Below are 55,670 nucleotides of genomic sequence, written 5' to 3' on the forward strand. Positions count from 1 at the left end.
CGCGCGCGCTGGTCATCGACTTCTGCCGGCAATACCCGATTGCCGCGCAGTTGGCCTACTACATTCGCGAAACCGTAGAGGAACTGTACGGCGAGCGAGCGCAAGGCATGGATGGCATGCGAGGCGGGTACATCACCGGCCCCGGCATCCATCCCGGCCGCTGCGACATACCCAGCGGTAAGGCCGAGGACGCCGACGATTTCACTGCCACGCTGCGGCATGAAGTCATCGGCCATTTCGGCCTCAACACGTTCACCAGCGAGGACAAGAGCGCGCTGCTGAACGGCATCAGCGCCGCGCGCGAAGAACCCACCATGCGCGGCTTGTGGGCGCTGATTGACACGTACTACGCCGGCCAATCCGAGAGCATCAAGGCCGAGGAAGTCTTTGCCTTGTATTGCGAGGGCATCGAGCCGGCGCAACACGTCAACCGCGAGGGTATTCACGAGCGCGGCGAGCGTGCCTTTCGCGAAACCTGCCTCGACCGCACGCGGCCGATGCGACTGGACGACCTGGACAGCATCACGCTCATGGTCGCCCACGGCCTGCACGACCGCACGCGAACGCAGCGCAACTTTCCCGATAAGAACCAACAGTTCCAACAGGAGCGACCTATGGAACCGAAGAAGCCATTCCATGAAGTCGTTGCCGAACGGCTAATCGAGCAGCTTAAGGCCGGCACGGCACCGTGGCAAAGACCGTGGGAGCCGGGCCAGCCCGGCGCGTTCATTCCAATGAATCCGACCACCGGCAAGCGATACAAGGGCATCAATGCGATCCACCTGATGGGTCAGGGACGCACCGATTCCCGCTGGCTCACCTACAAACAGGCGGCCGCTGTTGACGCACAAGTGCGACGCGGCGAAAAAGGCACGCCGATCCAGTATTGGAAGTTCACCGAGGAACAGGCGAAGACCGACGACCAAGGCCGCCCTGTTCTCGACGCGAAGGGGCAGCCAGTCATGGAGGAAGTGAGGCTTGAGCGGCCGCGCGTGTTCTTCGCGACCGTATTCAATGCCGAGCAGATTGACGGCCTGCCGCCGCTGCAACGCAAAGAGCAGACATGGGATGCCGTGGAGCGCGCCGAGCGCATCTTGCAGGCATCCGGGGCCGCGATCCATCACGGCGAGCATAGCCGCGCGTTCTATCGGCCCGCGACCGATAGCATCCACCTGCCCGACAAGGGCCAGTTTCCGAGTGCGGACAACTATTACGCGACGGCGCTGCACGAGCTGGGCCACTGGACGGGCCATCCGCAGCGCCTCGACCGCGACTTGTCGCATCCCTTCGGGAGCGAGGGTTACGCCAAGGAAGAATTGCGGGCCGAGATTGCGAGCATGATCCTAGGCGACGAACTCGGAATCGGCCACGATCCCGGCCAGCACGCGGCGTATGTTGGATCGTGGATCAAGGCCCTGCAGGATGATCCGCTCGAAATCTTCCGCGCGGCGGCCGAGGCCGAAAAGATTCAGGAATACGTGCTCGCGTTCGAGCAGCAACAGGTTCAGGAGCAAACGACGCAACAGGTTATTGGTGAGGCTCAGGAGGCAACGATGCAGCAGCAACCGGAGATACAGCGGCCGAGCATCGCACCCGCTGACGAAAAGCTCGCGGAGGCCTTGCGCCTTGTCCGAACCGCCGACAGCTTTCCATCGCGACGATTCCAAGAAGGCGTGCTGGACGCGACGACTGATGAGACGCTAGGTTTTCGCGTGCCGTGGGACTGGACCGGCATCGTGCAAACCAAAGGCGCAATCGAGCGCGACGGTCAGGTGCAGTGGGCCGAGGATGCCGGCGTGGAGCCGCAGTTTTTCGGCGTGTACGCGCGCAAGGCAGACAATACCTTTGAGTGGCTTGCGGACGTGCCGACCGAGCAGCAGGCCGTCGAGCTGGCTGACCGCCTGGCCGTGATCGACGCCTACGCCATCGAGAACGAGCACGACCAGGCCGCCGCGTTTGCGCGCATTCACGAAGAACGGGTTCGACGCGATCCGAACCGCACTGACGAGGACATTTCAGCCGCTAAAGAGGCGCGCAAAACGGCCGAGTACGCGGCCACCGTGAAGAACGATCCCGACTGGCAGCGCCGAGCCGAGCAATACGAGCGTGACCAAGCTGCGCAGGCACAGCAATCTGTGCCGGGCAACGTCGTGGCGGAAAAGGTATGGCTCGACTTACCGTACAAACAGAAGGAGGCCGCGAAACACGCCGCAGGCAATCTGGCCGATGGCAAGTGTGCGATTGATTGGGACAAGCAAGAGAAGCGTTGGTACGCACGGCCCGGCGCTGACCTCGACAAGATCAAGCAGTGGTTGCCCGGCCAGGAAGCCAAGGCGACGAACCTGGCGACGGAAAAGACTTGGCTTGCCGTCGCGTTCGAGCAGCGCGAGGCAGTCAAGGCCATTGCCGGCAAGCTCCCGAATGGCGATAAGGCCGTGGATTGGGACAAGGCCGCGAAATGCTGGTACGCAAATCCAGGTGCTGACCTCGACAAGTTAAAGCCGTGGATTGCTACGGAAGCCGCGAGCCGGCAACGTCCGGCCCTTTCCCCCGAGGAGGAATTTGCCGACACGCTACGCAGCATGGGATGCGTCGTGAGCGGCGATCATCCCGTCATGGATGGCAAGAAGCACCGGATCGAAGTCGAAGGCGACAAGAAGGGCGAAAAGGCCGGCTTCTATGTCGGCTGGCTCGACGGGCACCCGGCCGGCTACATCAAGAACAACCGCACCGGCATCGAATTGAAGTGGAAAAGCAAGGGCTACTCGCTCGATCCCGAGCAGAAGGCCTCCATGCAGGCCGAGGCGGCCGCGAAGCTGGTTGCACGCGCGGAACAGCAGCAGCGCGAGCAGGACCGTGCAGCGCAGCGTGTCGGCAAGCAGATGGCTGACCTCGTGCCAGTAGCCGCGCCGACGCCCTACCTTGAGGCCAAGGGCATCACGCCGCAAGCTGGCGTGTACACCGACCGCGACGGCCAGAAAACTTATATTCCGGCCATCGACGCGGACGGCAAGCAATGGACGATGCAATACATCCAAGAGGACGGCACTAAGCGGTTCGCGAAGGAGAGCCGGAAAGAGGGTTGCTTTCACCCGATCGGCGGCCTCGATGCGATCGCAGCCGCGCCCGCAATCGTCATTGGCGAGGGTTATGCCACCGCAGCGCAAGTGTCGCAGGCCTTGGGCTATGCCACCGTCGCCGCGTTCGACTCCGGCAACCTCGAAGCCGTTGCGAAGGCCTTGCACGAGAAATACCCGGACAAGCCCATCGTGATTGCCGGCGATGATGACCAGGCGGTGCAGAACAATCCCGGAAAGACCAAGGCCAAGGAAGCAGCGCGCGCCGTAGGCGGCACTGCGTTCTTCCCGATCTTCGCGCCCGGCGAGCAGGCCGCCAATCCGAAGGGCTTCACCGACTTCAACGACCTCGCCATGAAAAGCACGCTCGGCGTCGAAGCCGTCGAACGTCAGGTACAGGCGGCGGTCGGCAAGGCCATCGAGAAGCACCAGGTGCGCAGCCAGCAGCAGGCGCAGAAGCAAGAGCAACAACACGAACGTAAGCAGGAACGCCAACCGCGCGCCGTTCGCATCTGATAGGAGAGAAAACCATGCAGATCAAGAACCGAGCCAGCGCCGAAGGTGACACGAAGGTTTCCGTACATAACGGCAGCCGTCTTATCGACCGCCACACGCAAGGCCAGTGGCTCACCATGAAGGGGTCGTCTCAGAATTCGGAAAAAATCGTACGCTAGCAGTGTGGCCGGCGTTCATGTTCACTCGCCCCCTCGACGCGTTTTCGTTATCGTTCTAGCGCCCGATAAAGCGTGGCCCGATGGACACCAAGCAGGCGGGCAACCTCAGCTACAGGCTTCCCGTCTTGCTCGATAAGCAGGCGCGCGTGGGCTATACGTCCAGCATCAAGTGCTGGAGTTGGGCCAAAGCGCACGCCGCGCGCTTTAGCTGCAACCCGTCCGGCGGTAGTGCGTTCCACGATCAGGGAGCGCTCGAAATCCGCCATACCGGCGAACACGGTGAGGACCATGCGGCCAGCCGGAGTAGTAGTGTCGGCCCAGGGTTCAGCCAGCGATCGCAGACCGGCGCCGGCGTCCTTGATGCGCTCCGCGATGTCCAGCAGGTCGCGGGTGGACCGAGCCAACCGATCGAGGCGAGTGACAGTCACCACATCGCCGGCGCGGAGATGCTCAAGCAGACGGCCAAGCTCGGGCCTGTCGCGTTTCGCGCCACTGACCTTTTCTTCGAATATCCGGGTGCAGCCGGCCTCGCGCAGTGCGCCTCGCTGCTGAGCGAGATCCTGGCCTCGGGTGGATACCCGGGCGTAGCCGATCAGCGGTCCGATTTCGATTTTCTTGGCCACGCTGCACCTGTCGCAATATATGTCGCAGAAATTTTAACACTCACGACAATGATATGCGACACAACGAGCCTAGATAGGGCGGGGCTTTGCGCGATGGGGGCAGAGTGTCGCGCGTTTTACAATATATGCGACACGGCGCTGCGTGCCTGGCACGCAAGGCGTCCTGTAGACTTCACTAGCTCAAACTACCGCGCCGATGATGGACACTCAGCTACTGATAATTATTGCGCTTACGTTCGTGATCCATGTAATAGCAACGCTCGCCTATGCTGTACGCATTGCGGGCGTTCGCACAAGGCGCATTGCTGTGTCGTTTTCGTTGTTCGGAATCATCGCGCTTGTCTCACGCACGGCAAACTCGTTCCAGGGACCGTTTCTAGCCAAGCGCGTCGAGGAGGATCTTGCCCGCCACGTCGAGCAGGGTATGCTCGGCGACTTCCGCCTATTCTTGCTGGCTGCGACGATAGCTACAGTGGTTGGCGCGTTTCTTATCCCCACGTTCCAACGCTACTTCAGCCGCGCAGTCATTCACTTTCAAGCGAACCGCTCCCTTCCACGGCATGCGCTCCACGTTTTTAGTCGCGGAGGCATAGCCCAGCTTCGCGACGGTGCTCGCTTTCCATCACGGACCAACGTGACGCAATTGGCGCAAGCTTCAGGTGTTTCATGGAAGGTTATTATGTTGAATGTTTTTGCGATGGCATTGTGGACAGTCGGGGTGTTTGCTTCGCTGTACGCGGGCTTTCTGAAGCCGGAATTACGCGTAACCTGCGCGAACCTTTCGTCAGTCATCAACGGATTCGCCACGATTGTTCTCACCGTCATCATCGATCCTCAGATCTCGGTCATGACCGACGACGTTATCGAAGGTCGCGTGACGGAGAGCCGCTTTCGCAGAGCAATTACGACATTAATAGGGGCTCGTGTTGTCGGCACAATCCTCGCCCAAGCAATGCTTATCCCAGCGGCGTTGGTCATCGTTCGGGTAGCCGAGGCAATCTAGATGACGTGGGTACAAAATGTACGGTCGCCGAATTCAGTGATTATGCGACATCCAGGGCCTCGATGATTCGGTAATCCGCGACAAGTCCAGTTACAGGAATGGGACGCCCTGCGCGTAAAATAACGGGCGACACGCATGCCACCCGTTCGATCGTGGCTCACTATTTTTCTGGCGCCTTGCGGATGCGCATCCTGATCATAGAAGACCAAGAACACGCGGCCACCTATCTGCAAAAAGGCCTGCGCGAAAACGGTTTCCACGTGGACATCGCTTCAAACGGGGTAGACGGCCTTCACCTGGCATTGACGGAGCAATACGGCCTCATCGTGCTCGACATCATGCTGCCGGGCATCGACGGCTGGTCTGTCCTCGAATTGATTCGTAAGCAAAAGCCCACGCTTCCCGTGCTTTGCCTCACCGCGCGCGATGGTGTTGAGGACCGCGTGCGTGGTTTGGAACTGGGGGCAGACGATTATCTCGTCAAGCCGTTTGCGTTCTCGGAATTGCTGGCCCGGATTCGTGTCATTTTCAGGCGTATCCAGGGCGTGGTTGCCCAGCGCGAGACGCTGCTCACGATCGCGGATCTGGAGCTGGACCTACTGAGCCGGAAAGCCACCCGGCGCGGCCAGCGGATCGATCTGACGCCCAAGGAATTCGCCCTGATGGCGTTGCTGTTGCGCCGTCAGGGCGAAGCCCTGTCGCGCACGCAGATAGCCGAGCAGGTGTGGGACATGAATTTCGACAGCGATACCAATGTCATCGATGTCGCAGTGCGTCGTCTACGCGCGAAGGTGGATGCGGACTTCACGCCGAAACTCATTCACAACGTGCGGGGCGTCGGCTACATCCTGGAAGTGCGCGATGAATAGGACCCGATCGTGGTCTATTGCGACACGCCTGACGGTTGTTTTTGCGTTATCTGTTGCGGTCATTCAATTTGCTGCCAGCGGATTTCTCTACTGGTCATTGAAGCGCGACATTCTCGACCAGGATCAGGCCACATTGGCCGAGCATGTGCGCGAAGTCCGCTTGGTGATCGCGGGCGCCGATTCGGATCAAACGCGCGTTCCCCCTCCCTCCCGCTGGGAGTCGCACGTGCTTTCGCGCAAGGGCATCTACGTTCGGGTGGTCGATACGAACGGCCGTACGCTGAGCGAAACACCTGGCATGGCTCCTCCGTCGACCGCCTTTCCCCGACCATCCGCGCTCGATAGTCTGCCGACCACGTCGGTTCGATGGCATCAGCCGAACCGACACCAGGAATTGATGTTGATGGCGGCCCTCGCCCCGTCCGCCGACGCGAATCATCCGCGCGTCATTCAGGCTGCGATGGATCTGGCGTCTTCGGAGCGCGAATTCATCGCCTACCGGCATAAGCTGGGCGCCGTCTGGCTCGGCGTGGTATTCGCCGCAATCGGCATCGGCTATCTTGGGATTCGTCGTGAGCTGCACGAGGTGCGGCGCATTGCGCTGGCGGCAGGCCGCATCAATGCAAACCATTTTAGCGAGCGCCTGGGTGATAGCCCGATGCCCGCCGAAATGCTGGAATTGGCGCAGGCCTTCGATGCGATGGTACTGCGGTTGCGACACTCCTTCGAACAGCTGTCCCGCTTCTCATCGGATTTGGCGCATGAATTCAGAACACCGCTGAACAACCTCATGAGCGCGGCTAGCGTGACCCTCAGCCGGGCCAGGACGGTCGATGAATACAAGGAGCTGGTCGAGCGCAGCATGGAAGAGTACGACACGTTGAGCCGTATGATCGAAGCCATGCTGTTTCTGGCTCGGACCGAGAATCAGCAAACCGAAATGCGGCGCCAGCGTATCTCGGCAGCCGCAGAGTTCGAGAAGCTTACCGAATTTTTCGAAGCTCTCGCGGACGACCGAGGGGTAAAACTTGTGCGAGACGGCGACGCCATCCTGACCGTTGACCCCACGTTGCTCCGTCGGGCCTTGTCGAATCTCATCGCCAATGCGTTGCGCCACACCACGAGGGGTGAATCCATCACGCTGCAGGCGCAGCAGACGGCTGGCGACGGCGTCGTGTTGCGGGTGATCGACACCGGCGAAGGCATCGCCAGTCAGCACCTGCCCAATCTCTTCGATCGCTTTTATCAGGTCGACCCCGCCCGTTCAGAGGGCAGCGCTGGACTCGGCCTGGCTATCGTAAAAACAATCGTTACCTTGCACGGAGGGAACGTCGAGGTATCCAGCCGGCCCGGACTCGGGACCACCTTCACGATCCGGCTGCCAGGGGGCGTCTCACGCTGAGGACGGTGTTTGACGTGGCGCGAGCAGGCAGAGGACCAACGGCACGACGGCCAAGGCCGCGCCGGCCACGAAGGTGGTCGGCGAGCCGAAGCGATCCCAGAGCCAGCCGGCCAATGTGCTGCCGACTATCATGCACAGCCCGCAGGCAAGATTGAATACACCAAAGGCGGTGCCTCGCAGCGTCGGTGGTGCCGCCTCGGCGATCAGCGCGGTTACGACGCCCTGCGTGAAGCCCATATGTAGCCCCCACACAGCGACTCCAACGAACAGTAAAAGCATCGAATGCCCCAACCCCAACAGCAGGTCAGCGACGATCAGAAACGTCAGACCCATCCCGAGCAACACGCGATGATTCAGGCGATCGGACAATTTGCCAACCGGATACGCCGACACGGAATAAACCAGGCTCATGACCACCATCACGCCCGGAATCCAGGCAAGCTCCAGTCCGGCTTGCTGTGCGCGTAGGACGAGAAACGCCTCGCTAAAGCGTGCCAGCATGACGCTAGCCCCGATGCCGACGTACCACCAGTAGCGCGCCGAAAATTCACGCAGCGACCGCCAGTGCAGCGGCGACCGGAAGGTGCGCCGGGCGGGCGTATGGCCGGTTTCACCGAGACCAAACGCAATCAGCGCGATCGCGATGATTGCCGGGATGACCGAAAACCACAACACCGTCCGGATGTGGTCTGAAAAATGGAACATCAGCCCGATGGCCAGCAGCGGACCCAGAAACGCCCCAACGGTATCCATCGACTGGCGAAGGCCGAAGCACGCACCGCGAATGGCGGGCGGCGCCACATCTGCCACGAAGGCGTCCCGTGGCGCACCGCGAATGCCTTTGCCGAGTCGATCCAGCAGCCGCGCAGTAATGGCCACCGCGGGCACGGTCGCCAGCGGAAACAGGGGCTTGGTCAGGGCGGCCAGTCCGTATCCAAACAGGATCAGGCCCTTGCGCCGGCCGAGATAGTCGCTGATCGCACCGGAGAATATCTTGACGATCAACGCGGTCGCCTCGGCGACTCCTTCGATCATCCCCAGAGCGGTCGCGCTGAGACCCAGGGTACTCACGAGGAAGATGGGCAACAGCGCATGCACCAGCTCGGACGACATGTCCATGAACAGGCTCACGAAGCCCAGGGTCCAGATCGAACGCGGAATACTGATTTTCTCGGATGATGTGACGTTGACGGTCATGTGGGTCGAATGCCTTTGGCGCGGAGGACTTCCGACGATAGCAGAGTCACGTCAACGAAGTCGTGAGCGGGGATGGCCGATGAAGGCTGCACCGCCACTGAGCCCTTATCGGAACACTGAATCGTTGAGATTGGGCCTAGAAATTTAGGCCGAGCTTGAGTTTCACCATCGAAAACCGGTCCGTCGGATCGCCTACCTGTTGATGATAAAAGTAGGAGATGCCGGCAAAATATCGCTTGTTCGGGTAGTAGTTGACGCCCACCTCGAACTCGCGCTTGTGAGTCGGCGTGATGTCGGACTCCCCCAGGTTCTCGTAAATATGCGCGGCTGCGAAGGCGCCATACTTTCGCAGGAAGCGTCGTTCGAGGGTGGCCGAAAAATCGTAGAACACCCGCCCGCCCGCGTTACGTTTTTCAGCGAGCACGCCACTGGTCAGGTTGGTATCCGGCAGGATATCGCCGTTCCACACAAGCCCCGCGACGCCCCAGTAGTAGTTGTCAGTGAACGTGAAGTTGTTGTGGTGGAGAATACCTACCGTTGCGTAAATCTTTTCCGTGAGCGGGTAGTTGTAGTTGATCTGTTCCTCGAGCTTGCGTTCGCGGACCATCGCATTATCGACACCGTGATACGAATTCTCGGTGTATTGCTCGATGCGAAAATCGAAGTTGCCTTTCATCCAGCTCGGCGCATAGTTCGCGGTTACTCGATTATTTAACGATGGCTCGAGGCGGGTCTGGGTAGAGAGATTGGCCGTCGCTAAATACTGCCCCGTGAATTCGTCTGCATACGCCACCCCGTAGCCGCTCGCGAACAGCCCCAGCAACGTCGCCACGTTCGCCTTGTAAATTGCTTCGCGCATACCCTATCCCAGTTGTTGATAACGAACGCGGCGCCGCGCTCAGGCTTCGAGTTGGATCTCACTCGTCATCGAGCGCGCCTGGCAGGCGAGAATAAATTGTTCTCGCACATCGCGATCGGTCAACGAATCGTCGCGATGCATCTTGACCTGACCCGCAACCAGTTTCACCTTGCAGGTGCCGCAGGCGCCCGTCCGGCACGATGACTCGATCAGCGCCCCCGCTTCTTCGGCGGCATCCAGCAGTGTTTTACCGGCCGGCACAAAGCATGACTTGCCCGATTTCGTGAACACAACCGTTGCGTCGATCGCATGATCATCGCTGTCGACCTCTCCGCTGCTGCCGAAGAACTCCGTGTAGATTTGGGCATCGGGTACGCCAAGGCCACGCAGGATCGCTATGGTCGCGTCCATCATCGGTTCCGGGCCACACAGGTGGACGCGCCGATGGTTGATGTGCGGTACAAAGCCGGTGACATGCTTCGGGTCGATCAGCCCGTGTGGACCGGTCCACGCGAAACCGTCAATATCGGTAGGCAGAATCAGCAGCTTGAAATGGCGGTAGCGCTGTTCGACGCTTTTAAGCTCGTCGTAAAACAGGATGTCGGCCGGGGTGCGAACTGCATACAACAAATAGACGTCGTGCGGCCAGTTCCGCTCAGCCAGGTGCTTGAGTACGCTCAGCAATGGCGTGACGCCGATGCCGCCGGCGATCATCACCAGACTCGTCGCTTCGGAACCCGAAAACGTGAAGGTGCCACGCGGACCCACGCATTCGAGCCACTCGCCGGCGTTCACTTTGGTATGCAGATAGCTCGAACCGCGCCCATTGTTGAGCTTCTTGACCGTGATATCGCAAAAGTCCTTCTGATAGGGCGCTGACGAGATGCTGTAGTTACGGGTAATGATCTGCCCCCCGTCACTCATGCGCACACTCAGGTATTGGCCAGGCCGGAAGTCAAACGGCAGATTGGCACCGCCCGGATGGCTCAGGCGAAAGGTCTTCACATCCGCTGACACGTCGATAATTTTGGCGATGGTGAGCCCGCCGTGCCAAGTCGGCGCAATCCCGGCGCGCTGCACCTCCGCTTCTTGCGCAATGGCCTGTCGCACCTTTCGTCCGAGCGTGATGCGCCAGCCGATCAGGCCGGCACAGATCAGCGCGCACGCTTCGATAAAGAGTTTGCCGCCATCCAGAAAGTCAACGGGCGTACCGGGTTTAAGCGACGCGTCGGTGAACACACCGTGCACCAGAAACGACAGGATGACGACGTAGGACGCGTAGTGAAGCTTCTTCCAGAACGCATACTGGAATCGCTGTCGCAAATAAGCGGTGGCGACGACGAAGATCAGCGCGTACGCCGCCAGCGCGCCAAGACTGTTGATGATCGGTTGTTCCGGCCCAACGACCGGATAGAAGACGGCGAGCACGGTGAAGTTCGCGGCCTGAGCCAGGGGCAGCCAGACCGGATGCAACAGCGCAAGGAAAAGCGCGCCGTAACCCGACCATTTGTGGATGTTGAACAGCGGTATCCGGCGATACGGCCAGCGCGCAACGGGACTGTACTGCACCGAAAGCAGCAGTCCAACCACCAAGTTGAGCGTCATGACGCCGGCAGCGGTCAAACCGACGTACGAGCTGATGTCGATGAAGGACATCCCGAATTGCTGAATAAGCTGGGCTTCCATCCGATTCTTGACGCTCTTTGTTAGATGTGAGGCGAGGAGACGCGTTCGCCGGCGCGCTGGCGCAGCGACTCGATCGAATCGGATGGTACGGACGAAGCCCGTACAGAAGGCGAACGGGTTTATGACAATTCTGTCATTTTTGCAAACGTGCAAGGGCTTTGACGTAAGGTGAAGGAAGGAACACACGAGCGCCTTCAGGATGGTCCTGGGCTGGCGTGCTCCGCCTGGACCCTCGGCGTGATTTATGAGCTATACCAGTTCGACTGTTCGCGTGCTCGACGTGGCCGCTGTGCCGCGGCACATTGCCATCATCATGGACGGCAACGGGCGCTGGGCGACGCAGCGCAAGCTGCCGCGCGTGGCCGGGCATAGGAAAGGCGTCGAGGCGGTTCGCGCGGTCGTTAAGGCCTGCGCGCGACGCGGCGTTGAATACCTGACACTGTTCGCGTTCAGTTCGGAGAACTGGCGCCGCCCCAGCGACGAGGTGTCGTTCCTGATGCGTCTGTTCGTATCGGCGCTCGAACGCGAAACGGCGCGATTGCACAAGAATGACATCCGGTTGCGCGTCGTGGGTGACCTGTCGATGTTCGACGCGCGCATCCAGGAACTCGTCAAGCATGGCGAAGCCAAAACCGCCCACAATACCCGCATGACGCTGACGATTGCCGCGAACTATGGCGGTCGCTGGGACATCCTCCAGGCCGTACACCAGCTCCTCGCGCAGACGGCCGTAGACCGACATCCGGTACCGGTCGACGAAGCCAGCTTCACGCAACTTCTGGCGATGGCGTACGCGCCGGAACCCGATCTCTTCATCCGTACGGGCGGAGAACAGCGCGTCAGCAACTTCCTGCTATGGCAACTCGCGTATACCGAACTCTACTTCACCGACACATTCTGGCCGGACTTCGATGACGCAGCGCTTGATGCGGCGCTTGCCTCGTATCGGTCGCGCGAGCGTCGCTTTGGCCGCGCGACAGCATAGCTTCGAAAAAGTCCGTTTCCTTGGCCGCACCCCATTTACACCGCGCGATCATTTCGCTCAACGAGACGCCTTCATGCCACGCCGCTCCATTCTCTCGGTCACAGACCGTGAAAATTTATTAGCTGTGCCAGATACCGAGGATGACCTGATTCGTCACTACACCTTCAGCGAATCCGATCGGTCGTTGATCGGGCAGCGACGCGGTAATCCGAATCGCCTGGGTTTCGCCATCCAGCTCTGCTTGCTTCGCTACCCGGGACAAGGATTGGCGACCGATGCAGTCGTGCCGTCGCCGCTATTACAGTGGGTCGCTACGCAACTGCGCATCGACCCGGCATCCTGGCTGCAGTACGCCCAGCGAGAAGAAACCCGGCGCGAACATCTGCTCGAACTGCGTACTTACCTGGGCTTGATGCCGTTCGGCCTGGCCCAATTTCGGCGAACTGTGCATGCGCTGACTGAAATCGCCTTAAAGACCGACAAAGGTTTTGTGCTCGCGGGGCACGCGATGGATTTCCTGCGCGCGCAACACGTCATCGTCCCGGCATTGGATGTCGTTGAACGCGTGTGCGCTGAGGCCAGCACGCGCGCCAATCGGCGCATCTACGCGGTTTTAACCGATCCCTTGTCGGACGTTCACCGTCAGCGGTTGGCCGACTTGCTGAAACGCAAGGACGGTAGCAAAACGACATGGCTGGCCTGGCTGCGCCAGTCGCCCACCAAACCGAACTCGCGCCACATGCTCGAACACATTGAGCGTCTCAAGACCTTGCAAGCACTCGACCTACCTGCCGGCATTGACCGGCAGGTACACCAAAACCGCCTGCTCAAAATCGCCCGCGAGGGCGGACAGATGACACCCGCGGACTTGGCCAAGTTCGAGTCACAGCGGCGCTACGCCACGCTGGTGGCGCTGGCTATCGAAGGCATCGCCACTGTCACCGACGAAATCATTGACCTGCACGACCGGATCATCGGAAAGTTGTTCAATGCCGCTAAAAACAAGCATCAGCAGCAGTTCCAGTCCTCGGGCAAGGCGATCAATGACAAGGTGCGCCTGTACGGGCGGATTGGCCAAGCCTTGCTCGATGCCAAGCAGAGCGGTGGCGATCCTTTCGCGGCCATCGAGTCAGTGCTCCCCTGGGAGACGTTTGCCGCCAGCGTCAGCGAGGCGCAGAAGCTTGCACAGCCTGAGGGCTTCGATTTCCTGCACCGCATCGGCGAAAGCTACGCCACTTTGCGCCGTTATGCGCCGGAATTCCTGGCCGTGCTTACACTGCGCGCGGCACCTGCCGCCAAGAGCGTGCTCGATGCCATCGACCTGCTGCGCGGCATGAACACATACAATGCCCGGAAGGTGCCGGCCGACGCGCCGACCGAATTCGTCAAACCGCGCTGGGCAAAACTGGTTCTCACCAACGAAGGCATCGACCGGCGTTACTACGAGTTGTGCGCGCTGTCGGAGCTGAAGAATGCGCTGCGCTCGGGTGACATCTGGGTACAAGGCTCGCGCCAATTCAAGGATTTCGACGAATACCTCGTGCCCGCCGAAAAATTCGCCCACCTGAAACTGACCAGCGAATTGCCGCTGGCAGTGCCCACAGACTGCGACCAGTACCTTGGCGAGCGGCTGTCACTGCTGGAACAGCAGCTCGCAACAGCTAACCGTATGGCGGCGGCCAACGACCTGCCGGACGCGTTCATCACGGCGTCCGGACTCAAAATCACGCCGCTGGATGCGGCTGTGCCCGATGCCGCCCAGGCACTGATCGACCAATCGGCCGCGCTGTTGCCGCACGTGAAGATTACCGAGCTGTTGATGGAGGTTGATGAGTGGACGGGCTTCACAAGGCACTTCACACATCTCAAGACTAACGATACTGCGAAGGAGAAGACACTGCTCCTGACGACGATCCTTGCCGACGGAATCAACCTCGGTCTGACGAAGATGGCCGAGTCGTGCCCAGGCACGACCTACGCCAAGCTGTCGTGGCTGCAAGCCTGGCACATTCGCGACGAAACCTACTCAACGGCGCTCGCCGAGCTGGTCAACGCCCAATTCCGCCAACCCTTCGCTGGAAATTGGGGCGACGGCACCACGTCATCATCGGACGGCCAACGCTTCAAGGCAGGTGGCAAGGCCCAGAGTACCGGGCACATTAACCCGAAATACGGTGGCGACCCGGGGCGGATGTTCTACACGCACATCTCCGACCAGTACGCGCCATTCAGCGGCAAGGTGGTCAACGTCGGCATTCGGGATTCGACCTACGTGCTCGACGGCCTGCTGTATCACGAGTCAGATTTGCGGATCGAAGAGCACTACACGGACACGGCGGGCTTCACTGACCATGTTTTCGCCCTGATGCACCTGTTGGGCTTCCGCTTCGCGCCGCGTATCCGTGACCTTGGCGACACCAAGCTGTACCTGCCGAAGGGTGACGAAACCTACGACGCCCTAAAACCCATGATCGGCGGCACGCTGAACACCAAGCACATTCGCGCCCATTGGGAGGAGATCTTACGACTCGCCACCTCGATCAAGCAGGGTACGGTGACTGCCTCGCTGATGCTGCGCAAGCTCGGCAGCTATCCACGTCAAAACGGTCTGGCCGTCGCTCTGCGTGAGCTGGGCCGCATCGAGCGAACCTTGTTCATCCTGGACTGGCTGCAAAGCGTGGAACTGCGCCGCCGTGTTCACGCCGGCCTAAATAAAGGCGAGGCCCGCAACGCGCTAGCCAGGGCGGTGTTCTTCTACCGCTTGGGTGAAATCCGTGATCGCAGCTTTGAGCAGCAGCGCTACAGGGCCAGCGGCCTCAATCTGGTGACGGCAGCCATCGTGCTCTGGAATACGGTCTACCTGGAGCGCGCTACCGGCGCCTTGCGCGGCCAAGGACACTTGGTGGACGACACGCTACTGCAATACCTGTCGCCGCTGGGCTGGGAACACATCAACCTGACCGGCGATTATCTGTGGCGTAACAGCGCCAAGGTCGGCGCAGGCAAGTTCAGACCACTACGGCCCTTGGCCAACCCTTAGCGTACGATTTTTTCCGAATTCTGAGACGACCCCATGAAGACCCTGCCCGACGCAGGTTTGCCGAGTGGGGTCTACCATCTGGCCGACGCCGCCAAGGCCGCGAAGAACGTCCATCCGCAGACGTTCGGCGGTCAGGTCCTGCACGTCGATAAAGACAACGTTTACCAGCTTTCCGGCAAGGGCATCGTGCAACACGACCGGGGCCTGTTTGCTAAAGAGCCGGTTGTCGGCCAGTGCTACGAGGTTTCGTATCGGCGCGGTGTCGGCACCGTGAAGGGTGAAATCAGCCAGAGCGAGGGCGCGAAGCTCGAAAGCCGCCGTGCGCAGACCATGTGACACAAGACGTTGTGCCCGAGCAGCTGCTACCGGGCACCATATCTTGTGCATGGCGTGAAAAAGGCCGGGTTCGTCCCGGCCTTTTGTCGTCTACTCGTCCTCGATCAAAAACAGGCGTTTGTCCTTGCCGGCGATCCACGCTGGCTTATGCCCCCTGCCCGTCCACGTCGCCCCCGTGGCCGGATCGCGATAGCGCGGCCTCGTCGGCTGTACGGTGTATTTGATGTTGCGCGGCCGGCGCAGATCGTTCGGCCTAATGTCGAACTCGAACATTAGCGCGGAGATTTGCGCCATCGCTTCCTTGCGCGCACGCACGCGTGCCGCTGCGATTTGCCGGTCCAGCTCGGCCAGCTCGGCCACAAGCTCCGCGTAGCTCTTGCCGCTCATCGTGCGCTCCCCTTCGCCGCAATTAGAGCTTCCAGCCAGGCCAGCGAGTGCCCTGCATGGTTGAGTAGTTGAACCCCTTCGCTCATCCCTGCCCTTCGAAATTTAGCCGCTAAATTTTCGACGCGCGGCTCGTTCGCACGATTGCTTAGTAGCCCGCTTCTTTTTGGTGACGCACGGCCAAGATGGCCGCTGTTTCACCATCGAAGCGGTAGAGGGCAACATACCCGCTGTCCCCGAAGTCGATGAGCCATTCGCGGAACTCCGATTCCATGTCATCGACCGGGCGACCGACACGCGGCTGCTGCGCGAGCACTTTTACGCCGGCGCGAATCGCTTGCACCGCTCGGCGTGCAGCGTTCGCATCCTTCGGAGCGAGAAAGCGATACAGGCGCTGCACATCGTTCAGCGCGGGCGGCGTCCATATCACTCGTGGCACTTAGGCGGCTCCGCATCCTCGCCTGCTTCGAGCTGTGCCATCCAGGCGTCGGCTTCTTCGTGCGTCACATGCAGGCCGTTGGCTTGGTAGGCGTCCCACGCGCGCCGGGCGTCCTGCTTGAACGCCTCGCGCTTTTCTTCGCGATCCACGTACTGCGTGATTGCTTCGCGCATGATCCAGTGCGCCGAACGGTCCCGCTGACCGGCAAGGCGCTGTAGCCGGGTTCTCAGGTCGTCATCGAGCTTGATCGTCGTCGCCATAGTGGCACCTTTATTCGAAAGTAATACCTATGAATACTATAGCGCGCTTTAAGGCCGCCCGCCACGCCCCCCGGACAAGTAGGAGCGTGAATTTTGGCTAGGCCAAGTTAAGCCGCACTATCGCTTTTTTGGCCGGCCCTGCTACGATAGGCCAAATTGCCTATACCCAACTTGGCCGAGTTATGACTCAACCCGTCCGCGTCGCGCGCATTTATTTGCGCGTCAGCACCGACCAACAAGACATTGAACGCCAGGAAGAGATCGTCAAATCCGCGAAGGCGGCCGGCTACTACGTCGCCGGCGTCTACCGCGAGAAGGCATCCGGCGCGCGCGCGGATCGCCCCGAGCTGCTGCGCATGATCGCGGACCTGCAACCAGGCGAAGTCGTGATTGCCGAGAAGATCGACCGCATCAGCCGCTTGCCACTGGCCGAGGCCGAGCGCCTAGTTGCGTCGATCCGCGACAAGGGCGCACGCCTGGCCGTGCCCGGCGTGGTCGATCTTTCCGAGCTGGCCGGCGAGGCCAAGGGCGTCGCCAAGATCGTGCTCGAATCCGTGCAGGAGATGCTTTTGAAGCTCGCGTTGCAGATGGCGCGCGAGGATTACGAGGATCGCCGCGAACGCACGCGGCAAGGCATCGAGATTGCACGGCAAGCCGGCAAGTACAAAGGTCGTGCGCCTCGGACGGCGACCCACGCGCGGATCGTCGCCCTGCGCCGGGCCGGCCACAGCATTACAAAAACGGCCGAGCTGGCAGCGTGCAGCGTCAGCCAAGTCAAACGTGTGTGGGCGATGCGTGAGCGCGAATGATTAGGTCAAGGCTTGTCGTCCGTCATGATCGCGCCAAGGCCCGGATAGTAGATGTCGCAACGCTCCCACACCGCCGCGTTTTTCTTCGGGCAATCTGATATTCGCGAGCCTAGGTTAGTAAGAGGGAATTCCTCGCCTAGCGAATCGACCAGCTTCCGCAGGCTATATCGTCCGTGGCGCTCGCAACGCGAGCAGGCCACTTCAATGTGACCTGCGCGTGCCGACACTTCTCCGAGAGTAACGCTTCCATTTGCCATGCGATTCATTATGCGGAATCAATTCTCGTGGCGTTTCGACCGTGCGGCCATGCTAAAAAAGGTTCTTCGTGAATTTGCGGGGAAGGATTCTGCTCGACCCTGAGCGGCCGATCATTGGTGTGGACGCAACGGCCGTTTCCGCGTGCGTAGCGGTTGTCCATCAGCGCCTGAGCGGCATCGGTCAATGAATGTGGCGGTGGTGAATATCGGGGAAATGGGCATGCGTGTGGGTGATCCGCGCATGCTGATGCGGATGGGTATGCGGCTCCTGGCCGTCCCACTCGAATTCGTGCTCGTGCTGGTGATGCTCGTCGTGCCGATGGCGATGGTTGTGCGCGAGAGGCTCGTGCGTGTGCTCGTGTTCGTGCCGTTCGCGGATATGCAACCAGACCCCGAGCGCCATCAATGCAGCAGCGATCCAGAACAGCCGCGGCGGCAGTTCCGGCCAGATCAGCAGCGACAGCGCGACGCCGAATAACGGCGCGACCGAGAAGTACGCGCCGGTCCGCGCGGTGCCGAGATTGCGTAGCGCAATGACGAACAGCACCAGGCTCACGCCGTAGCCCGCGAACCCGGTCACCATCGAGGCAATGATTTTCAGCGCGCCCGGAAGGTGAGCGCCGGCCAGCAGCGCGATCAGCAGATTCAGCGAACCGGCGACCAGTCCTTTCAGGCACGCGATGACCATCGCATCGTTGGTCGAGACCTTGCGTGTCAGGTTGTTATCGATAGCCCAGCAGAAGCATGCAGCGGCCACGAGCAGCGCGCCCGGCGACACGCTGGTCGCGCCGGGTTGCCACGACAGCGCGACGCCACCAGCGACAATGGCCACCATGCCGAGGAAAATCTCGAAATCGACGTTTTCGCGGAACACAATCCACGCGATTACGGCGGTAAAGACGCCCTCCAGATTCAGCAGCAGCGATGCGGTTGCGGCGGGCGTCGTGTCCAGCCCCATCATCAGCAATGCGGGACCGGCCACCCCGCCGGCTACGATCGCACCGGCGAGCCACGGAACCTCACGCCGATGTATCCGGCTTTCGTTCTCGCGCTCGCGTTCGGTGCGCCGAAGTCGCTGCACGGCAATGCCGATCGCAAGCCCTACGCCGCTTCCCAGGTAAAAAAGACCAGCGACCATGAACGGCGACAGCGAACCGAGCAGGGTCTTGGCGAGCGGCGTGGTCGCGCCGAATAGCGCGGCGGCGAGCAGCGCGGTGAATGGGGTGTTGAAGCGGGAGGCCATGAAGTCAGGTAGTGCGTGTGGACGGTCCGATCCTACAGGTATCGGGTAATCGCCTTGAGTTCGCTAATCGCTTCGGCAGGCGTCTGCGCGCCATGTCCGACCGATTGTTCGAGGCAGTGGTCAATATGGTCGTGAACGAGTGTGTGCTTGGCGTTGGTGATCGCGCTTTCCACCGCCTGAAGCTGCTGCGCAATGTCAACGCACGCACGCCCTTCCTCGATCATTGCGATCACGCTTTTCAGATGGCCTTCCGCGCGCCGCAGCCGTTTGACGATGTCCGGATGTGTTGTGTGAGTACCCATGATTGCTTTCCTGAACCTGTCGCTTCGCAGCCGCGATGCGTATTGCCAGCCGGTTACCGGCCGGCCGTAGTCAATGGTGATGCCCGTCGGGCTCCTCCATTCTAAACGGCAGGTTTTCCTGCCGGCCAAAGCCGGACAGGCGCAGCACCGCGTCGAATTCGTGCGGTTCGGCCGGCGCGACGATGCTTTCGAAACAATCCGGCACGGTTTCTGACGGCAGCAGCGGCAATGTTTCGGTCTGTCCGCCGGAACGCGCGATCTCGACCACGGCGCTCAATTCGCCCGAATGCACATCAACCGTCAGACGCATCCGCTCGCCGTCGGGCGTATCCACGATCCGCAGCGTTCCCGAGGCCAGTTCCGACTGGAACTGCACGGGCTGCGGAGCATGGTGATGTCCGCCGGCGCCGGGCTGTACGCCAACAGGCTGCGCGCCGCTCGTATCGAACTGCACGGTCGCGGCTTCCAGCGGCGGCAGATGCGCGTGCAGTTCGGCCTGCACCGCGAGCGCAATACCGTTCGCCTGGCCGACGCTCAGGCTCCGGTCAATAGCAATGGTCAGCTCCGCCCGTAGCCGGTGGCCGAGCCAGCGTGCCTTGAGGTCAACCAACTGCTCGACGCCCGGCACATGCTCGATTGCATGCCGGATATCCGCGATGATGCCCGGATCAATGCCGTCGAGGCTACGCGTGATGACTGCGCGCGCCGACTGCCAGACGATCCCGAAGATCGCGATCGTGATGAGCAGGCCGATGATCGGGTCGGCCAGCGGGAAACCCGCCCATACACCAACCGCACCGAGCACCACCGCGAGGCTCGTCAAACCGTCTGTCCGGGCGTGGTAACCATCCGCGATCAGCGCAGCGCTGTTCATCGCACGCCCGACGCGAATCCGGAACACGGCCACCACTTCGTTGCCGATAAATCCGATGACGCCGGCCGCCGCGACCGCCACGAGTTGCGTGATGGGCTGCGGATGGATCAGGCGGTCGATGGCTTCATAGCCCGCCACCAGTGCGCTGATCAGGATGATGACGACGATCAATATTCCCGCGAGGTCTTCGACGCGTCCGAGGCCATAGTTGAAGGTCGCGCTCGGTTTGCGGCGGGCGAGAACGAACGCGACCCACAGCGGGATGGCCGTTGTCGCATCGCCGACGTTGTGGATCGTATCGGCCAGCAGCGCGACGCTGCCCGACGTGAAGACCACGACCAGTTGCAGGATGGCCGTGACGGCGAGGATCGCGAACGACCATTTGATTGCCCAGATGCCGCGTTCCGACGACGATAGGCTGGGATCAATGACGCCGTGCGTATGTCCGTGCGGTCCGTCTGCGTGTGCATGCCCATTGCCATGACCGCTGTCATGACCTCCCAACCCAAACCACTCCTTGATTGTCGACCACATGATCGCCCCCGTTGATCGTTGCCAGTGTGCGTAGGAGGCAGTTAGGTCCGCGCCGGACCATATCCTATCCCCCTGGATAGGATAATACACGAGGCAACAGCGTTCTTATCTACGCGGTGCAGCGATGGCATGGACGAACAACCGAAGATGGCCGGTTATAGCCTTAGCATCTGGTCTCCCCGGAAAGCTGCGAAGAATCAAAAAAAAGCCGGCGCGCATTGCTGCGGCCGGCTAAAGGCTCTGGCACTTTCCGAGGGACCAACATCACACGCGCCAGAGCTAGAGACTACGACCTCGACGTGGACCAGTGCGGCCGGATCGTGGCTCGATCTTGGGGGCGATGCTTCGTTCGCGCACTGGATCGGCCAGCGCTGTCTTTGGCGGCATCGCAGTTTGTCGGCGCGGCGCGGCCGCAAACAGTTTTTCGTAGCACACCGGGGCCGCGCCGAATCCGACCGCGCGGTGCAGCAGCTCGGCCGCCTGGCGGCCGCGTACTTCAACCGGAAACGCCGGCGCGCGGTTTGCGATCAACCAGAACGTGCGCGTGATCCCGTTGGTGAACCCAACGCGGACCTTGCTGCCGTCGCGCCACGCGTTAACTTCGGCCAGCGGCACCGGATTGTCTCGGCCCTGCGAGAAGCCGCTGACGGCGTGCGGATACTTGTAGTCGCCCGGCATTTCAGAGCGCAGCACGCAATCAGCCGAATCTCGCTTACCCCATGCAGATGTGCCGGCCAGCCACGTTCGATAGAACAATTCTGTGTCTACCTGGACGACGAATTTTTCGCGGTCGATACCACCGGACTTTGCCGACATGAAGCGGTCATCCTCGCCCGGCACCGGCACACGCCACACCGCCTTGTCGTCATCCAGCCTGACCAACTCGCAGCCTCTCGGCCGTGAGTTGCGCGCTTGGTCAAGCTGCCGCAGCTCGCGCGCACGACCGAACGCCGTTCGGAGCTGGGCAAGCACGCTCACTGACGCGCCCCTTGCCCGGCGAACGAGCCGACTGCCGGCAGCTCGCGCGCAACAACGCGCTCAGCCACCAGGCGCAGCAGGCGGCCGAGCGGCGCGTTCACAGCCGATCCACGAAAGCGAACGGCGGTCGGGTGATACTTCTTGTCGCCGGCCGTGATCGACAGCATGTATTGCCATTCATCGGGATCGTCGCCCGTACCGATAGCGACCTCGGGAATGACCTCGGTAATCGTGTCCAGCCGCACGTATCGCCATCCATTGTTCGGCCTGTCGGACGGCAACCGACCGTCCACAGCGGGCACCACGCGGAGCCACACCGGCGCGCTGCCGACCATGTGAAGCTCGATGCCGTCATCAGGTTTCAGCCGATGCAGCAACGTCGAAACGATCCCCTGCTGTTCATTGCGCGTGAGCTTGGCGAAGTCGTCGCCGGCATACGTCGCCAGGTGATCGACCGAGCTGCAAATCAGGCTTTCGTACACTGCGTCATCGCTGATCGGCTCACGGCCGAGAGCCTTAGACATATCGGCGGCAATCGCAGCTTTGAGTGCATCCGCCTTGGTGTTCCAAACGTCCGTCATGAATCAGATCCCCTATCAAGAAAAAAACAGGTAGCCCGCGTGACTCATAGGTATGCGAATGAGCCACAGAGCCGTTAAATGCACCGGGTAGTAGGCATAAAACGCCCACTTCCAGCGCGGACAGCGCACGTCGATGTGTGAGGCGGCCGCAATCGCCGGCAAAGCGGCGAGCGCCCAAAAGTTGAGATTGATGACGGCCAGCGCCGCGCAGGCCAGCACGACGACAACCAGTGCCGTCGCCGTGGGCCGCTTCGCGTAGAACCACACGGCAACACCCATGAGAATCGCCGGCCACCAAAATTCGACAGAGCTGCCGCCCAGCAGCGCGATAACACACGCGGCAAGGACGTTGGCCTTGCCGCCGCGCTCGAGGAAAAACAGCGTCGCCGTGAGTACCAGAAGCGTGAACAGAATGTTGAGCGGCCACCAGCCGGCAAGCAGCCCGCCCAAAGCTATGAATGCCGGCGTCGCAAGCGCGCCGAATATGGCGAGACGAAGCATGGTGCGCTGATAGACGCCGCGCGCGAGCGTGCCAGATCGGGCGAGGTTGAACGCCAGGACGAAAACGAAGATCGGCATTACGGCGCGGCCCGCATCGAACAGCAGCGGCACCGTATCGTTGAGCAGATACTTGTTGACGTGATCGCCCGTCATGAGGAGCAGCCCGAGCCACTTCAACGCTTCGAGCGTGCCGTCCGCGATGTGAAGTCGCGGCAGTGAAAGCCGGCTATCAGTCATTGCCGCGACGGCGGCCGTATTGTTCTTATCCATACGAATTTAGCCGCTAAAGTTAGGCATGCGGAAGATGACAGCCCTTGCGCGCCGTGATTTGCTCGTCCGTTGGCCGGCTGCTGGCATCGAACCGAAACGATCCATCCGACCACAGTTCCAACCAACCCCACTTGCACGTCATTTCGTCCTGCCCTGGCCGTGGCGGTGTCTCCCACCACGGTTCACGGCTCACGAGCGAGAGCTGTTCCATTGCTCACCCCCTGCTTGAGTGTTGCCGGCGCGAATACAGCGGCGAGCGCAGCGGCGGCCGCCGTGTTGTAGTGCCGAACCGGCATCGAGGTTTTGACCACGCGGACGGGCTGCGTAGCAGGCTCTACGGCGGGCGCTGCTATTGCCGTCGCCGTTGCACCTTGCCCTGCCCCTGGCGTCGCGTCTGCGGCCGCTACAGCGGCCACCGTGGGCTTGCTTCCGGGTTGCGTGGCATCGAACGTGGGGAATCGGGCGACGAGCCAGTTTTCCCACTTGCCGGCCCGCTTGATGAGGGAGGCGCGGTAGACAGCGTTGTACTGCGGCGTGCGCGAGTGGTAATTCGCGGCTCGCGTCCAAATGTCGCCCTGATCGTTGCGCAAGTGGCCGCGCAGACGCCATGCGGCCAGATCGTAGGAGTAGCACCCGCCTTGTGCTACGTCTTTAGCCGTGATGCCGTACTTGCGCAGCTCAGCCAAATAGGCCGTGTTGAACTGCATCGGCCCCACGTCCTGCGTGCCGTTCGTGTTCTCAACCCACTGGCCGGGCTTGCCGGCCTCTTGCTCGGCCACCGCAAGCACGATGTTCGCAGGAACCTCGTACTTGACGGCGGCCGTGATCGAGCAGACGACGCGCTCTTGCATTTGCGGCGGCAGATCGAGGAAAGGCATCGTTATTGCCCGCCCGCCGAATCATCGACCCAATGGCCGCCATCGGTCGGATCGCCCACGTATCGAACGCCAAGGAGGTAGGTGTACTGGCTGTTCGCGTAGGCCGAGCAGAGCGCAGGCTTGGCATTGCTGACGACTACAACGCTCTTGACGTAGCAGCCGCTACCGTCATCGAGCGGGGTCCACGAATCGTCGGGCAGCGTCCATCCGCTGTTGCGATTCCACCAGGCATTGCCCCCGGTTTGCCAGCCGTTTTGCGGGCAAATCTTCTTCTGCACGACAGTCCGGTTATTCGCGTTGAGATACGCAGCATCGCAACGACCAGCGCCGTTGGCGATGTTATCGACAATCTGCGGCATGTTGGCCGAGGACGTGTCCTGCGCGGTCGGGCACTGGTTCAGGAAGTTGCGCCGACCCTTGACGGTATCGCTCCAATACTTGTAGCTGATCCCGAAATACCGGCTCAGTGACGGGCCGCACTCGCCGGGCCGCGTGCCCGACGACAGACACAGAATCGCCTCGCAGGCGAGTTTCGGATCGCCCGACAACTCCTGCCCCTGCTGCTGGGCGAACACGGAAGCGGAGCAGACGAGCGAGCCGGCGAGGACACCCACTACCGAAAAGAACTTGAGCTTGTTTTTCATCACTACACTCCTTCGTCGTTACGCCGACTTCGGCTGACTTTTGTTCACGAACGCAGCCACCTCATCATTCGTGGCCGTTTCGGTGCCGCCCTGCGTAGCGCCTGCCAGGCTGTCACCGTCGAAACTGTCTTGCGCGGATGCCGCGCTTGACGCCGTTTGCTGCGTGCTGCCGGTATCGACGCTGCCAGTGTCCGATCCCGATGCACCCATGTTGTTACGGATTGCGGATGCAACCTTGCCGCCCGTGGTGTCTGCGATGCGCTCTTTCGTGGATGCGGCCATGCTGCCGACCTTATCCTTGGCAACCTGGCCCGCGCCCTTGGCGAGATTCGATCCCATGTCGGCCGCGAACCGCCCAGCCGTCCCCATCGCGGACATGAAGCCGCCGCTGCCACCGGTCGATGCGCTGACGCCGCCACCGGAACCCGAACTACTACCGCCGCCCGAGCTGCCCGAGCTGCCCGAGAACATGCCGCCACCGCTTGCCATGTTTTGCTGGGCTGACTGGAACGCCGCCTTGAGGGCCGACGCTCCGCCCGCAGCGCCCGACGCGCCGGCCATGACAGCAGCGCCGGCCGTCGCCGCCGCAGCGGCCGCGGTTGCCGCAGCGCCGAGCGCAGCGCCTGCGCCGAAGCTGCCAATGCCGGCAGTGGAACCACCACCGCCGACGATGCTGGCGAACATCGGAGGAACCTTGCTTACCAGCACAAGCAGGACAATGGACGCCACGAGCATGACCAGGAGCGCCTTCATCGTGATAGCGCCGCTCGACGTTGCCGCGTAGTACTGGTCGATGAACGACTTGCCGATGCCAACGATCAAGATCATCGCGAAAAGCTGCATACCGATGCCGAGCACCGTCTTGTAGTAGCTAATCGCAATGTCGGAGGTCCATCGGCCGCCGCCGAAGCCAAGCAGGAAAACTGCCCCGTAAGACAGCAACCAGCCCGCCACCAACAGCAGCAGCATGTTCACGCCGACCAGAGCCAGCACAACCAGAATCACCGCCGCGATGACGATGCCGACGCCAGAGTTGACCGGCGACCAGATCGAGGACTGGTCAACGACCTTGGAAGCGATGTCAAAGCCGATATCGACAATGCCTGACGGCGAGAGCGTGCTACCCAGGCCTGTCGCGCTGGCCGCGATTTGCCGCAACGAATTGATGATTGACGTTGCGATAGCCGGGCCATTGGTCAGAATCCACCAGAAGAAGCCCGTCACCGCCAGGAACCGGATCGTCTCGGCAAGGAACTCCTGAATGTCGGCCTTGCGCAAGGCCATCATCCCGTAGGTCCAGACCATGCTCAGAAGCACCAAGCCCCAAAAAAGCCAGCTCGCGTAGCTGACCATCTTGGCCGACCAGGTACTTGCGACCTGGTAGAAACGGTTGAGGATGTTGTCCAGCAGGCCCGCGCTGTCCACCGGCGTTTGCGCGTGCGCCTGCACGGCAAACAGCAGCAGCACCAATGCCAGCACTGGCAGTACAGGTAGCTTCTTCATAGGTTCACCATTTCTGCGGCTTGCTGGGCGTGTAGCTGCCCGACAGCGCCTGCGCGTCGGCGGCACTGCGGCAGTTCTCGTCTCTCGTCACAAGGTCCGGGTCAGCCGTGCATTTTTGGAGCATGGCCTTTCGTTCGTCCTCGTGCTGCTTGTAGTAATCGACGGAATGCACAGGCTTGCCGCACGACGCGAGCAGCACGCTCCCCAAACACACACACCCAATCGCGATAAGTCGTTTCATCACTTCCCCTTGGCGTTACCAGTTTTGAACCGGGCTTTTCGTGTAGCTACCCGAGCGGAACGATTGATCGGCGGCGGCCGTCAGCGCCGCCTTGTCGGCGTCGTTGGACGCACGTGTAGCGGCCGCTGCGGCCTGCGCGGCCAGCATGCCCCTGATCTGCAAGAGCTGATTCGTTTGCGCGCTGGCGAGCTGGTTAGCGGCTTGTATCGCCTGCATTTGCCCTTGCGCGCTCGTCGCCTGCGATTGCAGGTTTTGAAGGGTCGCGGCGTCGCTGGTCAGCGTCTGCTGTTGCTGATCGACGCTTTTCAGCACGGCATCGTTCGCGCGCTTCACCGCTTCCGAGTTGTTGGCCTGCGCATCCTGTACGGCCTGCAACTGCGACGACGAGCACCCCGCAGCCGTGAAGCACGGCGAGGTACGGTAATAGCCCACGTCCTGATAGCGAGACAGGTACGAGTCGATGCTGCCGGTCTGGTTCTTGTAGTAGCTCAACGTGTCTTGCGCCGCCATGAGATTGTTCATCACCTGACTCGCCTGGTCCCACACGTAGGCGGCCGGTGCGACCGTGTTTTGCAGCATGTTTTGATACTGCTGCAACTGCGTTTGGTACTGCTGAATCTGCTTCTCGACGGCCGCGACCTGCTGAACTGCGCTGACGATGTTTTGCGTCAGGTTGCTTCCGTCGATAACCGGGATGCCGGCTTGCGCCGGCTGCGAGATACCCGCGAGCAACACCACTGCGAGGGCGGCGACTTTAGCGGCTAAAGCGTTTTTCCAGAACGTTTTCATGGTCACGTCTCCTTGGCGTCAATAATCAAAGGACTTGTACGGCTTCGTGAAATCGAGGTCTTTCACGACGATGATGTTGAAGCGATACCCCGGTCGAATTTCGAGCGTCGGCGCGATGTTGAGATTCTTCGAAATCATCTGCGCAGTCACGTTGCCGAGCTGCTGGCCGAGCGCCTGGCTCAACTCACTACTTGCGGTCGGCTGACTGTAGACGCCGCTGTTGTTGCTGTTGCGATCCGTTGCGTACGATGCTGCGGCCGTCACGCCCGACATGAGCAGCGCCGAGGCGAAGATACGCACGTAGTGGTTGTTGACCTGATCGCGGAAGCCCGCATAGCCCGCGCTATCCGCGCCCGGCATCGCGCTAATGTCCAGCGCCTTGCCATCGGGAAACACGAGCCGCTGCCACGCGATGAGGACCGCGTTTTGCCCATAGGCCACGTTGCTGTTGTACGTGCCCACGAGGCGCGTGCCCTGCGGGATGAGCAGGTACTTGCCCGTTGCCGTGTCGTACACGTCCTGGCCCACCTGACCCATGATTTGGCCCGGCAGATCGGAGTTGATGCCGCTAATCATCACGCCTGGAATCACGCCACCGGCACGAATCTCGAAACGCGAACGCGGGGCTTGCACATCTTGATCGAGCTTCCATCGGTCGCCCTGCCCGTTGTTCGCGAACTGCGACACGTCCTTGTTATTGGCCGATGCCGAGGTTTGCAGCAGTTGCGGGCCGCTGTCGGAACTGCCGATGCCACCACCACCGAAGCCGCCACCGCCGAGGCCGGCGCGAATCCTCGCCAGTTGCGCCTGATAGGCGCTCGTCGGATCGCCACCCGACGCGTTCGCGTCCATCTGCCGGCGCACGTTGGCAATCTGTGCGAGCATTTCATCGCGCGATTGCGGCGCAGCCGTTGCCCCAGCTCCGCGTGCCGCTGTCGAAGTGCCGACCGAACCGCCGTCATACGGCAACGCAACCTTGGTCTTGGCCTTAACGGCCTCCTGGAACTGTTGCATCTTCGCCATGCGAATCTGCTGTTCGTCGGGATCGACAGGGGCCGGTGCGCCGTTTGCCTGACGCGGCGGCGTAGGCGGTGCATCCGGGTTGTTGACGGGCGCAATCGGGACACCAGCGGTCCCGCTCGCGGCCGGAGGCGTGGCCGCCGCTGTCGGGGGAATCAATCCCGCACCGTGGCCGCCCACTACGTCATTCGCCATCGCGCTCGTGTCGGTGTTCTTCTTCGACACTTGGGTCGTGTCCGGTTGAACAGATGCGGCGTTGTTCGCCCGCTTGACGGCCACCATCGCAATCAGCAGCACGAACACGCCCAAGGCCACGGCCGCGATGATGAGCGGCAGATTATTGACCCGACGAACGCCGCTTTTCGGCTTGGAGCCGGGCGACGCGTCAGGCGACATTTGATCGTTCTCAGCCATTCCCATTACTCCTTGCGAACCCATGCACCGGCCGGATACAGCTTGCCGTTCGTGGCAACCACGAACGCCCGGCTGATCGACTGCGCGCCAACCTGCACCGTGACGCGGTACAGACTCATTGCCTCGGGAGAATCGACCACGTAGCTCAGATCGAAGCCGGGAGCCGTTGCCTTGGTCGCCGGCGCATTGCTCGCGGCGGCCGGTGCCGAGGCGGCCGAAGCGGCCGACGCCGGCTGCGCCTGCGGGGCGAACTCCAGGACGGAATAGCCCTTGTCACGCAATGACGTGACCAGAGCAGCGCCGTAGGCGTCCGTGGCCGGCTGCTTGAGGTTGAGGCGCGTATGCGCAGGCGGGAACAGCGTCACGAGCTGGGCCACCGTGGCATCGGCCATCGTCTTGTTGGCATCGAGCGAAGCGGCCGCGTAATTGCCGTATGGCCCGGTCGTTGCGCAGCCTGCGAGGCCCGCAAGGCCGGCCACGACAAGCGCGCTCATCACGAATTTGCGCATGATTAATTCCCCCTCGTGATAGTCACCTTGTCCTGGCTCGAACCCACGCCAGAAACCAAGATCGCCTTGTCAAAGATCGTGTCCACGATGTAGCGGTCGCCTTGCACGCGGTAATTCACCATCTGCGTTTCCGCATCGGTGAACAGCCCACCATCCTTGCGCACTACGAGCAGCGCCGGCGCTTCGCTTTGCTGCATCGTGGACGGCATTTCGATGATGGTCTTGCGGCCATCGTTGTAGACGCGTACAGGCTTCCAGCGGGTCGAACCGCTCACCGTGTAGTTGAAGTCCAGGTTGCCGAGGTATTCGCCCGTCTGCGGGATCGTGTTGTCCTGGCGTACCTTCACTTCGCGCGCTTTGATTGCGTCCCACTTCGCCATCGCATCTTCGGGATACGTGAACGACACGAACGGCATGAGTTGCGAGCGGCTCGAACGCAGGCGGAAGTGATACGTGCGCCGATCCGTGGTCAGGACGAGCGTCGTATCAAGACCAACATCGAGCGGCTTCAAGATCAAATGCAGCACCTGCGACGCGCCGGAGCCGGTAACAGCCGGTTCCACCGTATAGCGAGGATCGCCAACGTTCATCCCGTTGACGTTTTCGCCCGGCTGCAAGGCAATGTCGCAGACTTGCAGGACAGCGCACATGACCGGGTATTGCTTGCCCGGCAGGTACGGCCAGTTGATCGAACCGTCAGAGCCTTGGAACGGCTTCACGTCCTGCCCTTCCTGCCACTTCTTGCCGATGGCGACAGCGGCCAGTTCCTGCGGCGTGAGCTTCGGTTCGTTCTTCGAGAAATACTGATCGGCCAGCGGATCGGTGCCGGGGGCTGCGAGTGCCACCATCGGCACCATGCCGAGAATCAGAGCGGAGATAAGAGTCTTTTTCATAGCGAGGCCCCAGGCTTAAAGTTGCTTCGACCAGTTGTAGTCTTTGACGAAAATGAAGTGCGGGTTGATGAACATCTGACCGGACTTCACTTCCGCATCCTTGTTTTGGTAAATCGTCACGAGCGCGCGCATCATGTACGGCGGCCCCTTGAGCGAGCCGTCGCGCGACCGCACGGTTTCCTGCCAGTCGATTTGCCAGGAGTCTTGCGATTGCTGCAAAACGGACTTCACTTCGACGCTCACCGTCTCGTTCGCGGCGCGGTTGAACGGGTTGGCTTCCTTCGTGCCGTTCAGATACTCGTTCGCCTTGATCGTGGCCGGATCGCTCGGCGCGAGGTAGCCGTAGGTTTTCAGCACGGCTTTGCGCTGCAATTCGGCATCCGGTGTCACGAGGCGAATATTGCTGATGAAGTCAGCAACGGCGGTGCGGTAGTCATCCACCTTGGCGTCAGGAATGCGGTCAGCGCGCGTCATCGAAACCGTGTTGCCGCTGCCGTCCTGGTTGAACACCAAGGGAATGAATTTGGACTGACTGCCGATGTAGGTAATACCCCCGACCGCAGCGAGGCCGATCAACATGCCAAGCAGCCCGACGAAAATGCCGATCTGGCCGTGCTCCATCACCTGGCCGACATGACTGTTCCACGAGCGCCGTGCATTGACGTAAGGATTCGCCGTGTTGGTGTCGGGCTGTTTCTTCTTCCCGAAAAGGTTTTTGAGATTGACGCTCATGCTGGTACTCCATAGTCGTTGAGGCTCACGTAGTCATCGAGGCGCAGGCCCTTGAGGCGTAGCCACTCATGCACCCAGGCATCGCCGTGCAACGTTTCGAGCTTGCGAATCATGCCGATGGATTCCTTGTCGGTGGAACCGACGAAGGCAAGCGCAAGCGGCCCAAGCGCGAGCTGGTACAGACGACGCCCCTTTTCGGAGACGTAGTAGTAGTCGCGCTTCGGCACGGCCGACGCGATGATTTCGATTTGGCGATTGTTGAGGCCAAGGCGACCGTAAATCTCGGCGGTCTTTTCCTCGCGCGCGTTCGGGTTCGCAAGGAAAATCCGGCAAGCCGTCGATTCCGTGATGATGTCCAAAATGCCGGACTTCGCGGCCTCGGAAATGCTCTGCGTCGCCATCAACACGGAGCAGTTCTTTTTCGCCATCGAGCGCAGCCATTCTTCGATCTTGTCGCGGAACGCCGGGTGAGCCAGCATCAGCCACGCCTCATCGAGAATCAGCAACGTGGGGCGCGCATCTTCCTCGCTCAGCGATTCCTCGATCCGCATGAACAGGTACAGCAGGACCGGCAACGCGAACTTCTCGCCAAGGCCCATCAACTGTTCAATCTCGAACGTCATGAAGTCGGCCAGGTCAAGGCCATCTTCTTCCGCATCGAGCAGATGGCCCATGTTGCCGTCCACGGTGTACGGCTTGAGGGCTTCGCGGATCGCTTCGTCCTGCACGGTCACGGTGAACTCGGACAACGTGCGCGACTCGCTCTTGTGCATGCTTAGAATCGCCTCGGCAATCGCGTTGCGCTGCGCTGGCGTCGTAATCACGCCGTTCAAAGCGAGGATCGTGTCGATCCATTCCATCGCCCACGCGCGACGAGTGCGCGTATCGAGCCGCGACAGCGGCGCGAAGGCCAGCTTGTCGCTGTTCGACGCGATGGTGAAGTGCCTGCCGCGCGCGGCCTTGCACGTTGGGTACATCGACAAGCCCTTGTCGAACGCGTAGATGCGCGCGCCGAGGTAGCGCCGCCACTGGAACGCGATCAAGCCCAGCTTGGTCGATTTACCTGTCCGGGTCGGTCCGAAGATGATGCCGTGGCCGAGGTCGCGGACGTGAAGATTGATACGCATGGGCGAGTTGCCGCTTGTCACGCCATGCAACAGCGGCGGAGCGTTCGGCGGGAACAGCGGCGACGGTGCCCGATTTTCGCCCGTCCAAATCGTGCTGGTCGGCAGCAGATCGGCCAGGTTCATCGTGTTCAACAACGGCCGACGCACGTTCTCGACGCCATGCCCCGGCAGCGAGCCAAGGTAGGCATCCATCGTGTTGATCGTCTCGACGCGCGCGGTGAACGCCAGGGCGTTGATCGCCTTTTCCAGTCGGCGGGCCGCCTGTTCGACGTCATCGCGGTTCTCGCCCATCAACACGACAACGCTGGTGTAGTAGCCCTGCGAAACGAGGCCGCTGTTGGTTTCCGCAATAGCCGACGACGCATCGGCCACCATCGAAACCGCGTCCTCATCGACGTGGCTGGTGTTCGTGTTGAACACCTGATCGAAGAAGCCGCGAATCTTCTGCTTCCACTTCTTGCGGAACTTTTCGAGCTGGGAGACGGCCTCGTGGTGATCGAGGAAGATAAACCGCGACGACCACCGATATTCGATAGGCAGCTCGGCCAGCGCCGACAGGATTCCGGGATGGGACTCCAAAGGGAAACCTTCGATAGCGACAACCTGGATGAAGTGCCGGCCGATCTTCGGGACAACGCCGGTGTACAGCTCTTGCCCGCCGATGAGCGAGTCGATGTACATAGGGTTGCTCGGAAGCTGCACCGGATGATTCAGGCCAGTCACGCAGAATTGCAGCCACTGCAATTGCTGATCGCGCGTGACGGTGGAACCGTCCTCTTGCATCACCTTCACGCCGCGCAAACGTTCCAATTCGACGGCCGACGAAAGACGGCTTTCGAGATTGGCGACCTCGCGCTTGAAGTGGTCGATAAGGTGCGCAGTGCGTGCTTTATTGTTGGGCTTGTCGGCGTCGTCATGGAACATCAGTTCCACGAACTTGCGCTCGGCCAGCATCGGAGGGAACCACGTCAGGCTGATGACGAAGAAGCCTTCATACAGCGTGCCCATGCTCTCGAACAGTTGCCGGCGTTCCTCGTCAACTGCCGCCGAAACCGGATCAGGAAAATGGGAAAGGCTCGGGTCGCTGTAGCTCGGAGCTGGGCGACGTACCGCATCGACGTGAACCATCCAGCCGTTGCCGAGCGGCGCAAGGGCTTGGTTGATGCGAAACGAGATAAGCTCGCGCTCGGCTTCGGTCGCACTCGCGTTATCGGCCCCACGATAGAACCAGGACGCCATGAATGCACCGTTCTTGCCGACGATCACGCCGTCATCAACGACAGCGGCGTAGTTGAGCAGATCGGCTAGACCGGCATCTTTAGAGCGATGCTTTTTGAGCCGCAGATTGGCGTTCGCGCGCTGCACGAGCGCGAACAACCAGACCAGCAGCACGGCACCAAGCACCGCGATAGCGATGGTGATTACTTGGATCATTTGTATTGCTTCCCTTGGGCTGCCGTGTTGTTGCGGAACGGCGTTGCGCGCGGCGGGTAGTACGGCTTGTACCGCCGATTGCGCAGGTAGACAAAGCGCATCCGGGGGTCGGACTTCGCCATCTTTCGGAGAATCCAGAGGGCGAAGAACCAGGCGACAATGCCGACGCCGGCTGCGAGCCAGTCTTGCGCCGCGAAGATGAGAATCGCGGCCAGCAGGCCAGTGAACATGACCATTTCACGATCCCCACCCATGAAAAGGTTGTCTCTGTTCCCGGCCCTACGAATGGGGATCGTGCGCAGGGCCATGATTAGGCGAGCCTCGCTTGAATGCGGTCAGCCAGGGCGTTCGACAGCGCCGTGATTTCAGCGCCCTGCCCCGTGATCGCGGCGATGGTGTTCTGCGCGGCAACCAAGAAGCACAGCACCAGAACGATGAAGATGAGCGTGCGCAGGAAGCCGTTCATGTCGCCGCCGAAGATCAGCGTTGCACCCGCACCGACAAGGCCGACAATCGACGCAGTGAACGCGAACGGGCCGGTCACGGACTGGCGAATCTTGGTGAACCAGTCATCAAAAGGGAGGCCGCCGCCGCTCGTGTTCGATGCGAACGCCGGATGCGCGACGACCAACAGCAGCAGTGCGACACCAAGAACGAACAAGGCGCGATGACTGACGTTGATACGGGGCATGTTGGATTGCATTTCGATTTCTCCTTAGATATTGCGTGTGATGTAGCGACCGTTTTCATACCCTTGAATCTCGATGATTCCTTGTATGCGGCGGCCGACCTCGGTTCGGGCGATGTGGACAATCACATGAACCGCCTCGCCGATAAGCGGTTCAATATCGTCCGGGGCCGACTCATTGCGAGTGATGAGCGACTTCAGACGGGTAAGGGCTGCGTGTTCGTCGTTTGCGTGCAGAGTGGCGGCACCTCCTTCATGGCCGGTATTCCATGCGTCCAACAGGTCCAAGGCCTCGGCACCACGGACTTCGCCCACGAGAATGCGGTCAGGACGCATCCGGAGGATCGTCTTGAGCAGCATCGTCATCGTGATTTCAAGCGTGGTGTGGTACTGGACCTTGTTCAACGCGGCGCATTGGATTTCGCCGGTATCTTCGATAATGCAAATGCGCTCCGAAGGATCGAGCTGCACCATTTCGTAAATGATCGCGTTGACCAAGGTTGTCTTGCCCGATCCAGTGCCGCCGATCACGAGAATGTTTCGGTGCGCCTTCACCGCTGCCCGAATGGCTTCCGCCTGTTCGGGCGTCATGATTCCGGCCTCGACGTACTGATCGAGCGTGAAGATGGCGACGGCCTTTTTACGGATCGCGAAGGTTGGACATTCAACGACAGGGGGGAGCTGGCCCGCGAAGCGCGAGCCGTCGATAGGCAACTCGCCTTCAACCAACGGGTTAAGGCGGGTCACTGTCTTGCCGTGGTAGCCAGCCACCGTCTTGACGACCGCCTCGGCGCGCTGCGGCGGCATCGTGCCAATCTGGCGCATCTTCTCGCCTAGCCGTTCTTGCCAGATGCCGCCGTCCGCGTTTAAAAGCACTTCGACGGTCTTGGGATCGTTCAACGCCCCCATGACGACCGGCCCCAAATCGCGGCGCAGCTTCTCTATGGCACGCGCATTGACCGACGCGTGGTTTTCTTCTTCCTGCATCGTTTTTGCCCTCGGAGTTATTTCGTCTGATTACAGGCGCAAACGATATACCGAAATGCAGAAACGCGCAACACCGAAGACAACAGCCTCGCGTTCGTTTAACAGTTTCTGATGCGTAGCGCATTGGATTGCACAATCCAATGCCGTTTTCCGGCATACAGAAAAAGAAAGGCCCTCGCAATGGAGGGCCTTCTAAGGGAGGGTTTTTTAGCGGCTAAAAAAGCGGTACGTCTGCCCTTCTCTTGGAGTCAATCCTCACGCAGCTTCTTCTGCGTGGCTTCGCTCCACTTCTTGACGATGAACGCTTGATGCTCGGGCAGCACGGCAAAGACGCGCTCGTAGCCGGGCGGCAAGCCTTGAGAGGCTTTGCCACCAGCAAACGCATCGAGAGTGTGCCGGTCAAGGTCGGTGGACTCCAAGAGAAGGGTAAGGGGGACGCCCAGCGCCTCGGCTATAGCCTCCATGATTTTGAGCGAGGGGTTCGCCTTCCCGTTGGTCAGGTCGGACAGAAAGGAAATCGAGATGCCCGCCTTTTCGGACAGCTCCTGCTTTGTCATGCCGCGCTCGTCCAGCAAACGCAGGATGTTCGTAAAGAAGATGACGTTGTACACAGTGGCGTTTCGCCCTCTTGTTGTGCGACCGAAAATTTTAGCCGCTAAAGTTCTTGACCCGCGAAATGTGTTTAGCTAAATTATAGTTTCCTCAGACAAGGAGCCTACGATGAGCGTCAACAAATTCCAGTTTATCGGTAATCTTACCCGCGACACACAGGTTCGGTATATAGGAAGTGACAATCGTACCCTCGGGACGTTCGATATTGCTGTCAACGACGAATGGCGGGATCGGGCGACGGGCGAGAAGCGCGAAAAGACGAATTACTTTCGCGTCAAGCTCTGGGACAGCCAGGCCGAGAACGCCGGCAAGTTCCTCGGCAAAGGCTCATCGGTTTTTGTCGAGGGGCATATCGAAAATACGAAGTACGAAAAAAACGGTGAAACCCAATACGGTCAAGACTTTGTGGCCGATTACGTGCAATATCTCAACACCAAAGCACCAGGCGGCCAGCAAGGAGCCGACGAGTAATCCAGCGCCCCGGCCCTGACCGGGGCGTTATTCTTGAGGCTCACGGACGATAGGCAAACCAGGCGAAACCATGACGCAGCCCTTCAACGAAGAAGAATTCAAAAAAACGCTGATCGACCGCGGCATCGACCCTGCTGCGGCGGCCGAGGTTGCGGCCAAGACGGCCAAGGCGCGCGCGGGACAGACCGCGCCGGTACTGGTTTCGACTGCCGAGTCGTTGCGCAATGCACTGCGTGCTGCGCCCCGCGCGAGCGAGCCGACCGAGGCCGCCAAGCCGGCCAAGAAGCAACCGGGAACGAGCATGACGACCAAAAAGAGAGCGACGAAGAGCAGCGCAGTCGAGGACGTGAGCGCGAAGGTCAGCGAGGCTAAGCAAAGAGCCCTGATTCAGCGCACTTCGGACGAGGTGAAGGCGGCGCAGCTCTCGCTGTTCGACCTCGCGCCGTGGGACGATGACATGCGCGCCATGCCGAACGACTATGGCCGCTCGGCGCTGTTCACGGTGCGCAACAAGCGCCAGAAACGGCTCGCCTACGAGCAAAAGGCCATCTACCACTACAACAACGACGTGCTTATCACCTTTACGGGTGTCGAGCTGCGCGCGGACGACGATGAACTTGTATGGCAACAGGTGCTTGAGTACGCGAAACGCTTCCCTGTTGGCGAGCCGGTCTACTTCTCGATGTACCAACTGCTAACGGATCTCGATTGGCCGATCAACGGCCACTACTACGACAAGGCCGAGGCCTCGCTGACCCGCTTGCAGGCCAATGCCATGCAGATCACGTCGCCGCGCTTCGGCGTGCTCGATTCGGTGTCGCTGATCGACAAATTCAAGATCGTCAATCGCGGCACGAAGAAGGCCATGTGCCGGGTAGAAATCGACCAGAAGATAATTTACCTGTTCGCCGGCGATCACTACTCCAAATTCGTCTGGAGCAAGTACCGCAAGCTCAAGCCGATTACCCGCCGCTTGTTCGACTATCTGGCCTCGCACAAGGAACCGTACCCGCTCAAGCTCGAAACCTTCCGCCTGATATGCGGCTCGGAGAGCGAGCGCGCGGCCAAATGGAAGGAGCAGACCAAGGAGGCCTGCAAGGAGTTGTCGGATAGCGGCCTGGTTGCTTCTACGTGGGTGAACGGCGACTCGATCTACTGCGAGCGCGAGGCGAACGAAAAGGCCATCGAGCAGGCATAAGCCGCGTTGGTCCCGCCGCCCTTCCCTTCCGCCTCTCCCTGGCGTCGCAAACTGCGAACCGTTCGTGTTCGCCTTTTCACGTTTCATTGACATTTGAGGGACCGGCCCGACCGGGGAATTTTCGCGTGCGCGAAAACCGGCTATGTCGTGGTCCGCATCGAGCCGGGCAACCGGCCGCCCGTCTCGCCCCTCTCCGCTGCGCTACGGGGCTTCCAGCGCCTTTCCTACGCTCACCGGGGCGGTGCCCCTGCGCCGCTGGGCTTAACTGCCGAGCTGGGCGGCGTGCTGCGCTGGCCAGCTCGGCGGCCCCTTGTGGATGCAGCGGTGCATAACTTCGGCGTCATCGACACTTGGGGGACGATCATTGACACATGAGGGACAACCGGCGCACGCGCCGTCTCATTCGCTACTGACATTTGAGGGATTCGGGCCATCGACGGCGTCCAGACCGTCGAAAAAGGGCCTCGCCGGCCTTCGCGCGGCCCACTTATCCACAACGGCAGTGGATAAGCCTGTTGATAACCCCCGCGTGGCATAGACACATGAGGGATAAAGTCTTGACACATGGGGGACGCCAACCTTGACACATGGGGGACGGCGGGTAGACATATGAGGGACAGAACTATTGACACATGAGGGATTACCACAATCCAAATTTTGGCGTCAAATCAGTAGCTTACACGCGTTTTTCGCGTGCTCTAACCCTTCTTCTAACCCTGTTTTTAACCCTTCTTTCTAACCCTTATATTTAACCTTGGGCGTGCGCACGAAATGAGCACGTCGCCATTCGGCCGGCCATCAAAAACAAAGGCACCGCCTCTTAGGGGGCTACGCCCCCTGCCGGCTCGTCGACGCTACGCGTCGCCCCACCCACCCGGCATACCCCAGGGGCTACGCCCCTCGGCCTTCGGCCTTCACCCCAAAGGAACGTCACTCGCCGCACACGGCGAGCTAGACCGCTGCGCTTACGCTCCGCTCTGCCAAAGGGCACAGCCCTTTGGCCTCAGTAATGCCACCCACCACGCCCTGTATCGAAAGCCACCAAACAGGACAGGCACAAATGGTTGAACGCCAAGAAGGGGGTCGCCCCACCCTGCCACCGAATCAAGCCTCGTCGCGATCCCTCATCTGTCAACCAAATGCAGCTAGCATCAAAAGTTTAGCTAAATTTCCTAGACAGATAGGGCTTAAAGCCCTATACTATGTCTTGAGAGCCGGGCATTTCGCCAAGGTTCGCTACCGGAGAAATCTGATGAACACACCCGCAGTCCCTCAAATCGTCGCGGCGTCTGTCGTACCCGAGGAAAAGCGCCTCGACTTCCTGCCGGCGTTTTTCGGCCCGAGCCTGATGCTGTACGGCGAGGCCCTGGTCTACAAGTGGATGGGCCGGCTGTCGCCGCTTCACTACGGCGGCGGCCTCTGGCAGTTCTACACCCTCTCGAACGGCGGCTACTACATGGCTCCGACCGCACCGGAACGGCTGCGCTTGTCGGTGGCCGGCAACGGCTTCGACGGTTTTGTATCGGCCGATGCGGCCGGCGTCGTCGCCACGCTGTTTGCGCTGGGCCAACTCGCGGCGACCGAGTGTGAGCCGGATCGCTTCGTGGAGCTGTACCACGCGCTGCGCGAGTTCATAGGCGACCACGCCGAGGCGGCATTCATCTACCGCGCTATTGACTGATGAGGGACGGCCCCGGCTCCTGCCGGGGCCGCATGGGAGTGTCACGCATGGGCAAACGAAGTAAGGCGGCAGCGCCGGCCGACCGCGACCAGTACGCGGCCGAGCTGGCCGCCGAACTGCCGGTCGAAGGCGTCGAGCTGCTGGCCCTCGCTGCTGCGTCCGTGGGCGAACTGCACGCGGCCGTGCTCGCGTGCGACGGCGAGGGAGCGGAACGGGCGGCGCAGCGGTATGAGGCCTGCGTTTGGAAATTGAACGGAGGGACGTTCTTTGGCAGTAACGGCGACGAGAGCGCGGCCGGTTGCGTCATCGAGCGGCATTGCCGGGCCGAACCCGGCTTTGTGCCGATGTGGGGGCAGCGCGGCGAATTCCTGATTACGGTGGAAGGCATCCGCGCCCTGGTCGAGTTCGACGCCGGTTTCGGGCTGCTGCACTGTCATTTCGCCTTTCACGCGGTAGACCTTGATGCGCCCTTTATCTCGGAGACGGGCTATCGCTCGCACTTCGAGACGGCGCAGGGCGGGATGACCGTCGATCAAGTCGCCGTAGGCGTATTTGGCCGGTTTCTGCCCGAGAAAGACGGCCGCACCATGATCGGCGCCGCCGACAGGGACCGCCTGGCCGACGAGGCTGTGCCGGCGTGGCTCGATAGCCTCGAACCGGCCGCGCGACGTGAGCCGGCGAGCTTGCCGGCCGGGTACGTCCTCGTAGATGCGATCCTGCCGGCGCATCGGGCGTTCGTCGTGCGTAAGTGGGCCGAGGCCGCCCGCAAGCGCCTGGTCGAGCTGCGCGAGACGGCGCAGCAACACGCGACCGAGCAGGCCGAAAAACGCCGTGAGGCGTCAAAGGCTATGGTTGAGGACGCCAAGAGGAAGGACGCAGAGGCAGACGGGCGTATCGCCCTGCGCGGGCGTTACCGGGTGGCCCGCGTACATCATCCGGTGTTCGCGCATGACGTGGGCAAGATCGTGATCGTGGATCGGTTCGCAGGCAGCGGCATGGTATGGGCGCACGACGACAAGCCGGTGACGTACCGGACGAACCGGGCCGGCCGGCAGGTTGTCGCGTTCGACCCGCAGTGCGTGCAAAGCCTGTATCACATGGACGATCTAGAGCCGGTCGAGGGGGCGCAGGACAGTAAAATCGAATAACACAAAACGAGAAGCACACCATGACAGAAACAACGATTCGGGCCGCTTGCTTGCGGCCCTACTCGGATGCGTGGCCGCGTCCGACAAGCGAAGAGGTGCGGGAGGTATTGCGACGGGCGGGCTTGACCGGAGCGCAAGCGGCTCGGCTCGTTGGCGTCCACGACAGCCGGCAAGTGCGGCGCTGGACGGCCGGAGAGGCCCCGATTTCGTATGCTGCGTGGGCGGTTCTTTGCGACGTGGCCGGCATCGAAAGAATCTGGATTGAACGCCAGGAATGAAGTCTGACAGGCATCGCTCACCGGCCGCATTTTAGCGGCTAAAGTCGTTTGTTTAGCTAAAAAAAAGTTGACAAGTAGGGCTTAAAGACCTATTATTAAAGCGAAGGCCGGGCAATGTCGCTCAGGTCCGCTACCGGAGAAGTTATCCGATGAAAAACGAACGCATCATGTCCTGGATTGATGAGCTGCCAGGGGTCCAGGCCACCGAGTTCCCTGCCCGTCGCGACGCTATCGCGGGGCTTATGAATGAGGCGGCCGAGCTGGTCCGCAAGGCCGACGAGCTGCGCGCCCAAGCCTACTTTGCAGGCTGCGCGCTTGAAGGCGATGCTAAAGGCCACTGGTCCCTTGAGGTGGTCGAGCGGGCCAAACGCTGGGTCGGTAGGTAAAGCACATGGCCCGGTGCGACCGGGCCTTCATTAACGCCAGGAAGGGAGTATGTGATGCGAGGCAAGAAGATCGAGATTGTGCAGACGAGCTGCCGCCGTTGCGACAAGTCCATTTCGACGTTGAGCCATAGCCTGTTGGGCGCGGATGCGTTGAGAGCTGAGCTGGGCGAAATCTGCGGAGACTGCACGACGCCGGACGAACATCGGCGGATTCTGGAAGGCACGATGCAGGCCGCCGTGAAGGCCTGCCAAGGCAGCTAGAGGGGACGCCCCGGAGCAATCCGGGGCGCTTGACCCGAAGCTGGCACAACGAGTCAACAAGCACGCGGAGAGCTTGCAGGCACAATTCAACCTGTAACGACGCGAAGGGTCAAGAAAATGTCCAAGATCATCAAGTTCCCGACGATGGCCGAGCCGCCGAGAGAGGCGCAGCCGGCCCCTGCACCCAAGGCCAAGGGAGGCGGCTTTCTCGCTGGGGTTATCAAGGCCGTGTGGATTGTCACCGTGCTTGTATGGCCGTTCCTGCGCTGGGTCGTCGCGCTTGATGTGACGTTCCAGTTCGTTCGGATGCTTTGGTATTGGCACACACCAGGCGTACATGCAGGCGGGGCGTTCCTACTGCATTTCGCCGTGTTGACTGCCCTTACCTACTTCGTGTCGCTGTACAAGCCGAAGGGAATCTAGCCATGAAGAAGTCCGCCGCGCTAGACCTGACGGCTCTTAAGGCATAAGCCCGGCAAACGCCGGGCTTCTTGTATGGTACGCCAAGGGGCGAAATTTTAGCGGCTAAAACGCTTGACTGTCGATAGAAGTTTAGCTAAACTTCTATCTGTGGTTGGCGGCTGGCACCGCCATTTTTCAACCCTTGCGCGGAGAGCAATCTATGGGTGGATTCCATGAAGAAACGGCTAACGGAGGCGCAGTTTCAGGCGGCCATCAAGGACCTGGACGTGGGCCAACAGACCATCGACATAGCCCGAGCGGTCTTGGTGGAAGGAGTGCCGCAAGCGTCATTCGTCACGTCGCTGAATCTGTCGAGGGGCGCGGTGTCGCAAGCGGTGCATCGAGTATGGACGTCGCACGAAGAAAGGAACCTGCCGGAAGGGTACGAACGGGTAACGGCAGTGCTACCGGAACATCAGGCGTTCATCGTCAAGAAATGGGCAACCGAGGCAGCGAAGAAAACGGAACCTCACAAATGAAAACTCTCGTCACGGCAATTCAGAAGGGCGGCCAAGGTAAGACGTTCGCAACGTGTCACCTGGCGTTCGACTTTCACGAGCGCGGCTTGCGTGTTGCCGTGGCTGATCTGGACACCCAAGGCAATGCGTCGTACACGCTGGAAGGTCACGAATCCGGCTACCCGGCTAGTCAGTTGTTTGGCGGTGATGCTGCGGCACTGCGCGCCCACTTCACCGGCCGCGAGGATGACGGTTTGGTGGTGATCGAGGCCGACGCAGCGTTGGCAAACATCGAGGGCAACATGAAGGCCGGCGAGGCGGCCGCCCGACTGCGGGCCAATATCGAGGCGCTGGGCGAGTTCTTCGACGTGCTGCTGATCGACACCCCGCCGTCGCTGGGCGTCATCATGACCGCGGCTGTCGTCGCGAGCGACTACATGCTGTCGCCGCTGGAAATGGAGGCCTACAGCCTGCATGGCATCAAGAAGATGGTTGCTGTCATCGGCAACCTGCGCAAGCAGAACCCGAAGCTGCGCTTTCTCGGCATGGTTCCGAACAAGGTGGACGCCCGCAAGCCGCGCCACGTAGGCAACTTGGCCGACGTTCGGGAGGCCTACCCGCAGCTCGTGACGCCGTTCAGCATCGGCTCGCGTGACAGCATCGCGGAGGCATTGGGCGAACAGGTGCCGGTCTGGAAGATCAAGAAAACGGCCGCGCGTGCCGCTGCAAAAGAAGTGCGCGCGCTGGCTCAGTACGTGTTCGACAAGATGGAGATTGCATAATGACTGCCACGGCCAAGAACGCCACCAAGAAGCCCCAGGAGGGCCGCAAGAGCAGCGGCCTCGGGCTGGATAGCATCGGGGACCTGTCAAGCCTGCTGGACGCTCCTGCGCCCGCTGGCAGCGGCAGCGCCGGCCCGTTGGAACTGCCCCTTGACCTGATTGACGAAGATCCGAACCAGCCGCGCACCGCAGACAATCCGGGCTTCTCGCCCGAGAGCATCGCGGAAATCGGTGCGACGATCAAAGAGCGCGGCGTCAAGTCGCCCATTTCCGTCAGGGACAACCTGGACGATCCGGGCCGCTACATCATTAACCACGGCGCGCGGCGCTACCGTGGCTCGAAGTGGGCCGGAAAGACGACCATCCCCGGCTTCATCGACAACGACTACAACGAAGCGGACCAGGTTATCGAGAACCTGCAACGCAACGAACTGACGCCCCGCGAGATTGCCGACTTCATCGGCCGCGAACTGGCAAAAGGGAAGAAGAAAACCGAGATTGCGAAGGAGCTGGGCAAGTCGCCGGCATTCATCACACAGCACGTCACGCTGCTGGACCTTCCCGACGCGATAGCCCAGGCGTTCAACACCGGCCGCGTGCGCGATGTGACCGTGGTGAACGAGCTGGTGACGGCTTACAAGAAGAAGCCCAAAGAGGTCGAGGCCTGGCTTGACGACGAGGAGCAGGAAATCACGCGCGGATCGGTGAAGCTGCTGCGCGAGTTTCTGGACGATAAGGCCCGCGATCCCAACACGGTAGACGCGTTCAGCGGCAAGACCGACGCCGAGGCCGAGGACGGCGAGCCGCAAGGCCCGACAGATGACGGTTCGGACGCCAAGGAGAAGGCAGCGAAGGAAGCGGACCCGAACAAGCTCAAGAAGGCCATCGTGCAGGTAGAGCACTACGGTCGGCCGGCTCGCCTTGTTCTCACCAAGCGGCCGAGCGAAATCGGGCTTGCCTGGTTCAAGTACGAGGATGACGGCCAAGAGTTCGAGGCCGCCATCACCGAGGCCAAGCTAGTCGCACTCGTGGAAGGCTGACGCCGACCCCTAGAAGCAAAACCCGCGCGCACCAAGCCCCGCCAAAGAGCGGGGCTTTTTTTCGCCCTGCGCCGGGCACTTTAGCCGCTAAATTTCGGTTGAATGTTCAGCTAAACTTATTGCTTGATAAGAATAATAATAGTATTATTATTCTTATCAGCTACCGGAGCGCACACATGGAAATGAACCGAGACACCCGCGACCGCATCTTTGCCGCTGCGAGCCAGCTTTACGAGGCAGCCGGCCGCGAGGCCTTTCCCACGGTCGATGCCGTGCGTAAGACGGTCAAGGTCAACATGAACGACGCGAGTGCCGGCATGAAGGAGTGGCGGCGGGCGCAGACCGCGCAGGCAGCGCCGATTGCCGTTCAGGTGCCCGAGGCCGTGCAGCAGCTTCACAGTCAAGGCTTGGCCGCGCTCTGGCAGGCCGCCGTTGACCAGGCGAATGAATCGCTGCGCGCCGCGCAAGCCGGCTGGGAGGCCGAACGGGCCGAACTGGACGCGCTCAACAAGCAGCTTGGCGAGGCCTACGATGCGCAGACTGTCGAGCTGGACGCGCTACAGGCCAAGGTGACGGAGGCGGCCGAGCTGCGCGACGCGGCCATCGAGAACGCGCGCGTGCTTGATGAGCAACTGGACGACACCAAGCGGCGACTGTCCACGGCCGAAGCCCGCACGGTGGAGATCGAGCGGCGCGCGGGCGAACTGCGCGCAGAGCTGAATCACGCGCATCAAGAGGCTGCGCGCCTGCGTGGTGAACTGGCGGCGGCCCAGCAGGCTGCCACGGCAGCAGGCGGCCAGGTCGAGGCGCTACGCGGCGAGCTGGCGACAGTAAGGGCGAAGGCCGAGGTGGAGGCCGAGGCGCACCAGGAGCAGCGCAAGACGGCCGCTCAAGAGGCGGCACGCCAAGCCGAGCGTTTCACGAAGATGCAGGCGGAGCGAGACGACGCGCGCAAGGCGGTGCAGGCCGAGCGAGACGAGGCGCGCAAGGCGGTCACTGACGCGCAACGGGAGGCGGCTCAGGCGCGCGAGGAAGCGGCTACGCTTCGCGGAGAATTGCGTGCGGTGCAAGACCAGCGTAAAGAGTTGATGGAAACGCTCAAACCAAGCAATGACAAGGCTCAGGCGGGCGCAGGTAAGAGCAAAAACTGACTGTTAAATCGAAATTGTTAAGCTAAAATCGGTGTCGTATTTGCGCGACATTTGCGCAAACGCAGACACCACCGATTAGGACACCGGCATGGATGGCGGCGGCCTCGCCTTCATGCCGGGTATCGTGCCCGACTGGCGATGCCGGCCGGGCATAACTTTAAGTGGCCGTCGCGCGTGTAAGACGCAGTAACCCGAGGCAAGCCTTGGGATGATTTAGCGCAGCGCGGTAGGTGCCGTTATCCCATGCGACCGCATGACACGTTGAACAGACCGCAACCTAATCCGGTTGGTAGGTTGTCAGGACAGGAGCTACAACAATGAGACACCGCGTACTCGTCATGAACGGTCAAAGGATCGTTCAGAACGAGCAGACGCCAGGGACATGGCAGACGGAACATGTAGACAAGGCCGGGCAACTGAAACCAGGCATTTACAACATCTATGCCGCGTCAGCGGCGGATAAGGGCAAGGCGCACGAGGGCGTGATTATCCACGCAGACAAACAGGCCATCTATCAGCAGATCGGCAGGCAATTTGTGCAGCACGAACGCGCTAATTTCGATAAAGTACCTGACATCGGGAGCGCGAAAAGCATCACGTATGATTCATCGACCGGCCGCGCACAAGTGGCGGCCGCCTCGGAAAAGTTGGGTAAGAAACTCTCCCGATAGTTTTAGCCGCTAAAAAACAGGAGCTATCGCATGAGTGCCCCCACTGACCGCCAACCCCAGCCTCAGCGCCTCCCGGACGTTGCCGGCTCGCGCCGCGTGTCCGACATTCAACAGCAAGCCGATAGTCTGCTTGAACGGGCCGAGGAAGCGCAGACGGAGCAGCAGGCGGCTCTCGAAACCTCTCCCCTGGCGTCCGAATACAGCGCCGCGCTCGCGGCACAGATTGAGGCCAAGCAGGACCAGGCCGCGCGCATCGAGGACCGTCTGGAGGGGATGATTGAGCAGCAGGAAACCCGGCTTATGCAGATCGAGGGGAAGCAGCCCGGCTTGCTCGCTCTGCCCGGCCAGCGATCCCGTTGGCAAAGTCAGGTTGAGCAGCAGCAGGCGCTTTTGCAACGCTTGCATACGCGGCTTGAGAATGTCCGGGAAATCAAGGAGGGGATGGGCGTACACGCCCCGCGCATCGAGGAGCTGGCGACGCGCAAACTCAGGGCAGAGCAGCCCGAGCTTGCGGAGGAGTGGGACGAAATGCGCGAAGCGGCGCGGCGTCACCAGGCGCTGATGCGAAAGAATGAGCAGGAGCGCCGGCAACAACTTGCGCGCGAACGCGCTGGCGATGAAGGTCAAGGTATCGGCCGCTCGCGTAGTCTCAACCTCTCTCAGACGCCGCTTTAAGCGCCGTCGCATCCCGAAAAGACTCACCGTCCAGACCCAAAAAAGCCCGACATTGCCGGGCTTTTTCCTGTCAGTTCTAACAGGTCAGTGGCCGAGCGCAGCCCACGCGGCCACGCCGGCCGCCAAGAGCGTGATCGCGGCGGCCGCGAGGTTCCACATCGACAACCCGCGCGCGGCCTGCACCTGGCGACGTGCGCCGGCCAGCGCCTCATCGACTTCCTTGCGAACCACGGCGGCCGCTGCCACAGCGCCGTCCTGCAAGGTTTTCGCCATCGCTTCCTTGCTCGCCGTCATCGCCGCGTTCAGAATCCGCTCGGCCTTTACCTTCGCGTCATTTCCCCAGCGCGTCGCGATGCCTTCCAGTTCCTCTTTGTACTGTTCGAGCATCGCTTCCTGCGCGCGCTGACTGTCGAGCATCAAGCGGTTGTTGATCGTCTGCAAGACCAAGATCGGATCGTCGCGACTCACGGCGATGCCGTGCTTTACGGCAATTTCCTTGATGAGTTCTTCGAGCTGATCGGCTTCGCTCATCACAGCACCGTCGCGTTGTCGAGCTGCGCGTAGAGCTGGTCGCGGATGATTTTCAGGCGCTGACGCGCCATGATCGTGCGCGACGGCGAGGCAATCGCCTCATCGAACGTCAGGCGTTCTTGCAGCATTTCGGTCAGATCGCGACCGTAGGTTTCTTCCTTGAGCGCCGGCACTTGGACGATGGCCGAAACGCGGTCCTTGTTGTCCTTGTAGGCCTTCATCTGTTCGAAGCCCTTGCCCTCGTGTTCGACCGGCCCCCAATACGGGTTGAGCCACACGACAATCGCCGTTTCCACCGGGAACTGCCGGGCGACCTGCGCAAAGCCGCTCATGGTGTCCACGAGCGACTGGCCGCCCGTGATCGACGTGTGGACGATGAGCTGATGCCCCATTTCATGCAGCAGAGCCGGCACCTGATTGCTGATGAGATAGTGCGACAGCGGCACGAACGAGCTGGCTCCGTTGTCGATGATTACGTCATCGGTCGCCGGCGCGATCATTTCCACGAGCGCATCGAAGTTGCGCGAGTTGATTTCGTCGCCTTCCATGATTTCGAGGCGGCGCACGTTTAGCGACTGGAAGCCGGCGAACGTGGCGTTCACCGGATCGGTGTCAACGCACGTTGGTTTCTGGCCCTTGTGGACCTTGTATTGCGCCGTGTTCACGGCGATGAACGACTTGCCGACGCCGCCTTTGCCTTGCAGGGTAATGTGGATTTTCGCCATTACAGTAAGTCCTTCTTGTCCGGTTTAGCGTTGAACGTGAAGCCCGGCAACGCGCCCGGCTTCTGCGTGGTTGTCTTGCTGGCCCCCTCGGCGGTCGGCTTTCCGGCCTCGGGCGCGCTGCCCTCACCAGGTGTCGCCGCCGCACTCGCAGGGGCAGGGGGTGCGTCCGGCTTCGCTGCGAGAATCAGCCGGTTCACGTAGCCCCGGAAGGCCTGGTAACTGAACGTCACCTTGCCTTCCTCGTGGAGCGTTTCCCAGATGCTCTTGACGGGCCACCCGTCATCGAGCGCCTGCTTCACGTCCACGCGAACGGCCAGAAAGGCCGCCCGGTTCTGCGCGTTGCGCGAGGGCTTTTTCTTCTTCGCCCGCTCCGCAATGCGCTCCGACAGGCTCTTTGCCATATGTCACCCTGCGTTATCAGTTTCGTTGTTTCTTCATTCTTGCGCCCTCATTTTAGCGTTCAGACCGTTGTTCTGACCGACTTTAACCGTAATTCGGGTCGTGGTCGAGCCGTGAAACGTAGTTTATAACGAAAAACACGGTTTCGGAAAAGTCGTTGCAATGCTACTCTTGGCGTATCAACGGTGTTGAACCGGGCAGGATATGTGAAGTAGGCCCACCGGCAAGCCGGTGTTCCTTCTTCACTCTCCCTTATTCGCGCCTTCGGCGCTCAACGGGAATCCTGCTCTGCGAGGCCAGCGGCTACCGCCGCTCATAAGGAGAAGCGATGCAAGACAAGGTGACGCGCAAGAGCAGTCCACCTATCAAGGTGTACTGCCTGCCCGATGAGCGGGCAGCGGTTCAAGCCAAGGCCGACGCGGCCGGCTTGAGCCTGTCGGCGTATCTGTTGCGCGTGGGGATGGGCTATGAAATTCAGGGCATCCTCGACCATCGCCGCGTACATGACTTGGCGAAGGTCAACGGCGACCTCGGCCGTCTTGGCGGCCTGTTGAAGCTCTGGCTGACGAATGACGCCCGTACGGCCGATTTTTCGCCCGCGACCATTCGCGCGCTGCTCGGGAAGATCGAGGCCACCCAAGACGAGCTACGCGCCGTCATGACGCAGGTTGTGCGGGGATGAGTCTTTTAGCCGCTAAAACGCCAAGGGGGCCGCGATGATCGCGAAGCACGTCCCCATGCGCGTTGTCAAAAAGAGCGACTTCCGCGAACTGGTCGAATATCTGAATGACCCCCAGCAGAAACAAGAGCGTGTCGGGCGCGTGGCGGTCACGAATTGCCTGCAAGACAACGCCCTCGATGCTGCGCTAGAAGTGCAGGCGACGCAGGCGCTGAATACCCGCACCGAGGCCGACAAGACGTATCACCTGCTGATTTCCTTCCGGGAAGGGGAGAACCCCTCGCCGGAAGTCTTGGAAGCAATCGAGGCGCGTATCTGCGCCGCGCTGGGCTACGCTGAACATCAACGCGTCAGCGCCGTGCATCACGACACCGACAACCTGCACGTCCATGTCGCAATCAACAAGATTCACCCGACGCGGCACACCATCAACACGCCGTACAACGACTACAAGACGTTAGGCGAGATATGCGAAAAGCTCGAACGCGAATACGGGCTAGAACCTGACAACCACACCGCGCGCAAAACGGCCGGCGAGAACCGCGCCGGCGATATGGAGCGGCACGCGGGCGTCGAAAGTCTTCTCGGCTGGATCAAGCGTGAGTGCGCCGACCAGATCAAGAGCGCGCAGAGCTGGGCCGAGTTGCACGCAGTTATGCAGCGCAACGGCCTCGAAATCCGGGGGCGTGGCAACGGCCTCGTCATCACGGACGGGGCAGGCCAGGGCGTCAAGGCAAGTTCCGTCGCGCGCGAGCTGTCCAAGGCAAAGCTCGAAGCCCGGTTCGGGGCATTTGCCCAGCCCGTCAGGCGGGAGCCTTCGCCGGCGAGCGTGGAGGCCCGCAGGACGCAGGCCCCGCCCGTTGAGAAAGTCGGACGCCGACCACCGCCGCGCAGCAAGGGTCGCGCGCCCGGCCTAGCCGCCGTGGGGGTGTTGCACATCGACAGCGGCAGCCGGTACGAGCAGCGGCCCATTTATGCGAAGAAGGTCAGCACTGTAGAGCTGCACGCCAGGTACAAGGCCGAGCAGGAAAATCTTGGCGCGGCCCGCAATGAGGCCATCTCGCAGGCTCGCAGAAAGAAGGAGCGGCTAATCGAGGCCGCGAAACGTACCGGCCGCTTGAAGCGGGCCGCGATCAAGCTAATGAACGGCGCAGGCGTCAACAAGAAGCTGCTTTACGCACTCGCCAGCAAGTCGTTGCGCGAGGACGTAGCGAAGATCAACGCCGAGTACCTGAAGGCGCGCGAGACGGCCTATACCACCCACAGTCGCCGCGCTTGGGCCGACTGGTTGCAGACCGAGGCCAAGCGGGGCGATGCCGAAGCCCTTGCCGCGCTGCGCGCGCGCGAAGCCCGGCAGAGCCGGTCCCGCAACAACGTCGGAGGCCACGATGCCCGCCGAACAGGCCCGGTGCCGGGCCTGAAACCCGACAACATCACGAAGGCCGGCACGATCATCTATCGCGTTGGCTCGACCGCGATTCGCGATGACGGCGGCTCCCTGAACGTCTCGCGCGGCGCGAACGACCACGGCATAGAGGCAGCGCTACGCATGGCGATGTATCGCTATGGCGAGCGCATCACGGTCAACGGCAGCGCGGAATTCAAGGAGCGCATTGCTCAGGCCGCAGCCGCCTCACGGCTCAACGTGACCTTTGAGGATGCCGCGCTCGAAAAACGCCGGCAGCAGCTCGCCAACGACGCAGCCGCGAAGGCCAAGTTGACCGAGGCCGCGGTGCCCGGCAAGACCCCTGAATTCACGCAGGCGCAGGCAAATCGCGCCGGCGCTTTCCACGAGGACGCGTTGAGCGAGCGCGACGCCGCTGCAAGTCGTTCATCGACCCCCACCAACCAGGAGCAAGACCATGAGCAACGAAGAACACGAGCACGAGCAGACCACTCCACCGGCGAGCGGGACCACGACCGAGGACGAGCAGATCGCGGCCGCAATGGCGCTGCTGCAAGAGTCAGCGCCGGCCGAGGACCAGGACGGCCCGCCCGAGCCGGAAAGCCTGGAACCGGCAGCGGCGCAGCCGTTCGAGGTGCCAGAGGGACCGACAAGCCCAACGTTGGACGCGTTGGAGCCGCACCGCCGCCCGCAAACACCCACCGTCTGCGAAACCTGTCCCAACTCGGTGTGGTTCAGCTCGCCCAGCGAAGTGAAGTGCTATTGCCGCGTGATGTACCTGGTCACGTGGAGCAACAAGGAACCCAACGTAATGACGGGTTGCGACGGGATATTCATCGGGCAGGAGGAATAACCGCGCCGGCCGCCACGGCGACGGACAAATACATTGCAGAGCGTGAATCCAAGCGTGCTAAAGGATTCGATATACCGAAGCACCGGCGATATAATGAAAACGACGCGGGCGCGGTGAAGTTTGCCGGGCTGCGCCAGGTTGAGGGCGAATCGCTCGCCCTATTGAAGCGCGACGAAGAAGTGGTTGTGCTGGCCGTCGATGCCGCCACAGCGCGCAGGATCAAACGGCTGTCCCTTGGCGATGACGTATCGCTGACCGACAAGGGCACGCTCAAGACGAAAGGAAGAAGCAGATGAGAGAAAAGCCGAACAATGCAGTCGGCCCGCAGGTTCGAGGGACGCGGGCCAAGAAGAACAAGCTGGTGCCGGTGCTTGCTCTTACCTCGATGGCGGCCGGCATGCAGGCCGCAACGCAATACTTCGCGCACACGTTCAACTATCAGCCGACACTCGGCGCGAACTACAGTCACCTGTACGCGCCCTGGTCGATCCTTTCGTGGTACGGCAAGTGGGGCGAGCAGTTCCACAGCTATTTCTTTGCCGCCGGCAGCATCGGCACGATGGTCGCCGCCGGTGGTCTTATCGGCACAGCCCTCGTAAAGACGTTCGGGGCCAACTCGTCCAAGGCGAACGAGTATCTGCACGGCTCCGCGCGCTGGGCGGACAAGAAGGACATCGAACAGTCCGGCTTGCTCGGCAACGACGAAGGCGTGTACGTGGGGGCGTGGGAGGACAAGGACGGCACGGTTCACTACCTGCGCCACAATGGCCCCGAGCACGTCTTGACCTACGCGCCGACCCGTTCGGGCAAGGGCGTGGGCCTTGTGGTCCCCACGCTGCTGTCATGGCCGCACAGCACGGTCGTTACCGACCTCAAGGGCGAGTTGTGGGCAATGACGGCCGGGTGGCGTCAGAAGCACGCGAAAAACAAGGTCATCCGATTCGAGCCGGCGACGCTCAGCGGCTCCGCGTGCTGGAACCCGCTCGATGAAATCCGCATCGACACGGAATACGAAGTTGGCGACGTGCAGAACCTCGCCACGCTGATTGTTGACCCGGACGGCAAGGGCCTCGAATCACACTGGCAGAAAACGTCGCAGGCGTTGCTTGTCGGCGTGATCCTGCACGTTCTCTACAAGGCGAAGAACGAAGGCACGCCGGCAACGTTGCCCTACGTAGACCGCATCATGGCCGATCCCGACCGCGACACTGGCGAGTTGTGGATGGAAATGACGCAGTACGGCCACGTCAACGGCGAAAACCATCCGGTCGTCGGCTCGGCGGGCCGCGACATGATGGACCGGCCGGAGGAAGAAGCCGGCTCCGTCTTGTCCACGGCCAAGTCGTACCTCGCGCTCTATCGCGATCCAGTCGTCGCGCGGAACGTCAGCAAGTCCGAGTTCCGCATCAAAGACCTGATGAACCACGACGATCCGGTGAGCCTGTACATCGTCACCCAGCCGAACGACAAGGCCCGCTTGCGGCCCCTCGTCCGCGTGATGCTGAACATGATCGTGCGCCTGCTGGCCGACAAGATGGAGTTCGAGCGCGTGCTTGCCGACATGCCTTGGTGGCGCCGCGTGCTTGCCAAGCTCGGCTTCAACCAGGCAGCGCACTCTTACGTGCGATCCAAGAAGTCCTACAAGCATCGCCTGCTGGGCATGATCGACGAGTTTCCGAGCCTCGGCAAACTCGAAATCATGCAAGAGTCGCTGGCCTTCGTGGCCGGCTACGGCATCAAGTTCTATCTCATTTGCCAGGACTTGAACCAGCTCAAGTCGCGCGAAACCGGCTACGGCCCCGACGAAACCATCACGTCCAACTGCCACGTCCAGAATGCCTATCCGCCTAACCGCGTGGAGACAGCCGAACACCTGTCGAAGCTGACAGGGCAAACCACGGTCGTCAAAGAACAGATCACTACGAGCGGCAAGCGCGCGAGCGCGATCCTCGGACAAGTCTCGCGCACGATTCAGGAAGTGCAGCGGCCCTTGCTCACGGTGGACGAGTGCTTGCGCATGCCGGGGCCGAAGAAAGATGCCGAGGGGCAAATCACAGAGGCCGGCGACATGGTTGTGTACGTCGCGGGCTATCCCGCGATCTACGGCAAGCAGCCGCTTTACTTCCAAGACCCGATCTTCACGGCGCGCGCAGCGGTGCCCGAGCCGAAGGCCAGCGACAAGCTGCGCCTTTTGCATGAGCCGGCCGCAGGGGAGGCGATCACCATATGAACCGCCTTATCAAGCGTGCAATCGCGGTGTCAGTCGTGGGCGGCCTCGGCGTTGTAGCGGCATGCGGTGTCATGTATTCGGCCGGCGCACGCGTGAACACGAGCAAGAGCATTCCGCTAGGGCTGTACTGGACTAGCAGCGCGGCCATCACCAAGGGCGAGTACGTGATTTTCTGCCCGCCTCAGCGAACAGTGTTCGCGAACGCCAGGGAACGGGGCTACATCGGTTCCGGGTTTTGCCCCGGCGATTTCGGCTACATGATGAAAAAGGTTTTAGCCGCTAAAGGCGACACCGTTTCGTTGACGCCGCAGGGCGTCACCGTCAACGGCGAGCTGCTGCCGCACAGCAAGCCCTTGCCGGCCGATGCTGTTGGCCGGCCCCTGCCTCGCATGACCGACGAACGATACACGCTTGGCGAATCCGAGCTGTTGCTGATGACCGACCGTAGCGCAACGTCATTCGACGCCCGCTACTTCGGTCCCGTCACCCGAGAGCAAGTGAAATCCGTCATCCGGCCGGTTTTCACTTGGTAAGAACAACCAAGAATTGAGGGCATAGCAATGCGTTTATTCATCGCTGAAAAACCGTCTGTCGCCAAGGCCATCGCCGGCGAACTGGGCGCAACAGGAAAGGGTGACGGGTACATCGAGTGCGGTAACGACACGATTACCTGGTGTTTTGGGCACATGCTCGAACAGGCTGACCCGGACGAATACACCCCCGATGACGTGCCGCGTAATCCGACCAATGGCAAGAAAATCTGGCGTACCGACGAGTTACCCATCATTCCCGAAGTGTGGAAGATGCAGCCGCGCGAGGACGCCGCAAAACAGCTCAGCGTCATCGAGCGGCTGCTAAAAAAGGCTACGGAAATCGTCAACGCCGGCGACCCCGACCGCGAAGGCCAGCTACTCGTTGACGAAGTGCTCGAATACTTCGACTGCCACAAGCCAGTGCGTCGCTTTTGGGTGTCTGCGCAGGATTCGGTAACGGTGCAGCGCGGCCTTGCTGCGCTCAAAGACAACGCCGAATATCACGGCTTCGCCGGGGCAGCTCAGGCGCGCGGGCGGGCCGACTGGCTCATCGGCATGAACCTCAGTCGTGCATATACGCTGCGCGCGCAGCGCGGCGGCTCACGCGCCCTACTGACGGTCGGCCGCGTGCAAACGCCAACGCTTGCCATCGTCGTTGCACGCGACCGCGAAATCGAGGCGTTCAAACCAATCCCCTATCACACCATTCGAGCGGCGTTCAAACACGAAGGTGGTGTGTTCCTCGCAGCATGGCGAGCCAATGAGGACCAAGCCGGCCTAGACCCGGAAGGCCGCCTGATCGACACCGCCATCGCGAACAGCCTGGTCGAAAACGTGACCGGCAAGCCCGGCCGCGTGATCGAGTACAAGCAGGAGCCGAAGAAAAAAGCGCATCCGCGCGCGTATTCTCTTTCCGACATTACCCTCTTGGCGTCAAACAAATTCGGCTATAGCGCCGAACAGGTTCTTGATGCGTGCCAGTCGCTCTATGAAACGCACAAGCTCACGAGCTACCCGCGATCCGACTGCGCGTTTCTGCCCGAATCGCAGCACGCCGACGCGCCCCGCGTGCTAGAAGCCGTCAAGCACGCTTACCCGGACGTGGGCGCGCTGGTCGATGGTGCGGATACCAAGATCAAGTCCAAGACCTGGGATGACAGCAAGATCACGGCTCACCACGGCATCATCCCGACCATGCACAAGGGCAGCACGACCGGGCTATCCGAGCCGGAGCGCAACATTTATGACCTGATCGTGCGCGCTTACCTCGCGCAGTTCTACCCGTTGCACGAGTACCTTGCTACGACCGTTGCCCTTGAGGTCAACGGCGAGCGGTTCGAGGCGGGCGGCAAGGTTGTGACGCGCAACGGTTGGCGCGACGTGTATGCCGAAGCTGACGAGGAAACCGAGGCCGAAGCACAGGCCGAGGGCGAGAGCCAGGCATTGCCCAGCATGAAAACGGGTGATGACGTCTCATGCGTAAAGGCCACACGGCAGGATGCCAAGACCAAGGCCCCGAGCCGCTTCACCGAAGGCACATTGCAGCGCGCGATGGAGAACATTCACAAGTACGTCGCGGACACCGAACAAAAGAAGCTGCTGCGCGACCGCGACGGCATTGGCACCGTCGCCACGCGGCCGTCGATCATTTCCGAATTGAAGCGCCGCGAATTCCTCGAAGTGAAAGGCAAGCAGATCGTCAGCACGACGCTGGGGCGCAGCATGATCGACGCGCTGCCCGAGGTCGTGAAAAGCCCGGTACTCACGGCCCTTTACGAACGCATGTTGCTCGCCATCGAGCAGGGCGGTTCGGACGTGGACAGCTTTATCGCGAAGCAAGAGGCCTTCATCCGCGAGCAGGTTGCAAAAGCCAATGACGGCGCGGTGAAGATCGCCGGCGCGAAGGAAGCGCCGAAGGTATCGGAGATCCACAAGTGCATGGCGTGCGGCAAGGGGCTTGTCCGTCGCGCCGGCAAAAAACCGGGCACGAACTTTTGGT

At 61.2% G+C, this 55,670-nt stretch carries 57 protein-coding genes (1 of these 57 running past the window's edge); 27 read left to right on the forward strand and 30 right to left on the reverse strand.

Going from position 1 to position 55,670, the window contains the following annotated elements; translation table 11 throughout:
* Positions 1-8 precede the first annotated feature (8 nt).
* The gene (locus BTH42_RS33490) at positions 9-3,593 is read left to right on the forward strand and encodes a zincin-like metallopeptidase domain-containing protein (protein WP_178392299.1); all 3,585 of its coding nucleotides are present in this window, start codon (positions 9-11) and stop codon (positions 3,591-3,593) included.
* 14 nt (positions 3,594-3,607) lie between these two features.
* Complete coding sequence (locus BTH42_RS35765) at positions 3,608-3,751, forward strand: hypothetical protein (protein WP_178392296.1); 144 nt, start codon at positions 3,608-3,610, stop codon at positions 3,749-3,751.
* 47 nt (positions 3,752-3,798) lie between these two features.
* On the opposite strand, the gene BTH42_RS33495 is transcribed toward BTH42_RS35765, so the two are convergent.
* Positions 3,799-4,362, reverse strand: a complete 564-nt coding sequence (locus BTH42_RS33495; RefSeq protein ID WP_372237307.1) for a recombinase family protein — start codon at positions 4,360-4,362, stop codon at positions 3,799-3,801.
* A 211-nt stretch (positions 4,363-4,573) separates the two neighbouring features.
* Between BTH42_RS33495 and BTH42_RS33500 the strand changes: the two genes are divergently transcribed.
* The 3 genes from BTH42_RS33500 (at position 4,574) to BTH42_RS33510 (ending at position 7,648) form a co-directional block, all read left to right on the forward strand.
* Complete coding sequence (locus BTH42_RS33500; protein ID WP_075305517.1) at positions 4,574-5,377, forward strand: lipid II flippase Amj family protein; 804 nt, start codon at positions 4,574-4,576, stop codon at positions 5,375-5,377.
* Between the two features lie 182 nt (positions 5,378-5,559).
* Entirely contained in the window at positions 5,560-6,246 is a 687-nt protein-coding gene (locus tag BTH42_RS33505) for a heavy metal response regulator transcription factor (protein ID WP_075305462.1), read from the forward strand.
* Positions 6,239-7,648: a heavy metal sensor histidine kinase gene (locus tag BTH42_RS33510; protein WP_075305463.1), complete on the forward strand. Its 1,410-nt coding sequence runs from the start codon at positions 6,239-6,241 to the stop codon at positions 7,646-7,648. Before BTH42_RS33505 ends, BTH42_RS33510 begins: the two co-directional genes overlap by 8 nt.
* On the opposite strand, the gene BTH42_RS33515 is transcribed toward BTH42_RS33510, so the two are convergent.
* The 3 genes from BTH42_RS33515 to BTH42_RS33525 form a co-directional block, all read right to left on the reverse strand.
* Positions 7,640-8,845: an MFS transporter gene (locus BTH42_RS33515; protein WP_075305464.1), complete on the reverse strand. Its 1,206-nt coding sequence runs from the start codon at positions 8,843-8,845 to the stop codon at positions 7,640-7,642. The genes BTH42_RS33510 and BTH42_RS33515 overlap by 9 nt on opposite strands.
* A gap of 136 nt (positions 8,846-8,981) precedes the next feature.
* Positions 8,982-9,704 carry a hypothetical protein gene (locus tag BTH42_RS33520; protein WP_075305465.1) on the reverse strand — a complete coding sequence of 241 codons (723 nt, stop codon included), beginning with the start codon at positions 9,702-9,704 and terminating at the stop codon, positions 8,982-8,984.
* Positions 9,705-9,743: 39 nt separating this feature from the next.
* Positions 9,744-11,390: a 2Fe-2S iron-sulfur cluster-binding protein gene (locus BTH42_RS33525; RefSeq protein ID WP_083655040.1), complete on the reverse strand. Its 1,647-nt coding sequence runs from the start codon at positions 11,388-11,390 to the stop codon at positions 9,744-9,746.
* Between the two features lie 244 nt (positions 11,391-11,634).
* Between BTH42_RS33525 and uppS the strand changes: the two genes are divergently transcribed.
* The 3 genes from uppS (at position 11,635) to BTH42_RS33540 (ending at position 15,751) form a co-directional block, all read left to right on the forward strand.
* Entirely contained in the window at positions 11,635-12,375 is a 741-nt protein-coding gene (gene uppS / locus BTH42_RS33530; RefSeq protein WP_075305467.1) for a polyprenyl diphosphate synthase, read from the forward strand.
* Positions 12,376-12,448: 73 nt separating this feature from the next.
* A complete protein-coding gene (locus BTH42_RS33535; protein WP_075305468.1) occupies positions 12,449-15,415 on the forward strand; it encodes a Tn3 family transposase in 2,967 nt (988 codons plus the stop codon).
* Positions 15,416-15,448: 33 nt separating this feature from the next.
* Complete coding sequence (locus BTH42_RS33540) at positions 15,449-15,751, forward strand: KfrB domain-containing protein (RefSeq protein ID WP_075305469.1); 303 nt, start codon at positions 15,449-15,451, stop codon at positions 15,749-15,751.
* A gap of 90 nt (positions 15,752-15,841) precedes the next feature.
* Here the strand turns inward: BTH42_RS33540 and BTH42_RS33545 are convergent, their stop codons facing one another.
* The 3 genes from BTH42_RS33545 to BTH42_RS33555 form a co-directional block, all read right to left on the reverse strand.
* Positions 15,842-16,138, reverse strand: a complete 297-nt coding sequence (locus BTH42_RS33545; RefSeq protein WP_075305470.1) for an H-NS family nucleoid-associated regulatory protein — start codon at positions 16,136-16,138, stop codon at positions 15,842-15,844.
* A 145-nt stretch (positions 16,139-16,283) separates the two neighbouring features.
* Positions 16,284-16,574 (reverse strand): type II toxin-antitoxin system RelE/ParE family toxin, encoded by a 291-nt coding sequence (locus BTH42_RS33550; protein ID WP_075305471.1) that lies wholly within the window; start codon positions 16,572-16,574, stop codon positions 16,284-16,286.
* Entirely contained in the window at positions 16,562-16,834 is a 273-nt protein-coding gene (locus BTH42_RS33555; protein ID WP_075305472.1) for a CopG family ribbon-helix-helix protein, read from the reverse strand. The genes BTH42_RS33550 and BTH42_RS33555 overlap by 13 nt, the downstream gene beginning before the upstream one ends.
* 182 nt (positions 16,835-17,016) lie before the next feature.
* Here BTH42_RS33555 and BTH42_RS33560 point away from each other — a divergent pair, with 182 nt between their 5' ends.
* Positions 17,017-17,643, forward strand: a complete 627-nt coding sequence (locus tag BTH42_RS33560; RefSeq protein WP_075305473.1) for a recombinase family protein — start codon at positions 17,017-17,019, stop codon at positions 17,641-17,643.
* Positions 17,644-18,081: 438 nt separating this feature from the next.
* Here BTH42_RS33560 and BTH42_RS33570 read toward each other — a convergent pair whose 3' ends face one another.
* The 20 genes from BTH42_RS33570 to BTH42_RS33670 form a co-directional block, all read right to left on the reverse strand.
* A complete protein-coding gene (locus BTH42_RS33570) occupies positions 18,082-19,143 on the reverse strand; it encodes a DMT family transporter (RefSeq protein ID WP_075305474.1) in 1,062 nt (353 codons plus the stop codon).
* 32 nt (positions 19,144-19,175) lie between these two features.
* Complete coding sequence (locus tag BTH42_RS33575; RefSeq protein ID WP_075305475.1) at positions 19,176-19,445, reverse strand: metal-sensing transcriptional repressor; 270 nt, start codon at positions 19,443-19,445, stop codon at positions 19,176-19,178.
* A gap of 70 nt (positions 19,446-19,515) precedes the next feature.
* Positions 19,516-20,853 carry a cation diffusion facilitator family transporter gene (locus tag BTH42_RS33580; RefSeq protein ID WP_075305476.1) on the reverse strand — a complete coding sequence of 446 codons (1,338 nt, stop codon included), beginning with the start codon at positions 20,851-20,853 and terminating at the stop codon, positions 19,516-19,518.
* A gap of 279 nt (positions 20,854-21,132) precedes the next feature.
* Entirely contained in the window at positions 21,133-21,831 is a 699-nt protein-coding gene (locus BTH42_RS34540; RefSeq protein WP_178392297.1) for a hypothetical protein, read from the reverse strand.
* Positions 21,828-22,412, reverse strand: a complete 585-nt coding sequence (locus BTH42_RS33590) for a hypothetical protein (protein WP_075305478.1) — start codon at positions 22,410-22,412, stop codon at positions 21,828-21,830. The genes BTH42_RS34540 and BTH42_RS33590 overlap by 4 nt, the downstream gene beginning before the upstream one ends.
* 15 nt (positions 22,413-22,427) lie before the next feature.
* Positions 22,428-23,183, reverse strand: a complete 756-nt coding sequence (locus tag BTH42_RS33595) for a TraX family protein (protein ID WP_075305479.1) — start codon at positions 23,181-23,183, stop codon at positions 22,428-22,430.
* Positions 23,184-23,365: 182 nt separating this feature from the next.
* Positions 23,366-24,061 carry a transglycosylase SLT domain-containing protein gene (locus BTH42_RS33605; RefSeq protein WP_075305481.1) on the reverse strand — a complete coding sequence of 232 codons (696 nt, stop codon included), beginning with the start codon at positions 24,059-24,061 and terminating at the stop codon, positions 23,366-23,368.
* A gap of 2 nt (positions 24,062-24,063) precedes the next feature.
* Positions 24,064-24,705, reverse strand: a complete 642-nt coding sequence (locus BTH42_RS33610; protein ID WP_075305482.1) for a TrbM/KikA/MpfK family conjugal transfer protein — start codon at positions 24,703-24,705, stop codon at positions 24,064-24,066.
* Between the two features lie 18 nt (positions 24,706-24,723).
* Positions 24,724-26,208: a P-type conjugative transfer protein TrbL gene (trbL, locus tag BTH42_RS33615; RefSeq protein WP_178392298.1), complete on the reverse strand. Its 1,485-nt coding sequence runs from the start codon at positions 26,206-26,208 to the stop codon at positions 24,724-24,726.
* A gap of 4 nt (positions 26,209-26,212) precedes the next feature.
* On the reverse strand, positions 26,213-26,449 hold the full coding sequence (locus BTH42_RS33620; RefSeq protein WP_075305520.1) for an EexN family lipoprotein: 237 nt from the start codon (positions 26,447-26,449) through the stop codon (positions 26,213-26,215).
* Positions 26,450-26,464: 15 nt separating this feature from the next.
* A complete protein-coding gene (trbJ, locus tag BTH42_RS33625; protein ID WP_075305483.1) occupies positions 26,465-27,238 on the reverse strand; it encodes a P-type conjugative transfer protein TrbJ in 774 nt (257 codons plus the stop codon).
* 18 nt (positions 27,239-27,256) lie between these two features.
* Positions 27,257-28,672: a TrbI/VirB10 family protein gene (locus tag BTH42_RS33630; RefSeq protein WP_075305484.1), complete on the reverse strand. Its 1,416-nt coding sequence runs from the start codon at positions 28,670-28,672 to the stop codon at positions 27,257-27,259.
* A 5-nt stretch (positions 28,673-28,677) separates the two neighbouring features.
* The gene (locus tag BTH42_RS33635; protein ID WP_075305485.1) at positions 28,678-29,181 is read right to left on the reverse strand and encodes a conjugal transfer protein TrbH; all 504 of its coding nucleotides are present in this window, start codon (positions 29,179-29,181) and stop codon (positions 28,678-28,680) included.
* A 2-nt stretch (positions 29,182-29,183) separates the two neighbouring features.
* Positions 29,184-30,074 carry a P-type conjugative transfer protein TrbG gene (trbG, locus tag BTH42_RS33640; protein WP_075305486.1) on the reverse strand — a complete coding sequence of 297 codons (891 nt, stop codon included), beginning with the start codon at positions 30,072-30,074 and terminating at the stop codon, positions 29,184-29,186.
* 15 nt (positions 30,075-30,089) lie between these two features.
* A complete protein-coding gene (locus tag BTH42_RS33645; protein ID WP_075305487.1) occupies positions 30,090-30,806 on the reverse strand; it encodes a conjugal transfer protein TrbF in 717 nt (238 codons plus the stop codon).
* Positions 30,803-33,367: a VirB4 family type IV secretion/conjugal transfer ATPase gene (locus BTH42_RS33650; protein WP_075305488.1), complete on the reverse strand. Its 2,565-nt coding sequence runs from the start codon at positions 33,365-33,367 to the stop codon at positions 30,803-30,805. The genes BTH42_RS33645 and BTH42_RS33650 overlap by 4 nt, the downstream gene beginning before the upstream one ends.
* Positions 33,364-33,675 carry a conjugal transfer protein TrbD gene (locus BTH42_RS33655; protein WP_075305489.1) on the reverse strand — a complete coding sequence of 104 codons (312 nt, stop codon included), beginning with the start codon at positions 33,673-33,675 and terminating at the stop codon, positions 33,364-33,366. The genes BTH42_RS33650 and BTH42_RS33655 overlap by 4 nt, the downstream gene beginning before the upstream one ends.
* A gap of 2 nt (positions 33,676-33,677) precedes the next feature.
* Positions 33,678-34,070, reverse strand: a complete 393-nt coding sequence (locus tag BTH42_RS33660) for a TrbC/VirB2 family protein (RefSeq protein WP_075305490.1) — start codon at positions 34,068-34,070, stop codon at positions 33,678-33,680.
* Positions 34,071-34,082: 12 nt separating this feature from the next.
* Complete coding sequence (gene trbB, locus BTH42_RS33665) at positions 34,083-35,042, reverse strand: P-type conjugative transfer ATPase TrbB (RefSeq protein WP_075305491.1); 960 nt, start codon at positions 35,040-35,042, stop codon at positions 34,083-34,085.
* 248 nt (positions 35,043-35,290) lie between these two features.
* Complete coding sequence (locus BTH42_RS33670; protein WP_075305492.1) at positions 35,291-35,653, reverse strand: transcriptional regulator; 363 nt, start codon at positions 35,651-35,653, stop codon at positions 35,291-35,293.
* 109 nt (positions 35,654-35,762) lie between these two features.
* On the opposite strand from BTH42_RS33670, the gene BTH42_RS33675 reads away from it, so the two are divergent.
* The 13 genes from BTH42_RS33675 to BTH42_RS33740 all read left to right on the forward strand — a co-directional run bounded on the left by BTH42_RS33675 (position 35,763) and on the right by BTH42_RS33740 (position 46,316).
* Positions 35,763-36,125: a single-stranded DNA-binding protein gene (locus tag BTH42_RS33675; protein WP_075305493.1), complete on the forward strand. Its 363-nt coding sequence runs from the start codon at positions 35,763-35,765 to the stop codon at positions 36,123-36,125.
* A 70-nt stretch (positions 36,126-36,195) separates the two neighbouring features.
* A complete protein-coding gene (trfA, locus tag BTH42_RS33680) occupies positions 36,196-37,323 on the forward strand; it encodes a plasmid replication initiator TrfA (protein ID WP_075305494.1) in 1,128 nt (375 codons plus the stop codon).
* Between the two features lie 1,252 nt (positions 37,324-38,575).
* Positions 38,576-39,004, forward strand: a complete 429-nt coding sequence (locus BTH42_RS33685; protein WP_075305495.1) for an antirestriction protein — start codon at positions 38,576-38,578, stop codon at positions 39,002-39,004.
* 47 nt (positions 39,005-39,051) lie between these two features.
* Positions 39,052-40,152 carry a hypothetical protein gene (locus BTH42_RS33690; RefSeq protein ID WP_075305521.1) on the forward strand — a complete coding sequence of 367 codons (1,101 nt, stop codon included), beginning with the start codon at positions 39,052-39,054 and terminating at the stop codon, positions 40,150-40,152.
* Between the two features lie 427 nt (positions 40,153-40,579).
* The gene (gene kleA, locus BTH42_RS33700) at positions 40,580-40,816 is read left to right on the forward strand and encodes a stable inheritance protein KleA (RefSeq protein WP_075305497.1); all 237 of its coding nucleotides are present in this window, start codon (positions 40,580-40,582) and stop codon (positions 40,814-40,816) included.
* Positions 40,817-40,870: 54 nt separating this feature from the next.
* A complete protein-coding gene (locus BTH42_RS33705; protein ID WP_075305498.1) occupies positions 40,871-41,077 on the forward strand; it encodes a DUF2688 domain-containing protein in 207 nt (68 codons plus the stop codon).
* A gap of 117 nt (positions 41,078-41,194) precedes the next feature.
* Positions 41,195-41,500, forward strand: a complete 306-nt coding sequence (gene kleE / locus BTH42_RS33710; RefSeq protein ID WP_075305499.1) for a KleE stable inheritance protein — start codon at positions 41,195-41,197, stop codon at positions 41,498-41,500.
* 212 nt (positions 41,501-41,712) lie between these two features.
* Positions 41,713-42,018, forward strand: coding sequence for a transcriptional regulator KorA (locus BTH42_RS33715; RefSeq protein WP_075305500.1), 306 nt, complete (start codon positions 41,713-41,715; stop codon positions 42,016-42,018).
* Positions 42,015-42,779: a ParA family protein gene (locus BTH42_RS33720; protein ID WP_075305501.1), complete on the forward strand. Its 765-nt coding sequence runs from the start codon at positions 42,015-42,017 to the stop codon at positions 42,777-42,779. Before BTH42_RS33715 ends, BTH42_RS33720 begins: the two co-directional genes overlap by 4 nt.
* Positions 42,779-43,819, forward strand: a complete 1,041-nt coding sequence (locus tag BTH42_RS33725) for a ParB/RepB/Spo0J family partition protein (RefSeq protein WP_075305502.1) — start codon at positions 42,779-42,781, stop codon at positions 43,817-43,819. Before BTH42_RS33720 ends, BTH42_RS33725 begins: the two co-directional genes overlap by 1 nt.
* 176 nt (positions 43,820-43,995) lie before the next feature.
* Positions 43,996-44,970 carry a DNA-binding protein gene (locus BTH42_RS33730; RefSeq protein WP_075305503.1) on the forward strand — a complete coding sequence of 325 codons (975 nt, stop codon included), beginning with the start codon at positions 43,996-43,998 and terminating at the stop codon, positions 44,968-44,970.
* A gap of 317 nt (positions 44,971-45,287) precedes the next feature.
* Positions 45,288-45,641 carry a KfrB domain-containing protein gene (locus BTH42_RS33735; RefSeq protein WP_075305504.1) on the forward strand — a complete coding sequence of 118 codons (354 nt, stop codon included), beginning with the start codon at positions 45,288-45,290 and terminating at the stop codon, positions 45,639-45,641.
* A 30-nt stretch (positions 45,642-45,671) separates the two neighbouring features.
* Entirely contained in the window at positions 45,672-46,316 is a 645-nt protein-coding gene (locus BTH42_RS33740) for an IncP plasmid survival protein KfrC family protein (RefSeq protein ID WP_075305505.1), read from the forward strand.
* A gap of 84 nt (positions 46,317-46,400) precedes the next feature.
* Here the strand turns inward: BTH42_RS33740 and BTH42_RS33745 are convergent, their stop codons facing one another.
* The 3 genes from BTH42_RS33745 to BTH42_RS33755 are packed head-to-tail and all read right to left on the reverse strand — an operon-like array spanning position 46,401 to position 47,973.
* Positions 46,401-46,847, reverse strand: coding sequence for a conjugal transfer protein TraM (locus BTH42_RS33745; protein ID WP_075305506.1), 447 nt, complete (start codon positions 46,845-46,847; stop codon positions 46,401-46,403).
* Positions 46,847-47,572 carry a conjugal transfer protein TraL gene (locus BTH42_RS33750; protein ID WP_075305507.1) on the reverse strand — a complete coding sequence of 242 codons (726 nt, stop codon included), beginning with the start codon at positions 47,570-47,572 and terminating at the stop codon, positions 46,847-46,849. The genes BTH42_RS33745 and BTH42_RS33750 overlap by 1 nt, the downstream gene beginning before the upstream one ends.
* Positions 47,572-47,973: a TraK family protein gene (locus BTH42_RS33755; RefSeq protein WP_075305508.1), complete on the reverse strand. Its 402-nt coding sequence runs from the start codon at positions 47,971-47,973 to the stop codon at positions 47,572-47,574. The genes BTH42_RS33750 and BTH42_RS33755 overlap by 1 nt, the downstream gene beginning before the upstream one ends.
* Positions 47,974-48,299: 326 nt before the next feature.
* Between BTH42_RS33755 and traJ the strand changes: the two genes are divergently transcribed.
* The 5 genes in view from traJ to BTH42_RS33780 are tightly spaced (at most 34 nt apart) and all read left to right on the forward strand, a layout consistent with a single transcriptional unit that may run on beyond the window.
* Positions 48,300-48,653, forward strand: a complete 354-nt coding sequence (traJ, locus tag BTH42_RS33760) for a conjugal transfer transcriptional regulator TraJ (protein ID WP_075305509.1) — start codon at positions 48,300-48,302, stop codon at positions 48,651-48,653.
* A 34-nt stretch (positions 48,654-48,687) separates the two neighbouring features.
* On the forward strand, positions 48,688-51,204 hold the full coding sequence (gene traI, locus BTH42_RS33765) for a TraI/MobA(P) family conjugative relaxase (protein ID WP_075305510.1): 2,517 nt from the start codon (positions 48,688-48,690) through the stop codon (positions 51,202-51,204).
* Positions 51,201-53,138 (forward strand): type IV secretory system conjugative DNA transfer family protein, encoded by a 1,938-nt coding sequence (locus BTH42_RS33770; RefSeq protein ID WP_075305511.1) that lies wholly within the window; start codon positions 51,201-51,203, stop codon positions 53,136-53,138. Before traI ends, BTH42_RS33770 begins: the two co-directional genes overlap by 4 nt.
* Positions 53,135-53,671, forward strand: coding sequence for a conjugative transfer signal peptidase TraF (gene traF, locus BTH42_RS33775; RefSeq protein ID WP_075305512.1), 537 nt, complete (start codon positions 53,135-53,137; stop codon positions 53,669-53,671). Before BTH42_RS33770 ends, traF begins: the two co-directional genes overlap by 4 nt.
* Positions 53,672-53,698: 27 nt before the next feature.
* Positions 53,699-55,670: the 5' portion of a DNA topoisomerase 3 gene (locus BTH42_RS33780; RefSeq protein ID WP_075305513.1), read on the forward strand. Its footprint extends 86 nt past the window's final position; 1,972 of the gene's 2,058 nt are visible here — the first part of the coding sequence; the start codon lies at positions 53,699-53,701; its stop codon lies off the right edge, out of view.

The sequence above is a fragment of the Burkholderia sp. SRS-W-2-2016 genome, assembly GCF_001931485.1.
GTDB lineage: Bacteria > Pseudomonadota > Gammaproteobacteria > Burkholderiales > Burkholderiaceae > Paraburkholderia.

Excerpts from the sequence above, each read along its gene's own strand:
- BTH42_RS33755 (WP_075305508.1), bottom strand. The coding sequence starts at position 47,973 with ATGGCAAAGAGCCTGTCGGAGCGCATTGCGGAGCGGGCGAAGAAGAAA.
- BTH42_RS33535 (WP_075305468.1), top strand. The coding sequence starts at position 12,449 with ATGCCACGCCGCTCCATTCTCTCGGTCACAGACCGTGAAAATTTATTA.
- BTH42_RS33715 (WP_075305500.1), top strand. The coding sequence starts at position 41,713 with ATGAAGAAACGGCTAACGGAGGCGCAGTTTCAGGCGGCCATCAAGGAC.
- BTH42_RS33645 (WP_075305487.1), bottom strand. The coding sequence starts at position 30,806 with ATGAGCGTCAATCTCAAAAACCTTTTCGGGAAGAAGAAACAGCCCGAC.
- BTH42_RS33770 (WP_075305511.1), top strand. The coding sequence starts at position 51,201 with ATGAGAGAAAAGCCGAACAATGCAGTCGGCCCGCAGGTTCGAGGGACG.
- BTH42_RS33510 (WP_075305463.1), top strand. The coding sequence starts at position 6,239 with ATGAATAGGACCCGATCGTGGTCTATTGCGACACGCCTGACGGTTGTT.
- BTH42_RS33515 (WP_075305464.1), bottom strand. The coding sequence starts at position 8,845 with ATGACCGTCAACGTCACATCATCCGAGAAAATCAGTATTCCGCGTTCG.
- BTH42_RS33740 (WP_075305505.1), top strand. The coding sequence starts at position 45,672 with ATGAGTGCCCCCACTGACCGCCAACCCCAGCCTCAGCGCCTCCCGGAC.
- BTH42_RS33620 (WP_075305520.1), bottom strand. The coding sequence starts at position 26,449 with ATGAAACGACTTATCGCGATTGGGTGTGTGTGTTTGGGGAGCGTGCTG.
- BTH42_RS33685 (WP_075305495.1), top strand. The coding sequence starts at position 38,576 with ATGAACACACCCGCAGTCCCTCAAATCGTCGCGGCGTCTGTCGTACCC.
- BTH42_RS35765 (WP_178392296.1), top strand. The coding sequence starts at position 3,608 with ATGCAGATCAAGAACCGAGCCAGCGCCGAAGGTGACACGAAGGTTTCC.
- BTH42_RS33540 (WP_075305469.1), top strand. The coding sequence starts at position 15,449 with ATGAAGACCCTGCCCGACGCAGGTTTGCCGAGTGGGGTCTACCATCTG.
- BTH42_RS33650 (WP_075305488.1), bottom strand. The coding sequence starts at position 33,367 with ATGATCCAAGTAATCACCATCGCTATCGCGGTGCTTGGTGCCGTGCTG.
- uppS (WP_075305467.1), top strand. The coding sequence starts at position 11,635 with ATGAGCTATACCAGTTCGACTGTTCGCGTGCTCGACGTGGCCGCTGTG.
- trbB (WP_075305491.1), bottom strand. The coding sequence starts at position 35,042 with ATGCAGGAAGAAGAAAACCACGCGTCGGTCAATGCGCGTGCCATAGAG.
- traI (WP_075305510.1), top strand. The coding sequence starts at position 48,688 with ATGATCGCGAAGCACGTCCCCATGCGCGTTGTCAAAAAGAGCGACTTC.
- BTH42_RS33595 (WP_075305479.1), bottom strand. The coding sequence starts at position 23,183 with ATGGATAAGAACAATACGGCCGCCGTCGCGGCAATGACTGATAGCCGG.
- BTH42_RS33560 (WP_075305473.1), top strand. The coding sequence starts at position 17,017 with ATGACTCAACCCGTCCGCGTCGCGCGCATTTATTTGCGCGTCAGCACC.
- trbG (WP_075305486.1), bottom strand. The coding sequence starts at position 30,074 with ATGAAAAAGACTCTTATCTCCGCTCTGATTCTCGGCATGGTGCCGATG.
- BTH42_RS33570 (WP_075305474.1), bottom strand. The coding sequence starts at position 19,143 with ATGGCCTCCCGCTTCAACACCCCATTCACCGCGCTGCTCGCCGCCGCG.
- kleE (WP_075305499.1), top strand. The coding sequence starts at position 41,195 with ATGTCCAAGATCATCAAGTTCCCGACGATGGCCGAGCCGCCGAGAGAG.
- BTH42_RS33750 (WP_075305507.1), bottom strand. The coding sequence starts at position 47,572 with ATGGCGAAAATCCACATTACCCTGCAAGGCAAAGGCGGCGTCGGCAAG.
- traF (WP_075305512.1), top strand. The coding sequence starts at position 53,135 with ATGAACCGCCTTATCAAGCGTGCAATCGCGGTGTCAGTCGTGGGCGGC.
- BTH42_RS33500 (WP_075305517.1), top strand. The coding sequence starts at position 4,574 with ATGGACACTCAGCTACTGATAATTATTGCGCTTACGTTCGTGATCCAT.
- BTH42_RS33555 (WP_075305472.1), bottom strand. The coding sequence starts at position 16,834 with ATGGCGACGACGATCAAGCTCGATGACGACCTGAGAACCCGGCTACAG.
- BTH42_RS33745 (WP_075305506.1), bottom strand. The coding sequence starts at position 46,847 with ATGAGCGAAGCCGATCAGCTCGAAGAACTCATCAAGGAAATTGCCGTA.
- BTH42_RS33730 (WP_075305503.1), top strand. The coding sequence starts at position 43,996 with ATGGAAATGAACCGAGACACCCGCGACCGCATCTTTGCCGCTGCGAGC.
- BTH42_RS33545 (WP_075305470.1), bottom strand. The coding sequence starts at position 16,138 with ATGAGCGGCAAGAGCTACGCGGAGCTTGTGGCCGAGCTGGCCGAGCTG.
- BTH42_RS33575 (WP_075305475.1), bottom strand. The coding sequence starts at position 19,445 with ATGGGTACTCACACAACACATCCGGACATCGTCAAACGGCTGCGGCGC.
- BTH42_RS33690 (WP_075305521.1), top strand. The coding sequence starts at position 39,052 with ATGGGCAAACGAAGTAAGGCGGCAGCGCCGGCCGACCGCGACCAGTAC.
- BTH42_RS33720 (WP_075305501.1), top strand. The coding sequence starts at position 42,015 with ATGAAAACTCTCGTCACGGCAATTCAGAAGGGCGGCCAAGGTAAGACG.
- traJ (WP_075305509.1), top strand. The coding sequence starts at position 48,300 with ATGCAAGACAAGGTGACGCGCAAGAGCAGTCCACCTATCAAGGTGTAC.
- BTH42_RS33525 (WP_083655040.1), bottom strand. The coding sequence starts at position 11,390 with ATGGAAGCCCAGCTTATTCAGCAATTCGGGATGTCCTTCATCGACATC.
- BTH42_RS33605 (WP_075305481.1), bottom strand. The coding sequence starts at position 24,061 with ATGCCTTTCCTCGATCTGCCGCCGCAAATGCAAGAGCGCGTCGTCTGC.
- BTH42_RS33735 (WP_075305504.1), top strand. The coding sequence starts at position 45,288 with ATGAGACACCGCGTACTCGTCATGAACGGTCAAAGGATCGTTCAGAAC.
- BTH42_RS33705 (WP_075305498.1), top strand. The coding sequence starts at position 40,871 with ATGCGAGGCAAGAAGATCGAGATTGTGCAGACGAGCTGCCGCCGTTGC.
- BTH42_RS33675 (WP_075305493.1), top strand. The coding sequence starts at position 35,763 with ATGAGCGTCAACAAATTCCAGTTTATCGGTAATCTTACCCGCGACACA.
- BTH42_RS33635 (WP_075305485.1), bottom strand. The coding sequence starts at position 29,181 with ATGCGCAAATTCGTGATGAGCGCGCTTGTCGTGGCCGGCCTTGCGGGC.
- BTH42_RS33660 (WP_075305490.1), bottom strand. The coding sequence starts at position 34,070 with ATGCAATCCAACATGCCCCGTATCAACGTCAGTCATCGCGCCTTGTTC.
- trbL (WP_178392298.1), bottom strand. The coding sequence starts at position 26,208 with ATGAAGAAGCTACCTGTACTGCCAGTGCTGGCATTGGTGCTGCTGCTG.
- trfA (WP_075305494.1), top strand. The coding sequence starts at position 36,196 with ATGACGCAGCCCTTCAACGAAGAAGAATTCAAAAAAACGCTGATCGAC.
- kleA (WP_075305497.1), top strand. The coding sequence starts at position 40,580 with ATGAAAAACGAACGCATCATGTCCTGGATTGATGAGCTGCCAGGGGTC.
- trbJ (WP_075305483.1), bottom strand. The coding sequence starts at position 27,238 with ATGAAAACGTTCTGGAAAAACGCTTTAGCCGCTAAAGTCGCCGCCCTC.
- BTH42_RS33580 (WP_075305476.1), bottom strand. The coding sequence starts at position 20,853 with ATGTGGTCGACAATCAAGGAGTGGTTTGGGTTGGGAGGTCATGACAGC.
- BTH42_RS33655 (WP_075305489.1), bottom strand. The coding sequence starts at position 33,675 with ATGGCCCTGCGCACGATCCCCATTCGTAGGGCCGGGAACAGAGACAAC.
- BTH42_RS33725 (WP_075305502.1), top strand. The coding sequence starts at position 42,779 with ATGACTGCCACGGCCAAGAACGCCACCAAGAAGCCCCAGGAGGGCCGC.
- BTH42_RS33630 (WP_075305484.1), bottom strand. The coding sequence starts at position 28,672 with ATGGCTGAGAACGATCAAATGTCGCCTGACGCGTCGCCCGGCTCCAAG.
- BTH42_RS33610 (WP_075305482.1), bottom strand. The coding sequence starts at position 24,705 with ATGAAAAACAAGCTCAAGTTCTTTTCGGTAGTGGGTGTCCTCGCCGGC.
- BTH42_RS33505 (WP_075305462.1), top strand. The coding sequence starts at position 5,560 with ATGCGCATCCTGATCATAGAAGACCAAGAACACGCGGCCACCTATCTG.
- BTH42_RS33520 (WP_075305465.1), bottom strand. The coding sequence starts at position 9,704 with ATGCGCGAAGCAATTTACAAGGCGAACGTGGCGACGTTGCTGGGGCTG.
- BTH42_RS33590 (WP_075305478.1), bottom strand. The coding sequence starts at position 22,412 with ATGACGGACGTTTGGAACACCAAGGCGGATGCACTCAAAGCTGCGATT.